Source organism: Roseateles koreensis (genome assembly GCF_028595305.1).
In the GTDB taxonomy this organism is placed as follows: domain Bacteria; phylum Pseudomonadota; class Gammaproteobacteria; order Burkholderiales; family Burkholderiaceae_C; genus Paucibacter_A; species Paucibacter_A koreensis.
The window spans coordinates 111,073-168,743 of the sequence record NZ_JAQQXS010000005.1 but is presented as its reverse complement, the minus strand read 5'-3'; the positions used below and the strand labels follow the sequence as shown (position 1 = coordinate 168,743).

At 62.5% G+C, this 57,671-nt stretch carries 50 protein-coding genes and 1 riboswitch (2 of these 51 only partly in view); of the genes, 22 read left to right on the top strand and 28 right to left on the bottom strand.

Translation table 11 applies throughout. The features are described 5' to 3' along the window. The 3 genes from PRZ01_RS07080 to PRZ01_RS07070 all read left to right on the top strand — a co-directional run. Positions 1–1,216: the 3' portion of an aminotransferase-like domain-containing protein gene (locus PRZ01_RS07080; protein ID WP_273596071.1), read on the top strand. Its footprint begins 218 nt before the window's first position; 1,216 of the gene's 1,434 nt are visible here — the last part of the coding sequence; its start codon lies off the left edge, out of view; the stop codon is at positions 1,214–1,216. Between the two features lie 104 nt (positions 1,217–1,320). Beyond that, positions 1,321–2,109 (top strand): hypothetical protein, encoded by a 789-nt coding sequence (locus tag PRZ01_RS07075; protein ID WP_273596070.1) that lies wholly within the window; start codon positions 1,321–1,323, stop codon positions 2,107–2,109. Positions 2,110–2,204: 95 nt separating this feature from the next. After that, complete coding sequence (locus PRZ01_RS07070; RefSeq protein ID WP_273596069.1) at positions 2,205–3,038, top strand: fumarylacetoacetate hydrolase family protein; 834 nt, start codon at positions 2,205–2,207, stop codon at positions 3,036–3,038. Positions 3,039–3,102: 64 nt separating this feature from the next. On the opposite strand, the gene PRZ01_RS07065 is transcribed toward PRZ01_RS07070, so the two are convergent. Both PRZ01_RS07065 and PRZ01_RS07060 read right to left on the bottom strand, forming a co-directional pair. Further along, positions 3,103–3,519, bottom strand: coding sequence for a hypothetical protein (locus tag PRZ01_RS07065; RefSeq protein WP_273596068.1), 417 nt, complete (start codon positions 3,517–3,519; stop codon positions 3,103–3,105). Between the two features lie 69 nt (positions 3,520–3,588). Continuing rightward, entirely contained in the window at positions 3,589–5,490 is a 1,902-nt protein-coding gene (locus tag PRZ01_RS07060; protein WP_273596067.1) for an ATP-binding cassette domain-containing protein, read from the bottom strand. Between the two features lie 307 nt (positions 5,491–5,797). On the opposite strand from PRZ01_RS07060, the gene PRZ01_RS07055 reads away from it, so the two are divergent. Then, positions 5,798–7,168 (top strand): WS/DGAT domain-containing protein, encoded by a 1,371-nt coding sequence (locus PRZ01_RS07055; protein WP_273596066.1) that lies wholly within the window; start codon positions 5,798–5,800, stop codon positions 7,166–7,168. Positions 7,169–7,269: 101 nt separating this feature from the next. Further along, on the top strand, positions 7,270–8,298 hold the full coding sequence (locus tag PRZ01_RS07050) for a DctP family TRAP transporter solute-binding subunit (RefSeq protein WP_273596065.1): 1,029 nt from the start codon (positions 7,270–7,272) through the stop codon (positions 8,296–8,298). 28 nt (positions 8,299–8,326) lie between these two features. Here PRZ01_RS07050 and PRZ01_RS07045 read toward each other — a convergent pair whose 3' ends face one another. From PRZ01_RS07045 to PRZ01_RS07025, 5 genes are all read right to left on the bottom strand, one after another. Next, entirely contained in the window at positions 8,327–9,544 is a 1,218-nt protein-coding gene (locus PRZ01_RS07045) for an MFS transporter (RefSeq protein ID WP_273596064.1), read from the bottom strand. Then, positions 9,537–10,379: an S-formylglutathione hydrolase gene (fghA, locus tag PRZ01_RS07040; RefSeq protein ID WP_273596063.1), complete on the bottom strand. Its 843-nt coding sequence runs from the start codon at positions 10,377–10,379 to the stop codon at positions 9,537–9,539. The genes PRZ01_RS07045 and fghA overlap by 8 nt, the downstream gene beginning before the upstream one ends. A gap of 68 nt (positions 10,380–10,447) precedes the next feature. After that, entirely contained in the window at positions 10,448–12,685 is a 2,238-nt protein-coding gene (locus PRZ01_RS07035; protein ID WP_273596062.1) for an FUSC family protein, read from the bottom strand. Continuing rightward, positions 12,682–13,632 (bottom strand): glutathione synthase, encoded by a 951-nt coding sequence (gene gshB / locus PRZ01_RS07030; protein ID WP_273596061.1) that lies wholly within the window; start codon positions 13,630–13,632, stop codon positions 12,682–12,684. The genes PRZ01_RS07035 and gshB overlap by 4 nt, the downstream gene beginning before the upstream one ends. 34 nt (positions 13,633–13,666) lie before the next feature. Beyond that, a complete protein-coding gene (locus tag PRZ01_RS07025) occupies positions 13,667–14,833 on the bottom strand; it encodes a benzoate/H(+) symporter BenE family transporter (protein ID WP_273596060.1) in 1,167 nt (388 codons plus the stop codon). A gap of 62 nt (positions 14,834–14,895) precedes the next feature. On the opposite strand from PRZ01_RS07025, the gene PRZ01_RS07020 reads away from it, so the two are divergent. Then, positions 14,896–15,666, top strand: a complete 771-nt coding sequence (locus PRZ01_RS07020) for a class II glutamine amidotransferase (protein WP_273596059.1) — start codon at positions 14,896–14,898, stop codon at positions 15,664–15,666. 7 nt (positions 15,667–15,673) lie between these two features. Here the strand turns inward: PRZ01_RS07020 and PRZ01_RS07015 are convergent, their stop codons facing one another. The 3 genes from PRZ01_RS07015 to gshA form a co-directional block, all read right to left on the bottom strand. Continuing rightward, positions 15,674–16,996: a diguanylate cyclase domain-containing protein gene (locus PRZ01_RS07015; protein WP_273596058.1), complete on the bottom strand. Its 1,323-nt coding sequence runs from the start codon at positions 16,994–16,996 to the stop codon at positions 15,674–15,676. Between the two features lie 201 nt (positions 16,997–17,197). Continuing rightward, positions 17,198–19,081, bottom strand: coding sequence for a potassium transporter Kup (locus tag PRZ01_RS07010; RefSeq protein WP_273596057.1), 1,884 nt, complete (start codon positions 19,079–19,081; stop codon positions 17,198–17,200). A 110-nt stretch (positions 19,082–19,191) separates the two neighbouring features. Further along, complete coding sequence (gene gshA, locus PRZ01_RS07005) at positions 19,192–20,481, bottom strand: glutamate--cysteine ligase (protein WP_273596056.1); 1,290 nt, start codon at positions 20,479–20,481, stop codon at positions 19,192–19,194. Positions 20,482–20,642: 161 nt separating this feature from the next. Between gshA and PRZ01_RS07000 the strand changes: the two genes are divergently transcribed. Both PRZ01_RS07000 and PRZ01_RS06995 read left to right on the top strand, forming a co-directional pair. Next, positions 20,643–21,041 (top strand): response regulator transcription factor, encoded by a 399-nt coding sequence (locus PRZ01_RS07000; RefSeq protein ID WP_273596055.1) that lies wholly within the window; start codon positions 20,643–20,645, stop codon positions 21,039–21,041. Positions 21,042–21,341: 300 nt separating this feature from the next. After that, the gene (locus PRZ01_RS06995) at positions 21,342–21,749 is read left to right on the top strand and encodes a hypothetical protein (protein WP_273596054.1); all 408 of its coding nucleotides are present in this window, start codon (positions 21,342–21,344) and stop codon (positions 21,747–21,749) included. 411 nt (positions 21,750–22,160) lie between these two features. On the opposite strand, the gene amt is transcribed toward PRZ01_RS06995, so the two are convergent. The 3 genes from amt to PRZ01_RS06975 form a co-directional block, all read right to left on the bottom strand. Continuing rightward, complete coding sequence (gene amt / locus PRZ01_RS06985) at positions 22,161–23,702, bottom strand: ammonium transporter (protein ID WP_273596053.1); 1,542 nt, start codon at positions 23,700–23,702, stop codon at positions 22,161–22,163. Between the two features lie 89 nt (positions 23,703–23,791). Continuing rightward, positions 23,792–24,130: a P-II family nitrogen regulator gene (gene glnK / locus PRZ01_RS06980; RefSeq protein WP_273596052.1), complete on the bottom strand. Its 339-nt coding sequence runs from the start codon at positions 24,128–24,130 to the stop codon at positions 23,792–23,794. Between the two features lie 36 nt (positions 24,131–24,166). Next, positions 24,167–24,928, bottom strand: a complete 762-nt coding sequence (locus PRZ01_RS06975) for a TorF family putative porin (protein WP_273596051.1) — start codon at positions 24,926–24,928, stop codon at positions 24,167–24,169. A gap of 254 nt (positions 24,929–25,182) precedes the next feature. On the opposite strand from PRZ01_RS06975, the gene PRZ01_RS06970 reads away from it, so the two are divergent. Continuing rightward, on the top strand, positions 25,183–26,694 hold the full coding sequence (locus PRZ01_RS06970; RefSeq protein ID WP_273596050.1) for a YifB family Mg chelatase-like AAA ATPase: 1,512 nt from the start codon (positions 25,183–25,185) through the stop codon (positions 26,692–26,694). 52 nt (positions 26,695–26,746) lie between these two features. Here PRZ01_RS06970 and PRZ01_RS06965 read toward each other — a convergent pair whose 3' ends face one another. Continuing rightward, the gene (locus PRZ01_RS06965; protein WP_273596049.1) at positions 26,747–27,472 is read right to left on the bottom strand and encodes a glycine zipper 2TM domain-containing protein; all 726 of its coding nucleotides are present in this window, start codon (positions 27,470–27,472) and stop codon (positions 26,747–26,749) included. 140 nt (positions 27,473–27,612) lie between these two features. After that, a complete protein-coding gene (gene metH / locus PRZ01_RS06960) occupies positions 27,613–30,345 on the bottom strand; it encodes a methionine synthase (RefSeq protein WP_273596048.1) in 2,733 nt (910 codons plus the stop codon). Positions 30,346–30,396: 51 nt separating this feature from the next. Continuing rightward, positions 30,397–30,504: riboswitch (S-adenosyl-L-homocysteine riboswitch) on the bottom strand. 96 nt (positions 30,505–30,600) lie between these two features. Between metH and PRZ01_RS06955 the strand changes: the two genes are divergently transcribed. Further along, entirely contained in the window at positions 30,601–31,797 is a 1,197-nt protein-coding gene (locus tag PRZ01_RS06955; protein WP_273596047.1) for an HD-GYP domain-containing protein, read from the top strand. A 223-nt stretch (positions 31,798–32,020) separates the two neighbouring features. Here PRZ01_RS06955 and PRZ01_RS06950 read toward each other — a convergent pair whose 3' ends face one another. Continuing rightward, positions 32,021–33,172, bottom strand: coding sequence for a PEP-CTERM sorting domain-containing protein (locus tag PRZ01_RS06950; RefSeq protein ID WP_273596046.1), 1,152 nt, complete (start codon positions 33,170–33,172; stop codon positions 32,021–32,023). A gap of 285 nt (positions 33,173–33,457) precedes the next feature. Between PRZ01_RS06950 and PRZ01_RS06945 the strand changes: the two genes are divergently transcribed. Then, positions 33,458–34,306 (top strand): Crp/Fnr family transcriptional regulator, encoded by an 849-nt coding sequence (locus tag PRZ01_RS06945; protein WP_273596045.1) that lies wholly within the window; start codon positions 33,458–33,460, stop codon positions 34,304–34,306. Here the strand turns inward: PRZ01_RS06945 and PRZ01_RS06940 are convergent. From PRZ01_RS06940 to PRZ01_RS06925, 4 genes are all read right to left on the bottom strand, one after another. Next, positions 34,284–35,333 (bottom strand): homocysteine S-methyltransferase family protein, encoded by a 1,050-nt coding sequence (locus PRZ01_RS06940; protein ID WP_273596044.1) that lies wholly within the window; start codon positions 35,331–35,333, stop codon positions 34,284–34,286. The two genes, PRZ01_RS06945 and PRZ01_RS06940, sit on opposite strands and share 23 nt — an antisense overlap. Before the next feature lie 24 nt (positions 35,334–35,357). Next, positions 35,358–36,083, bottom strand: coding sequence for a ProQ/FinO family protein (locus PRZ01_RS06935; RefSeq protein ID WP_273596043.1), 726 nt, complete (start codon positions 36,081–36,083; stop codon positions 35,358–35,360). A 76-nt stretch (positions 36,084–36,159) separates the two neighbouring features. After that, complete coding sequence (locus PRZ01_RS06930) at positions 36,160–36,855, bottom strand: DUF4197 domain-containing protein (RefSeq protein WP_338111457.1); 696 nt, start codon at positions 36,853–36,855, stop codon at positions 36,160–36,162. Between the two features lie 29 nt (positions 36,856–36,884). Further along, the gene (locus tag PRZ01_RS06925; RefSeq protein ID WP_273596042.1) at positions 36,885–37,913 is read right to left on the bottom strand and encodes a fumarylacetoacetate hydrolase family protein; all 1,029 of its coding nucleotides are present in this window, start codon (positions 37,911–37,913) and stop codon (positions 36,885–36,887) included. Positions 37,914–37,998: 85 nt separating this feature from the next. Between PRZ01_RS06925 and PRZ01_RS06920 the strand changes: the two genes are divergently transcribed. The 9 genes from PRZ01_RS06920 (at position 37,999) to PRZ01_RS06880 (ending at position 49,332) form a co-directional block, all read left to right on the top strand. Beyond that, positions 37,999–39,063 carry a DUF3108 domain-containing protein gene (locus PRZ01_RS06920; protein ID WP_273596041.1) on the top strand — a complete coding sequence of 355 codons (1,065 nt, stop codon included), beginning with the start codon at positions 37,999–38,001 and terminating at the stop codon, positions 39,061–39,063. A 197-nt stretch (positions 39,064–39,260) separates the two neighbouring features. After that, on the top strand, positions 39,261–39,554 hold the full coding sequence (locus PRZ01_RS06915) for a BTH_I0359 family protein (protein WP_273596040.1): 294 nt from the start codon (positions 39,261–39,263) through the stop codon (positions 39,552–39,554). 87 nt (positions 39,555–39,641) lie between these two features. Further along, positions 39,642–42,083, top strand: coding sequence for an ATP-binding protein (locus PRZ01_RS06910; RefSeq protein ID WP_273596039.1), 2,442 nt, complete (start codon positions 39,642–39,644; stop codon positions 42,081–42,083). A 20-nt stretch (positions 42,084–42,103) separates the two neighbouring features. Next, the gene (locus PRZ01_RS06905; RefSeq protein WP_273596038.1) at positions 42,104–43,252 is read left to right on the top strand and encodes a TraB/GumN family protein; all 1,149 of its coding nucleotides are present in this window, start codon (positions 42,104–42,106) and stop codon (positions 43,250–43,252) included. Positions 43,253–43,262: 10 nt separating this feature from the next. After that, a complete protein-coding gene (locus tag PRZ01_RS06900; RefSeq protein WP_273596037.1) occupies positions 43,263–44,117 on the top strand; it encodes a PhaM family polyhydroxyalkanoate granule multifunctional regulatory protein in 855 nt (284 codons plus the stop codon). A 44-nt stretch (positions 44,118–44,161) separates the two neighbouring features. Then, positions 44,162–45,664, top strand: a complete 1,503-nt coding sequence (locus PRZ01_RS06895; RefSeq protein WP_409993816.1) for an FAD-linked oxidase C-terminal domain-containing protein — start codon at positions 44,162–44,164, stop codon at positions 45,662–45,664. Continuing rightward, a complete protein-coding gene (gene glcE, locus PRZ01_RS06890; RefSeq protein ID WP_409993815.1) occupies positions 45,664–46,761 on the top strand; it encodes a glycolate oxidase subunit GlcE in 1,098 nt (365 codons plus the stop codon). The genes PRZ01_RS06895 and glcE overlap by 1 nt, the downstream gene beginning before the upstream one ends. A gap of 81 nt (positions 46,762–46,842) precedes the next feature. Continuing rightward, the gene (gene glcF / locus PRZ01_RS06885; protein WP_273596036.1) at positions 46,843–48,099 is read left to right on the top strand and encodes a glycolate oxidase subunit GlcF; all 1,257 of its coding nucleotides are present in this window, start codon (positions 46,843–46,845) and stop codon (positions 48,097–48,099) included. 276 nt (positions 48,100–48,375) lie between these two features. Then, entirely contained in the window at positions 48,376–49,332 is a 957-nt protein-coding gene (locus PRZ01_RS06880) for a DMT family transporter (protein ID WP_273596035.1), read from the top strand. 38 nt (positions 49,333–49,370) lie between these two features. On the opposite strand, the gene pssA is transcribed toward PRZ01_RS06880, so the two are convergent. The 6 genes from pssA to ypfJ form a co-directional block, all read right to left on the bottom strand. Continuing rightward, on the bottom strand, positions 49,371–49,991 hold the full coding sequence (gene pssA / locus PRZ01_RS06875) for a CDP-diacylglycerol--serine O-phosphatidyltransferase (protein ID WP_273596034.1): 621 nt from the start codon (positions 49,989–49,991) through the stop codon (positions 49,371–49,373). A 74-nt stretch (positions 49,992–50,065) separates the two neighbouring features. Then, positions 50,066–51,172 (bottom strand): nucleotidyltransferase domain-containing protein, encoded by a 1,107-nt coding sequence (locus tag PRZ01_RS06870; protein ID WP_273596033.1) that lies wholly within the window; start codon positions 51,170–51,172, stop codon positions 50,066–50,068. Then, entirely contained in the window at positions 51,169–52,083 is a 915-nt protein-coding gene (locus PRZ01_RS06865; RefSeq protein ID WP_273596032.1) for an HprK-related kinase A, read from the bottom strand. The genes PRZ01_RS06870 and PRZ01_RS06865 overlap by 4 nt, the downstream gene beginning before the upstream one ends. Continuing rightward, entirely contained in the window at positions 52,080–52,382 is a 303-nt protein-coding gene (locus PRZ01_RS06860; RefSeq protein WP_273596031.1) for an HPr-rel-A system PqqD family peptide chaperone, read from the bottom strand. Before PRZ01_RS06860 ends, PRZ01_RS06865 begins: the two co-directional genes overlap by 4 nt. A gap of 23 nt (positions 52,383–52,405) precedes the next feature. Beyond that, positions 52,406–53,026, bottom strand: coding sequence for a hypothetical protein (locus tag PRZ01_RS06855; RefSeq protein WP_273596030.1), 621 nt, complete (start codon positions 53,024–53,026; stop codon positions 52,406–52,408). A 226-nt stretch (positions 53,027–53,252) separates the two neighbouring features. Beyond that, positions 53,253–54,155, bottom strand: a complete 903-nt coding sequence (gene ypfJ, locus PRZ01_RS06850; RefSeq protein WP_273596029.1) for a KPN_02809 family neutral zinc metallopeptidase — start codon at positions 54,153–54,155, stop codon at positions 53,253–53,255. Positions 54,156–54,256: 101 nt separating this feature from the next. Between ypfJ and PRZ01_RS06845 the strand changes: the two genes are divergently transcribed. Next, positions 54,257–55,177, top strand: a complete 921-nt coding sequence (locus tag PRZ01_RS06845) for a GGDEF domain-containing protein (protein ID WP_273596028.1) — start codon at positions 54,257–54,259, stop codon at positions 55,175–55,177. A 41-nt stretch (positions 55,178–55,218) separates the two neighbouring features. Here the strand turns inward: PRZ01_RS06845 and trhA are convergent, their stop codons facing one another. After that, positions 55,219–55,857 carry a PAQR family membrane homeostasis protein TrhA gene (gene trhA, locus PRZ01_RS06840; RefSeq protein WP_273596027.1) on the bottom strand — a complete coding sequence of 213 codons (639 nt, stop codon included), beginning with the start codon at positions 55,855–55,857 and terminating at the stop codon, positions 55,219–55,221. A gap of 109 nt (positions 55,858–55,966) precedes the next feature. Between trhA and PRZ01_RS06835 the strand changes: the two genes are divergently transcribed. Then, entirely contained in the window at positions 55,967–56,749 is a 783-nt protein-coding gene (locus tag PRZ01_RS06835; protein ID WP_273596026.1) for a substrate-binding periplasmic protein, read from the top strand. 21 nt (positions 56,750–56,770) lie between these two features. Here the strand turns inward: PRZ01_RS06835 and PRZ01_RS06830 are convergent, their stop codons facing one another. Next, on the bottom strand, positions 56,771–57,671 hold the 3' portion of the coding sequence (locus PRZ01_RS06830; RefSeq protein WP_273596025.1) for an alkaline phosphatase family protein. 800 nt of this gene lie beyond the right edge of the window; 901 of the gene's 1,701 nt are visible here — the last part of the coding sequence; its start codon lies off the right edge, out of view; the stop codon is at positions 56,771–56,773.

The following is a 57,671-nucleotide window of genomic DNA, read 5'->3' as shown; positions in this document are numbered from 1 at the left end:
CCGCAAGCAGCGGGGCTTCTTCGTGCGTGAATCGATGCCCACCCCCGCCCGTACGCCAATCAACGCCGCGCCGGTACGTCACACACCGGTGGATGCCAGCGCCCTGATCCGCGGCATGTTCCAGGCCGATGCCAAGCGCGCACCCGGCCTGGGCACCCTGCCCGCCGAGTGGCTGGACCTGCCCATGATCCACACCGCCATGCGCAAGGTGCTGAGCGAAGGAGACGCCAGCGCCCAACTGGCCCTGCACTATGGTGAACCAGCCGGCGACGCACGCCTGCGCGTCGCCCTGGCCCAACGCCTGAGCGACATCGGGCTCAATGCCGCGCCCGAGCAGATCGTCACCACGGTTGGCGCCACGCATGCCCTGGACTTGTTGACCCGCAGCCTGCTCCAACCCGGTGATGCCGTCTTGGTGGACGACCCGGGCTGGGCGATTGAATTTGCCCGCCTGAGCCAGGCCGGCATGCGTTTGCTGCCCGTGCCGCGCGGCGCGGACGGGCCCGACTTGGCGGTGATGGCGCAACTAGTGGCACAGCACGCGCCCAAGCTCTATGTGACGGTCTCGGTCCTGCACAACCCCACCGGCAACAGTCTGTCCCTGGCCAATGCCTACCAATTGCTGCGCATGGCTGAGCAGGGCAATTTTTTGATCGTTGAAGACGACACCTACGCCTTTCTTGCCCCCACCCACATGCCTCGGCTGTCAGCCTTGGACGGCCTGCGCCGCACCGTCTATGTGTCGGGCTTTTCGAAGATTTTGACGCCCGCTTGGCGGGTCGGTTATGTCGCAGCCAACTCCGAGCGGATCGCCCGGTTGACCGAACTCAAACTGATCAGCACCCTCACCACCAGCCCCGTGCCGGAGCGTGCTGTGGCGCACTGCCTTGAAAAAGGCCTGCTGCGCCGGCATGCCGAGCGGGTGATGAGCCACCTCGACGCAGCGCGGCAGCGCAGTTTGCGGCTGGCCGTCAGCGCGGGCTGCCAAGCCGTGACGCCCGCGGCCGGCCTGTTCGGCTGGATCGACACCGGCATGGACACCGAACGGCTGGCCCAGCGCATGATGGACCAAAACTGGTTGATCGCGCCAGGCGCCTTGTTCAGCCCAACGCGGCGTGCCAGCACCTTGATGCGCATCAATTTTGCAACCTCGCAAGACGCGCAGTTCTGGAAGCTCCTGGCGCAATTTCGTCGAGATAAAAGCGGGCGGCATTGACGGCGGAAAGGTGGTTACAGCAACAGGTACAAAGCACCTGAAAATACCCCTAACTTGACGGGTTGGCGATACGCCACGAGGTTCATTGAATCGAGAAAATAGGCATGAGCAAACCCCAACACGGACTGATTCCAATGCAACTGATTCGCCAGAAAAAATTTGCCAGCACCGGCCGGCGTGCGGCCTACACCGCCTGTATCGCCGGTGCCGCGCTAGCACTCAGCGCCTGCGGAGGTGGTTCGTCCAACAGCGACACGCCAAGCGCTAAGGCCTTTGCACTCTCTGCAGCGGCCAAGCAGGCGCGTGGCGGCAATCTCCAAAAGACATCAAACATCGTCGGCACTGCCACATACAACGGGCAATCGCTCGGCTTCACCGGCACCGCCACAATGACAGTGGCGTCTGCCACAGTGAGCACCACCTTCAATGGCCAAGCGGCCCTGCAAGGCTCGGCGACGCTTGCGGGGTCATTGACGATCAACGGCACCGTCACGCCACTCTCAAACTTGAGCAACTATTACCAAGACGCCAGCACCGGCAAACCACTGGGTTCATCCGCCAGCGGCAGCTACTGCGTGGTGACCAGCTACACGCCACCTGCAGACACCGCAACGGTGGGTGCCACGGGGCAGATCCTGAGCGAGTCCTGCTACACCGATGCCAGCATGGCCACCGCCACAGGCAACAGCGTGGAGACCTATGTCGTGTCGGCAGGCTCCAGCGCTGATACAGCGCTTGTGTCCATCATCGACACAGAATTCAATGCACTGAAGCAGCAGATCGGAACCACCCAACTCGACTTCACGGTGGACTCGGCAGGCAACATCTCGCTGCTGGACGTCAAGGTCAACCAGACCGTGGACGGGATCGCCGTCAATTTCACGATGAAGTGAGCGGCAAAGAAGATCGCCCCCAATGAGCACGCAAGTTTTGCGTAGGATGCGGCTACCGCCAACCCACGCACCGCTTGCTGCGGCGCTTCTCAAGCATGACGCAAGACCCCAAGCCCCTGGCCGCTCACCTGGCCCTGGCCGCCGCGCTGGCCCGGACCTGGGGCACATCGCAGGCGCTGCGAGCCCCCGAATGGCAAACTGCCGTACCTGACGAGGCGACCGCCTACGCCGTGCAGGAGGCACTCAGCGAACAGTTGGCCTGGCACCCACTGCCGGACGCAACGGAGGCCTCTGCAGGCACACCAACCCGGCTACCGGTCCGCCACTGGAAAAGCGGTGGCGCGGCACGAGATGCCGCCTTGAGCCATGCGCCGCTGGCACCCGCCGGCGTACGCACCAGCCCGGCAGACTTTCAAGACCTGGCGCTGCGCCTCCTGTGTGTGGAGGCCGAAATTGCGCTGCGCCTGGGCACCCCTGTCACACCGGCCCAAGCGGCTGCACTGAACCCGGCCGAGGCTTTGCAGTACGTGGATGCTTTCGCGGTTTCCGCCGAATTGGTGGCCTCGCGCTGGCAGGAGAGTAGCAGCACACCAGCCTTGTTGCGTCAGGCCGACTGCCTCACGCACGGCGCACTGGCGCTGGGCCCGTGGCAGGCCATCACGCCGGGCAAACTACCCGATTGGTCAACACTCGGCTGCTGGATTCAACGTAACGAAGCGCCCCCCGTGCGTGCGCAAGGCAGCCACCCACTGGGTACCCCGGCTTGGCTGGTGCCCGCCTGGCTGCGCCATCTGACGCGCCATGGCGCCACCGTTCCGGCAGGCACCGTGGTCACCACGGGCGCTTGGCTGGTCGTGGGCGGCATTCAAGCCGGCGACACGCTACACGTCGGGTTTGAGGGTTTGGGAGAAATCTCCCTGCGAATCTAACACCCGCTGCGGCTGCCGTTGAGGAAGCGGGAATGGGAATGGAAATGGAAATGGACGCAAGTTCTCAAAACCAGGCGCCTGTCCACAAGCCCATGCGGACCCAGCCCAGGCCCAACAACAACACGTAGGAAAAGGCCACAGTCGGACGCAAAAGCTGGCTCAACACCTGAGCCAGTAACTTGAAAGTTCCCGGGCGAGCGGCTTGCCAGTCGCTGTGCAATTGCATGGCCCCAGCGCCATACGCGTCGGGGGCGTCCCTGCGCAGGCCTTGCTCCACCGTCAACAAACGCGCACCCAGGCGGCTTTGAAAGGTTTTGAGCACAGCCTCCTGCAGCCACAACACCGCCACCAGCGCCAGCACCAAGCGCCCCGGGTGCAGCTGCGCGAGCAACAACAGCGCAGCCAGCTTGTTGGCCCAGGCCACAAACTCATAGGCCTCGAACTTGCTCTGTAGCGCCAGCCATTCCTGCTGCAGATCCATTCTTTCTCCTTTCAATGTTTGTGACCGGGTTTGTGCCTGTACTTGTGCATGAACCCGGGCCTGCCGGCTCTACTTGGCGTCGAGCGTTTCCCAGCGCTCCATCAGCGCCAGCAATTCGTCGTCCAGCTGGCCTGCGCGCTCCGTCACCTCGGCAATGCGGGCGGCCCCCTGCGTGTAGAGCTCGGTGCCGTTGAGCAAGGCATTCAGCTGCACCTGTTCGGCTTCGAGCGCGGCGACTTTGGCGGGCAGTTCGTCCAGCTCGCGCTGCTCTTTGTAGCTGAGCTTGCGCGGCTTGCTCACCACCAGGGCGTCGGGGGATACCACAGGCGCGGCTGCCGGAGCGGGCGCAGCAGCAGCAGCGGAGGCCGGTGCCGAGGCTTCCTGCTTGGCCTTCAAGGCCGCAGCCCGCTTGCTCTGCACCAGCCAGTCCTGCACGCCGCCTTCGTACTCGCGCCAGCGCCCATCGCCCTCGTTGACGATGGTGGAGGTGACGACGTTGTCCAGGAAGCGCCGATCGTGACTCACCAAAAACACAGTGCCGTCGTAGTCTGCCAGCAGTTCTTCGAGCAGCTCCAGGGTTTCAATGTCGAGGTCGTTAGTCGGCTCGTCCAACACCAGCACGTTGGCCGGGCGGGCGAACAAACGGGCCAGCAGCAGGCGGTTGCGCTCGCCGCCGGAGAGGCTCTTCACCGGTGAATTGGCACGCGCGGGCGAGAACAAGAAGTCGCCCAGATAGCTCTTGACATGTTTGCGCTGGCTGCCAATTTCAATCCACTCGCTGCCCGGGCTGATGGTGTCGGCCAAGGTAGCGTCGAGATCCAGCACATCGCGCATCTGGTCGAAATAGGCCACATTGATCTTGCTGCCCATCTGCACGGTGCCGCTGTCGGGCGCCAACTGGCCGAGGATCATTTTCAACAGCGTCGTCTTGCCGGCGCCGTTGGCCCCCACCAGGCCGACCTTGTCGCCCCGAAGGATGGTTGCGGTGAAGTCGCGCACGATGGTGCGGCCACCAAAGCTCTTGCTGACCGAATCCAGCTCCGCCACGATCTTGCCGCTGGCGCCGCCGGTGTCGATGTCCAGCTTGACCTTGCCTTGCACATCGCGGCGTGCGGCATGGGCCAGACGCATGGTTTCCAGGCGCTGGATGCGGGCCACGCTGCGCGTGCGGCGAGCCTCCACGCCTTTGCGGATCCAGATTTCTTCCTGCGCCAGAATCTTGTCGAAGCGCGCATTGAACAGCGCCTCATTTTCCAACTCATAAGCCTTGGCGGCAGTGAAGGCGGCAAAGTTGCCGGGGTAGCCCCGCAATTGGCCGCGATCCAACTCGACGATGCGGTTGGTCACGTTGTCCAAAAAGCTGCGATCGTGGGTGATCAGCAGCAGGCTGCCCTTGAAGTTATTGAGCAACTCTTCCAGCCAAGTAATGGCGTCGAGGTCCAAGTGGTTGGTGGGCTCGTCCAGCAACAACACATCAGGTTGGGCCACCAGAGCGCGGGCCAGCGCCACGCGCTTTTTCAAGCCACCGGAGAGCGAACCCACGATGCGCGAGCCGTCCAGATTCAGGCGTTGCAGGGTTTCATCAACGCGCTGCTCCCAGGTCCAGCCACCGATGTGCTCGATGCGCTCCTGCACCCACTCCAGATCGTCCTCGGGGTCATAGCGCTCATAGCGCTCGCGCAGGGCCTTGGCTTCCGCCACGCCTTCGCTGACCACATCGAAGATGCTCGCCTCGGGCCGCAAGGCGGGCTCCTGAGGCACGTAAACACTGGTGAGTCCTTGCTGCAACTGCAAAAGCCCGTCGTCGAGTTTATCGATCTGGGCGAGGATTTTCAGCAACGACGATTTGCCGGTACCGTTGCGGCCAATCAGGCCGACACGCTCACCCGTTTCGAGTGAGAAATTGGCGCCATCCAGCAAGGCAACGTGGCCGTAAGCGAGATGGGCATTGGAGATGGATAGGACTGCCATAGACCGCGATTGTCCCCGACGCGGGGCCTGTACGAAAAACAGGCCACCAGAAACTTCCCGCCAGATGGCCAGGTGAGTGTCAAACCTAGGCATGCAACACACGGCAGGCGCCTGCGCTAGGCAATTGGGGCTACTCCTCCCCTCCCCACAAATCCAGGGGTTTTGGCGCCACAAAACGCCCTGGGGTTCTCCCTCCCGATCAAATGGAGGGTACGCAAACCCAAGAACTTGGCTCGCAAAGTCAGCGCGAAGCGGGGACTCCTGCGCATCATGGCGTGGCCGATATTCCCGACCCAAGGTGCCCGCCATGATCCATCCCAGCCCAACCGCCATGACGCGCCGAGACTATTCCTGGTTTCGCATGGACGCCGCCAGGAATCTCATGGTGATCAACAGCGTGCTGATGTTCGACGGAGTGCTGGACTTTGAAGGCTTGCGCGCCACCATCGAGCATCGGCTGCCCAATTACCCGCGCTTCACCCAGATCGTCAGCAAGCGCTGGGGCGCGCCTTGCTGGGTGACAGACGAACGCTTCGACATCCGCCGGCATGTTGAGCTGACGGTGCTGGACGGACATTTCACCGACACAGAATTGCAGCAGCACTTCACCGGGCAGGCCCTGGACGCCTTGCCCCACGACCGCCCACTCTGGCATATGCAGGTGGTGCAGCATCAGGGCAACGGGTATGCGATCGTGTTCCGCCTGCATCACTGCATCACCGATGGCGAAGGCCTGGTCCACGTGCTCAAGCACCTCACCGACGACAGCAGCGACCACGGTTTCGCGCCGGCGCTGGAGGGGCACCCCCGCCACTGCCGGGCCAGTGTCAACCCTTTGTGCAAAAAGGCGCACCGCGTCCTGTTTTGGAGCAAGATCACCGCGCAACTGGCTCGACTGACCTTTTTGCGCCCCGACCTGCACACGCAACTCAAGCGCCCGCTGACGAAAGAGAAGTCGCTGCTGATCCTGCCGCCGCTGGATCTTGCCCAGGTGCGCAGCGTGGCCAAGCGCATGAATGCCACCATCAACGATGTGTGGGTGGCTGCCGTGTCCAATGCGCTAAGGCGTTACCTACAGGAACAAGGTGAAGACGTGGACAAGCGCGCCGTGCGGGGCGCTGTCACCTTCAATCTGCGCAACAAGGGCGACGCTTTCTTGCTGGGCAATCACTTCGGCCTGGTGGCGGTGAACTTGGCCAGCACCGAGCCCGACCCCTGCGAGCAACTGCGCCAGACCAGCCGGCACATGCGTGCGATCAAGGCGTCGCACCAGCCGCATGCCACCATGTTTTTCCTGACGCTGACGGGCTTTTTGCCGCGCGTACTGCAAAGCCTGCTGCTGAAGATTTTCACCTCCAAGGGCTCGGTGGTGCTGACCAATGTGGAAGGCCCGCCGCAACCCCGCTATCTGGCGGGTGCACGCCTGTCGCGCGTGGCCTGCTGGGTGCCGCAGGCCGGCACCATGGGCGTGGGCTTTGCGCTGATGTCTTACGCGGGGCAAATCCAGGTCAGCCTGTTCGCCGACCACAACCAGGTGTCGGATGCGCCGCGCCTGATGGCACTGGTGGGCGAAGCCTTCAGCGAGTTGGAGCGGGTCACACGCAACCTCCCCGCGGCGGAGCAAGCCGCAACAACGCCCGCGGACGCGCTGCCGGGTGTCGGTGCGGCCATGGGCTAAAGGCTGAGGACTGATGAAGCGCTGAAAAACGGTGGGGGCAGCGTTACCATCTTGGGGCTGTTGCGTCCCCACCTTGATCTCGTATTTTGAGCACCCCACTCATGCCACAACCGACCTTCACCCTGCGCGTTGGCGCGTTCACATCCGCCACCGTCGCCGCACTCACCCTATTTACAGGCATACCAAATGCCCAGGCGCAGGCGCCGATCGTCATCAAGCTCAGCCATGTCGTCACCCCCGACACGCCCAAGGGGCGGGCGGCCTTGCGATTCAAACAACTGGCCGAAGAAGGCTCGCATGGCCAGGTGAAGGTGGAGGTGTACCCGAACAGCCAGCTATACAAAGACAAGGAAGAACTGGAGGCGCTGCAGATCGGCTCAGTGCAGATGCTCGCGCCCTCGTTGTCCAAATTCGGGCCGCTGGGTGCGAAGTCGTTTGAGATGTTCGATCTGCCCTATATTTTTCAGACAGAAGCGCAATTCCAGCAACTCACGCAGGGCAAGATCGGCCAGGATTTGTTGGCCTCCCTGGGCAGCAAAGGCATCAAAGGGCTGGCCTACTGGAGTGGCGGCTTTCACGTCTTCTCGGCCAACAAGCCCTTGCGCAAACCCGATGATCTGAAGGGTTTGAAGATGCGCATCCCCTCCTCCAAGGTGTTGGAAGCCTCACTGCGCACCATGGGCGCCTTGCCGCAGACCATGCCCTTCTCGGAGGTGTATCAGGCCCTGCAGTCGGGCGTGGTCGACGGCACGGAGAACATTCTCTCCAGCTACACCTCGCAAAAATACTATGAGGTGCAGAAGTTCATCACGCTGACCCAACACACCCACACGGGCTATGCGCTGATCGCGAACAAGAAGTTCTGGGACGGGTTGCCGCCCGATGTCCAGGCCGTGCTGAACAAGGCCGTGGCGCAAGCCACCGAGTATGAAGAACAACTCGTGGCCCAGGAAAACAAGGACGCATTGGCCGCGCTGAAAGCCAACCCCAAGGTCCAGGTGATTGACCTCACGCCGGCTGAGCGCGAGGTCTGGCGCAAAAAGCTGTTGCCGGTGCACCAGGAAATGGCCTCACGCATCGGTGCCGATCTGCTCAAGCAGGTCTACCAGGTCACGGAAGCGCCCAAGTAAGCGCTCGATTTACCGTGATTGACTGTTCTCAGGCTCCATGCCGCCTGGTGCCAGGGCGGCGGCCATAACGCAAAGCCAGTACGGTCAGGCTCAGTACGCAGAACAGGGCGCCCGCACCAAAGGTGCTGGCCGGCCCGTGCCGGTCCCACAGCCATCCCGCGGCGCCGCTGGCCAACAACAAAGCCACGCCGCTGAGCAGGTTGAAAAACCCGTAGGCCGTACCGCGCAAATCACTGGGCGCGGTGTCAGCGACCATGGTGGCCAACAGGCCTTGCGTCATGCCCATGTGCAAACCCCAAAGTGCCACGCCGCCCAGCATATGGCTCCAATGCGAGGCCCGGGCCAGCACCAGATCGGCGGCAATCAAAACCAGCAGACCGGCGGCCAACAGTCGCGGCTTGCTAACCCGGTCAGACCATTTGCCAAACGGGTAAGCCGCCAGTGCGTACACCAAGCTCATGGCCACCATCACCAGCGGCACCAGCGCCAAGGGCACCCCCACCTGCCGGGCGCGCAGTACCAAAAATGCCTCGCTGAACCGAGCCAAGGTGAACAGCGCGGCAATCATCACCACCCACCAATAATTCGCCCCCAGGCGGCGCAAGCTTTCTCGCCGGATCGGATTCACCCGCACTTCACCAGGCGCCACGACCCGCGGGGGCTCTTGAATACCCACCACCAGCAACGCCACAGCCAAGGCGCCCGGCAACAAGGCCACCCAAAAGATGGCGCGAAAATCATTGGCCCACAGCAACATCAGCCCCACCGCCAGCAACGGGCCAACGAACGCACCCACCGTGTCCAGCGATTGACGCAGTCCAAAGGCCGCACCGCGAATGGCGGGCGGCGCCAGATCGGCCACCAAAGCATCGCGCGGCGCGTCCCGAATGCCTTTGCCGATACGGTCGGTCAGGCGCGCCGTCAATAGCAGTCCCAGGCCTGGCGCCAGCGCGAACAAGGGTTTGCTCAAGGCACCCAGCACATACCCGGTGACCACCAGCGCTTTGCGGCGACCGAGGTAGTCGCTCAAGACGCCGGAGAAGACCTTGACGATCAACCCGGTAGCCTCCGCAGCACCCTCAATCAGGCCCACCGTCAGGGTACTGGCGTGCAACACCGTCACCATGAAAAGCGGCAGCAGGCTGTGGATCATTTCGGAGGAAATATCCATCAACAAGCTCACAAAGCCCAGCACCCAGACGCCCGCGGGCAGGCGCCGCAACTCGCGCAACGCGGTATCACTCATGCGTCAATTGCGCCGCATGATGGCGCAGATGATCTTCGATGAAGCTGGTGATGAAGTAGTAGCCATGGTCGTAGCCGGCTTGCCAGCGCAGGTTCAGGGGCTGCCCCGCCTGCTTGCAGGCGGCCTCGAACACCTCGGGCTGCAATTGCATGTCGAGCAGAAATTGGTCCGCCAGGCCCTGGTCGATCAGGATGCCCTGCGGGAACGGTGCCCTGGCCTGCTGCGCCATCAACGCGCTCGCGTCATGTGCCGCCCAATCCGTTTGCATGCGGCCCAGATAGCCGGTAAAAGCCTTCTGCCCCCAGGCGCAGCGGCTGGGCGCTGCGATGGGAGCGAACGCTGAAACCGAGCGGAACAACTGCGGATGCCGCAAGGCCAGGGTGAGTGCTCCGTGGCCGCCCATCGAATGGCCTGAAATGCCCACGCGGTCAGCCGGCAACTGCAAATCGGCCCGCACCAAAGGCAGCAACTCTTGCGTGATATAGCTCTCCATGCGCCAGTGCTGCGCCCAGGGCGGCTGCGTCGCGTCGAGGTAAAAACCCGCCCCCACGCCAAAGTCCCACGCCGCCGCCTCACCGGGCACCTGGGCGCCGCGCGGGCTGGTGTCAGGCATCAGCAGGGCCAAGCCCAATTCGGCGGCCACGCGCTGTGCGCCGGCCTTCATGGTGAAGGTCTCCTCGGTGCAGGTCAGCCCGGCGAGAAACACAAGCAAGGCCCGGGGCTCGGGTGGCACAAAAAGCGCAAAGCGCATGGGCAGGCCGATTTCAGCCGAATCATGCCGGCAAAGGCGCTGGTGGCCACCAAAACTGCGGTGAGTGGAGAGCGTTTCAAACATGGCGGGCTTTCTTCAATCTAAGCTTGGCCCAGCATATACGCAGCCGCGCTGAATGCTGAGGCCGCAACTCAAGCCGCCGTTGTGCCGGCCCCAGCTTGTGCGCCCAGCAGCACCTGCATGGACGCAGTGAGCGCAGCCGCCTCACGCTCGCACAGCGCCAGGCGACGCAGCAACCAAGGGCTCAAATCCTGCTGGCTCAGGTGAAGCGGCCAGACCTCCGTCGACGCGGCATCGCTGGCATCTTCGCGGTCCAACTCAAAACCGGCACCGATGATTTCTCCGGCATACGCCGCAGGGCGATAGGTCGACGAGGCGGCGCCACTCAGGGGGCCACTCACCTCGCGCTTCAAGGTGCCTTGCAGCGCGGCCAGGCTGGTGGCCAGAGCGGCCGGCGCCTGCCCGGCATCCAGGCGCTCACGCCGGCGGTTCAGCAATTGCTGCTGCGCCCCCAACAGCGCCATCAACCGGTAGCCATGGCTCAGCACCGCCTCCAGCTCACGCTCGGGCAGCCGCACCTCGCGCGGCTCGACACGGGTGCGCTGTGCCGCTGCGGCCAGAGCGGCCAGGGCCGTGTAGGCTTGCTGGCGGCTCAGGCGCTGTGCGATTTGTTGCTCAGGATTGGGCGCCCAGCACAACACATTGCCGGCATGGCGGGCCAAGGCCGCCCGCAATTGCGCGCACACGCGGCCGAGGCTGCGCCGCTCCCACGCCGGCAGCACAAAACAAAATGCCCAGGCCAGCAGTGCGCCGATGACGGTGTCGGCCAAACGCTCGGCCACGGCCGGCCGTGTGCCCGCGTGCAACATCAAGGGCTGCAGCAGCGCCATCAAAGTGGCCGCAGTAGCCGCCACCCGGTAGCGTTGATTCACATAGGCATGCGCCACGCCCACCGCCAGCACGAAGACCAGACTCAGCAGTCCGTGCGAGGGCAAATGCGCCAAGGCGAGCACCAGCAAACAGCCCATCACGGTACCGATGATGCGGTCGTTGCGGCGCGCCAGGGTCTGCTCCAGGTTGCCCCGCAACACCACCGCCACGCTCAGCACCAACCAATGCGGGTGGGCTGCCCAGGGCAACATCAGGCCCAGCACATAGGCCAGCGACAAGGCTAACGTGCCCCGCAACGCATGACGCATCACGCCGGACTGCAGCGTGAGGTGCGGCTTGAGCGCGGCCAGCGGCCAACCCTCAGGCGACACAAAGGGCTGCAGCTGCTCACGGGTCCAGGCGTTCTCTCGATCGGGCCCCTGGCAGCGCGCCACCATGGCGGCGATGTCGTCGAACATGTGGCCGATGCGGCTTTGCAGTGCATCAACCAGATGGCGCCGAGGGTCATGCGCCGGCGCGGGCACCGCCTCCAGGCGGGTGATGAGTTGCGCGCGCCACTGCGGCACCGACACCTCGGGCAAGGGCGCGCCCTGCTCCACAAATTTTGCCAATTGCTCCAGCGTTTCCGCCAGGGGCAGCAAGGTGGCTGCGAGTGCCATGCGCCAGGCCAAGGCCGCGTCGTCGTCGCCCAAGAGATGCAGATCGAGCCGACTGGCCAGCAAGAGGTCGCGCAACTCGATCAGGCCCAGCACCAGATCGATCTGCCGCCGGCTGTGCACCGAAGGCTGCGCCGCAAACACCTGGTCGCGCGCGGCCTGCAGCGCCTCGGCCAGCACCACGTCGTCGGCGATCGAGGCGCGAATACCTGCGTCCTCCAGCGACAACCCGCCACGGATGCGCTCCGCCCGCGAACGCAAGCGCTGCACGCAGGCGCGCAACGCAGCCGCCACCGCAAGTTCACGGTAGCGCCGCCGCAGCAGCACCGCACTGAAGCGCGCCCACAATGAATAGCTCAGCGCCCCGGCCAGCACCCAACCAGCATGCGTGAACGCCTCCTGCGGGCCCGCCGGCGCCTGCCAAGCCATGGCAAACACCAAGGACAGCACCCCAGTGAAAGACAAAGGCCCGGCCCGCGCGCCCCAAGCCATCGCCATCAAGGTGCCGAAGGCAATCACCGCGATCAAGGTCGTCATGCCGACTGCGGAGGACCGTAGCAAGCCCACGGCCAAGGTCACCAGCGTGGCGAGTAACACCGCCGGGATCACCCGCCGCCACACGCGGTACGGCGGGTTGGGCACGTCGGGCAGGCTGGCAAACACGCCCCCCCCCACGGCGGCGAGCCCCACCGGCAAGCCAAAGACCGCACTGAACGCCGCCTGCACCAGGCTCACGCCCACCGCCACGCTCAGGCCGTTGAGTTGATAGGCTTTGAGCCTTTGGCCGATCGGGCTGGCCCGGAGCAGAGAGCCTGTCTTCATCCTGCCAGCGCGCGCTCCAGCGCATCGATGAACATCTTGGCCACATCGAAGCCGGTCTGGTCGGTAATTTCCTGGAAGCAGGTCGGGCTGGTCACATTGATCTCGGTGAGGCTACCGCCAATCACGTCCAAGCCCACCAGCAAGAGGCCGCGTGCAGCCAGACGTGGGCCCAGGGCCTGCGCGATTTCACGGTCGCGCTCGCTGATGGGCTGCGCCACGCCCTTGCCACCCGCAGCCAAATTGCCGCGCACCTCGCCACCCTGCGGGATGCGCGCCAGACAGTACGGCACCACCTCGCCACCAATCACCAGCACGCGCTTGTCGCCCTGGGCGATTTCCGGCAAGTAACGCTGCACCATGACGGTTTCACGGCCGTCTTTATTGAGCGTCTCGATGATGGCGCCCAGGTTCAGGCCGTCAGCACCGACACGAAAAATCCCCATGCCGCCCATGCCATCGAGCGGCTTGAGAATGATGTCCCGGTGCTCGGCATGAAAGGCGCGGATCACAGCCGGCGAGCGCGTCACCAAGGTGGGCGCGCAAAACTCCGGAAACTCCATCAGCGCGAGTTTTTCAGGGTGGTCGCGCAAGGCGGCTGGCTTGTTGAACACGCGCGCGCCCTCACGCTCCGCCTGGCCCAGCAAGTGGGTGGCGTAGAAATACTCACTGTCGAACGGCGGATCTTTGCGCATGATGATGGCACCCGTGTCTTTCAGCGCCAACTCCTGCGTGACGGTCACGTTGAACCAATCGGTGGCATGCCCCGTCAACACGAGCGCCCGCGCCTGCCGCGCCACCACGTGGCCGCCCGAGCGCCACACCAGGTCCGACACCTCGCAGGCCCAGATCTCGTGGCCACGGCGCGCGGCCTCGCGCATCATCGCAAAGGTGCTGTCCTTGTAAGTCTTGAAGGTCTCGATCGGGTCGGCAACGAATAGCAATTTCATATCAGGTCCAGGCTGGAGAGACGGGTTCGGGTCACTATCTTGACCGCAAGTGTTGCACCAATAAGGAAATGCTGCCGGCCACCACGCCCCAAAAGGCGGAACCGATGCCCAGCACGCTCAACCCGGACAGGGTCACCAAAAAGGTGAGGATGGCGGCATCGCGGTGCTTTTCTTCTTTCAAGGCCGAACTCAGGCCGCCGGCAATGGTGCCTAGCAGCGCCAGCCCCGCAATCGCCGCCACCAGTTCCCGCGGAAATGCCGCCAACAACCCCACCACCGCACCGCCCGCCAAACCCAGAGCGATATAGAAAACGCCCGCCATGCTGGAGGCCACATAGCGACGGCGCGGGTCCTCATGCGCCTCGCGGCCCATGCAAATGGCCGCCGTGATGGCCGCCAGATTGAAGGCATAACCGCCAAACGGTGCGAACAGCACGCTGGCCAGGCCCGTCACGGTGATGCTGCGCGACACCGGCGTGGTGTAACCCGACGCGCGCTGCGCCGCCACGCCCGGCAAGTTCTGCGACGCCATGGTGACCAAAAACAGCGGTAACGCGACGCCGATCAAGGCCGCCATGCTGAAACTGGGTGAGGTCCAGACCGGCTTCGCCCAGGCCCACTCCACCGCCGACCACTGCAAACGCCCCTGCCACGCCGCCACCGCCACGCCACTCAGCAAGACACCGGGCACCGCGTACCGCGGCCAGGCCCGCTTGCCCAGCAAATAAGCGCCCGCCATGGCCAGCACCAGTGTCGGCGCGGTCTTGACGGTCAAGACTGCATCCAGGCCAAACCGCGCCAGCACACCCGCCAGCAAGGCGGAGGCCACCGCAAGGGGAATGCGATCCATCAAACGCTCAAACCAGCCGGTGGCGCCAAACAACACCATCAAACCGCCACAGACCAGAAATGCGCCAATGGCCTCGCTCATCGGCACCCCCGAGGTGGCGGCGATCAGGGCCGCGCCGGGGGTGGACCACGCCGTCAGCACCGGCTGGCGGGTCCACAAGGACAGGCCCAGACTGGTGAAGCCCATGCCCAGGCCCAAGGCCCACATCCATGAACTTGTTTGCGCCGGGCTGGCGCCCAAAGCCTGAGCCGCCTGGAAGACGATAGCAACCGAACTGGTGAAACCCACCAAAACTGCTACAAAGCCCGCCACGATGGCCGAAAGAGAAAGATCGCGAAGCCAAATTTTCATGTCCCCGAGCATAACGAAGCGTTCAAGTTGACCGCCCGTTCAACAGTCGCTACCTTCACATCATGTGCCGATTTTTAGCCTATCTGGGTGACGCGATTTTCTTGGAAGAGTTGGTTTGCGCGCCGCGGCACTCCCTGGTGCGACAGTCGCTGCGTGCCGATGAAGCCAAGGCGGTCACCAACGGCGATGGCTTCGGCATCGGCTGGTACGGGGAGCGCAACAGCCCAGGGATCTACCGCGAGGTGATGCCCGCCTGGTCGGATGAAAATCTGCTGGCCCTGTGCAGCAATGTGCGCTCGCCGCTGTTCTTCGCCCACGTGCGCGCGGCCACCGGCACCGGAATCTCGCGGCAGAACTGCCACCCGTTTCATTACGGCCCCTACCTCTTCATGCACAACGGGCAAATTGGCGGCTATGGGCAGCTGCGACGGACGATGGAGGCACGCCTGCCTGACCATTTGTTCGAGCACCGGCGCGGCGCCACCGACTCGGAATTACTCTTCCTGATGATCATCAATCGCATGGAAATGGGCGAACCGGTGGCACAGGCGGTCGGGCAGGTGCTGAATGAAACCCTGGCCATGATGCAGGTGCTGCACATCGAGCAACCCTTGCGTTTTTCAGCCGCGCTGGCGAACGGGAAGGACATCCACGCTTTCCGCTTTGCCAGTGACCGCCGGGCGCCCACCCTGTACCTTCATCGTTATGCAGCACAGGGCGAGGTGATTGCCTCTGAGCCACTTGAAGGCGACCACGACGGCTGGGAGTTGATCCCGCAAGGCACGGTGATTCACCTATCCGCCCAAGGGCGGAGGGCTGAAGCCCTCGTTTGAAACGCCGTCAGGCGTCGCTCGGGTCCATCGCGAAAGCAAAGTTGTTCTTGCCCGCCCTCTTGACCGCATACATCGCCTGATCGGCCGCCTTGAGCAGGGTGTCGGCGTCCTTGCCATGCTGGGGATAAATCGCCATACCAATGCTGACGCCCACCAACAAAGGCTGGTCTTGAAAATGGATGGGGTGCGTCAAGGCAGCGATGATTCGCCCGCCAATGTGCCGCGCTACCGCCTCGTCAGCCACCGGGCCCAGGATGACCACAAACTCGTCGCCCCCTATGCGGGCCACGGTGTCCACATGACGTAACTGCTGACTCAAGCGCTGCGCAACCTCTTTCAACACCGCATCGCCAGCGGCATGCCCATGGGTGTCGTTGACCGCCTTGAAACCATCCAGATCGAGAAACATCAGCGCAAAATTCTGGCGGGCTCGGTCGGCCTGCGCCATCGCCATCAGCAAACGATCTTTGCCCAACCGCCACAAGGGCAGGCCGGTCAGATTGTCATGGTTGGCCATGCGCGAAATCATGTCGCGCTGCATCTCTTGCTGTCGGGCGTTGTCACGCACCCAATCCATCAGCATGTTCAAGGAGCGCGAAATCACTTCCAGCTCAGACATGGACCGCACCTCGAATCGCATGTTCAGATCGGGTGATTGCTGAAACACCTGCAACTCTTGCGACAAGTCCTGAATTGGTTTGGCTATCTTGCGATACACCGTTACCGCCAGCACAAGGCCCACCGAAATGGCGATCAAAGTCAGGGCGATGGCCCTGTTTTTCGAAGACGCCAGGGTTTCCCGGGACGCCAGCAGCACCTCATGCGCGGTGTTTTGTGTCCGCCTGCGACCCTCGCGATAAAGTCCTTCCACCACATCGATGTCGGCATCCAAGGCCTGCCATTTTTCCAACCCATTGGCGGCTCGCCCGGCCTGAACCAAGGCAATGATGGCCGTGCGCTCTCGCACGACCTTACTTCGGGCCTGAATGATGTCTTGATAGAGCGCACGGTCAGACTCGGTACGGGTGAAGCGCAGGCGAACCTCGTCCAGCAAACGGCTAGTGCTGTTGGTCGCCTCCTTGTATTCCTCCAGCAAACCCGTCACCTCATCGGCACTGTGCGAATGCAGCAACTCCAGAACAATGGACCGGTTCTTGTGCAGATTCACCTCCAGGGCGTCGAAAGTTTCAACGGCCGGCAAGACATGATTGCTCATGGCTTCGGTATCCTGCTGCACATCACGAATCATCAGAAAGGCGCTGATCGTCACGATCAGCAGCCCCGCCGTCAGCGAGGCAATAACCAGCAGGAATTTGGCACTGAGGCTCATTCAATCACCCTTCCATGACCTTGAGCGATACCTTAATGTTCCGGGGAGATCAGGCCCCATGCTAACTCTGAATATAGATGGTGCAATGCGCAGTTAATCGGTTTGTAGCTGCCCGCCATACAAACATCGCTGACTGCCGAAAATGCAAACGGGGGCCGCTTGGGCCCCCGTTTGCTCGGTAGTCATCTCTCCTCAATCGACCTAAATCTCCACCTTGGAGCCCAACTCCACAATCCGGTTGGCGGGCAGGTGCAGAAAGTCTGCCGCGGCAGAGGCATTGCGGTGCATGCTGGCAAACAGCTTTTCACGCCACAAGGCCATACCGCTACCGATGGTCGGGATAACGATATCGCGTGAGAGGAAGTAACTCGTTTCCATATCGTCAAGCACCACGCCATGCGGCTTCAGCAGGGTGAGCGCCTGCGGCACATCGGGCTCGTCCTTGAACCCGAAGTTCAGGCTGACCTGCCAGCAGTGGTGACCGAGGTCTTCGATGCGAACACGCTGCTCGGGGTCGATCCAGGGCACCTCATGGTGCTTGACAGTGACAAAGACGTTCTGTGCGTGCAGCACCTTGTTGTGCTTGAGGTTGTGCAGCAAGGCGTTGGGCGTCATGCCCGGCTCAGCCGACAAGAACACGGCGGACCCCACCACCCGATGCGGTGGGCTGATAAAGACAGCCTCCAAAAAGCTGCGCAGATCGATAGCATCTTCACGCAGCTTGGCGGCCAGCAAGCGGCGACCCTGCTTCCAGGTCAGCATGACGGTGAAAACCGCAGCGGCAATGGCCAGGGTGAACCAACCGCCCGAGAACACCTTGAGAATGTTGGACGACAAAAACACCAGCTCAATGGACAGGAAAAAGGCGGTCGCGCTCCAGCACAGCCAAGCCGGGTATTTCCAAAGGTAGCGAATGACGAAGAAGGTCATCAGCGTGGTCAACACCATGGTGGCGGTCACCGCGATGCCGTAGGCGGTGGCCATCGCCGATGAAGAACCGAACAAGGCAACCGCAGCAATGATGGCGCCAAACTGCATCCAGTTGACCGCCGGGATATAGATCTGGCCAGTCTCCTTGATGGAGGTGTGGATGACCCGCATCCGCGGCAGGTAGCCCAGCTGAATCGCCTGCTTGGTGACCGAGAAAGTGCCGGAGATGGTGGCCTGCGACGCGATCACAGTGGCCATGGCCGCCAGGCCCACCATGGGCAGCAAAAATGCCTCGGGAACCATGCGAAAGAACGGATTCTCCACTGCGGCAGGTTGCGCCAACAGCAAAGCGCCCTGCCCAAAATAGTTCATCACCAGGGCCGGAAACACCAGCAAGAACCAGGCAAGGCGAATCGGCGTGGGGCCGAAATGGCCCATGTCTGCGTACAGGGCTTCCGCACCGGTCACGGAGAGAAACACCGCCCCCAGCACAATCAAGGTGACGTGGCCATGGGTGAGGGCAAAACTCAGCGCGTGGACCGGGTTGATCGCCGCCAGCACCGCAGGCTCGCGCAAGATCCAGATCAAACCGAAGTAGGCGATGACAAAGAACCAGACCAAGGTGATCGGGCCAAACATCACCCCCATGGCGCCGGTGCCGTGCTTTTGAATGGCGTACAAGCCCAGCAAAATGCCCAAGGTGATGGGCACCACATAGGGCTGAAACGCCGGCGTGACCAGTTCAAGACCCTCGATGGCCGACAACACGGAAATGGCCGGGGTGATCACACCGTCACCATAGAACATGGCCGCCCCCATGATGCCCATGAGCAGCAAGGCCAGCTTCAGCCGGGGCCGGCCCGACACCGTTTGCCCAGCCAACGCCAGCAAGGCCATGGTGCCGCCTTCGCCGTTGTTGCTGGCCCGCATGATGAGGGCTACATACTTCAGAGACACTACGATGGTGAGCGTCCAAAACACCAGGGACAAGATCCCGATGATGTTCTCAGGGGTCAAGGGCACATGGCCGGCGTTGAACACTTCTTTCAGCGCATAAAGCGGGCTGGTACCAATGTCGCCATAGACGACGCCCAATGCACCCAGCGTTAGCGCCGCCAACGCAGAAGGGCTGCGCACCGATTTTTCTGAACTCACGAATTTGGCACGGCCTTAAATGCCGCGTTGATCGAAAGTCGATATTCTGCGCTCAGATTTGCTGCAGTGCATCAAATCACCCCAAAGCGTTGGCGCCGCCCGACTCCGCCTCAGGCGTAAACCTCAGCCTCTGGGTCGGTGACTTCCAACTCATAGCTGGCCGCCAGCATACCCAGACGCGCAATAACGCCATACATATAAAAACGGTTAGGCGCGCTGACGCCAGGCTTTTCACCCGGGCGCGGCAGTTGGGAGGCTTGCGAAAAGGCCAGTGGCACGAAGCTCGCACCGGGCGCGTGCAGGTTTTCGTCCACCCCGCGTTCGGCATGAACACGGTAGAAACCGCCCACCACATAGCGGTCCATCATGTAGACCACGGGTTCGGCCACCGCATCGTGCACCCGCTCGTGCGTCACCACGCCTTCTTGCACAACGATCTGGTGCGCGGACGCCCCGTCCGGCCCCCTACCCCAAGCGCTACGCTGCATCAACTCCGGCAACTCCTTGGCATCGCGAACCGTCAACACCCCCGCGCCATAGGTGCCCGCGTCGGGCTTGATGACGACAAAAGGTTTCTCCTGAATGCCGTATTCCTTGTATTTGCGGCGCGTTTTGCTCAACACCGCATCCACCTGGGTCTGCAAGGCCTCCAGCCCCTGCCCGGCGCTGAAGTCCGCACTTTGCAGGGGAATGAACATGGGGTTGATCAACCAAGAGTCCATGCCCAGAAGTTTGGAGAACTTCTTGGCCACTTCCTCATAGGCCTTGAAATGCTGGCTCTTGCGCCGGCTGGGCCAACCGGCATGCAGCGGCGGCAACAGGTATTGCTCGTGCAAGTGCTCGATGCTGCGCGGCACCCCAGCAGATAAGGCGTTATTCAGCAGCACCGTACAGGGGTCGAAGCCCTTCAGCCCGACCCGGCCGCGGGTGCGCAGCAGGGGCTCCAGGGTCAGGGCGCTGCCGTCAGCCAGTGACAACTCGGTCGGCCCAGTGACGGTCGGGTCCAGACTGCCCAGCCTGACGTTCAAACCCGCCTGACTGAAAATGCGAACCAAGGTCGCAAGATTGCTGAGATAAAAACTATTGCGAATGTCGTTTTCCGGCACCAGCAGCAGGTTCTTGGCCTCGGGACAAATCTTCTCGATAGCAGCCATGGCGGCCTGAACCGCCAGGGGCAACATATCGGGCGTCAAGTGATTGAACCCGCCGGGGAACAAATTGGTATCAACCGGTGCCAATTTGTAGCCCGCATTGCGCAGATCCACTGAGCTGTAGAACGGCGGAGTGTGCTCCATCCACTCCAGACGGAACCAGCGCTCGATCGCCGGCATGGACTCCAGGACGCGTTGCTCCAACTCATTGATCGGGCCGGTCAGTGCAGTGATGAGATGGGGAACCATAGGGGTGCTCGCAAGAGAGATGACATCATTCTAGGAGCGCCGCTCGGCCCCGGGAGGGTTGACAGATGAGGCCAAATGCAAGGATGCCAAGACCCGCCCATGCATTGAGCTGCGCATAAACGTTCTAATATCTGCCACGAGCCCGCTTTTTATCGCTGCCTATGACATCCAAGGTTCTGATCATTGACGATAACGCTGAAATTCGGCGGCTGATTCGCTGGTCCCTTGAAGACTGCGATGTGACCTTGCAAGAAGCGCCGAACGGGACTTTAGGCCTGTCGATGGCGCAGACATTGCGCCCTGATCTGGTGTTTCTCGACGTGATGATGCCCGGTGAGATTGATGGCGTCCAAACTTGTCAGCGTCTGCGCGCAGAGCCTTCACTGGCCGGCATGCTGATCGTGATGGTCAGCGCGGACGCCCGTGCCAAGCAACGCGCGCTGGATGCTGGGGCCAACTTCTTTTTGGGCAAGCCCTTCAGCCCAGCCAAGCTACTGGAGTTGACTGAAGTGCTGTTGCGCGCCCGCAAAGCGCATCCGGTCGATCCCCAAACCCCCTGAGCAGTCGGCGCAAATCACATCGGCAATTTGCGTTGCCCTGATGGCCGAGGCTCCACGAAAAAGGTGTGGATAGCCCCGACCCGGTTTCAGGGGACAGACAAGCCAAACGAAGCCCTACAACATCTTCAGCGAGATACCTTTTCCCCCGCACCAACGAAAGCAATGACCTGATGCCATTTGCAACTGAAGGAATATGAAGGGCAGTCAATTCACATGGCTTCGTTTGCATCTTGGCCTGAGTTGGGAAGGAACGTTTTCTGACTTTGAACAGTCAAAAGAGGTCTGGCTTTGGGACTTGCAATGAGACCTCGGGTTGCGATCTTGGTCATTGTTGGCGCACTCCTGGGGCTGCTCATTGGCTACCCGATGACAATAGGCGTGTTCATGGGTTTCTACAGGCTGCAACACCCATGGCATGGTGAGCTTTCCACCGGCCAAGTTTGGGATTCATTTTTTTACGCCTTCCTACCGCCATTCCTGTTGTGGCTGGGCGGTGCCATTGCCTTCGTTTTAACTACAAAGCGGCGTCAACACGTTTTGAAATGCTCGGTGGCCGCGATTGCAGTTTTGGCTCTGGTAGCGTTTGTGTCTCAATTCAAAGGCTGGGAGCATTCGCCCTCGCAGTATTTGATCTTTACGTTTCTATTCAGGCCCGGTCTGATGCTCTTGGCTGCTGCATTGACTTGGAGGCTTTGGCAAGCCAAGTAAAGCGGGTTGTCTTGCCGGTCTCGCTCAAAGACGAAGGTAAGTCTCCCTTTGCCACGTTGACACGATTGCTGGGGCTCACCCAGCGGGCGTCTCCACCTGGGCGCTATTCCACTTGAGCATAGGTGGCAGCCCGCCCAGCGATGGCCTTGTCTGCTTTGTTGCGGTCACGTATGCCGGGTGCACTCACACCTTCGAAGTCGTGGGCCAACGCAAGCCTCGTGATCTCCCGCAGTTCTAGCTCCTGGTCACAGACGATCTGGCACCGAGCAAAGTACACGTCAGCTTTAGGTTTACACCGGTCGTTATGAATCAAATCGCATGGGGCCAACCCCATAGAAAAAGCCAGCGGGACATTCGTCCGGCTGGCTTTTCGTTGGAAGCGCGACCTGCGCGCTTCGAGCACCGTTTGTGTTACTTGTGGTAGGCCGTCTCGCCGTGCGAGCTGATGTCCAGACCTTCGCGCTCTTCTTCTTCCGTCACGCGCAGGCCGATGACCATGTCAACGATCTTGAAGGCGATCACGGAGACCACGGCAGACCAGACCACCGTCAAACCGACGGCCTTGGCCTGAACCAGCACTTGGGCTGCGATCGAGTAAGCGTCGGGCGTCACCGAAGTGGCGGTCACCCAGTCACCCACAAAGCTCGGGCCACCCAGCGCGGGGGAGTTGAACACACCGGTCAGCAAAGCACCAATGATGCCGCCCACACCATGCACGCCGAAGACGTCCAGCGAGTCGTCAGCGCCCAGCATCTTCTTCAGGCCGGACACACCCCACAGGCAGGCAAAGCCGGCGATGACACCAACGATCAAGGCACCGCCGATACCGACGTTGCCGGCAGCCGGTGTGATGGCAACCAAGCCAGCCACAGCACCCGAAGCGGCACCCAACATCGAGGCCTTGCCTTTGTGCAGTGCTTCACCTGCAGACCAAGCCAACACGGCAGCAGCCGTGGCAATGAAGGTGTTGATGAAGGCCAGGGCGGCAGTGCCGTTGGCTTCCAGCGCGGAGCCGGCGTTGAAACCGAACCAACCCACCCACAGCAGCGAGGCACCCACCATGGTCAGCGTCAGGCTGTGCGGCGTGAAGGCTTCTTTGCCGTAGCCGATGCGCTTGCCGATCATGAAAGCACCCACCAAGCCCGCCACAGCGGCATTGATGTGCACGACGGTACCGCCAGCGAAGTCCAGCGCGCCCCATTGCCACATCAGGCCGGCGGTGCTGTTGACCTTGTCAACGACGGCGGCACTGGTGTAGGCGTCCGGGCCAGCCCAGAACCAGACCATGTGCGCGATCGGCAGATAGCTGAAGGTGAACCACAGCGCCAGGAAGGCCAGCACCGCGGAGAACTTGGCGCGCTCAGCGAAGGCACCCACGATCAGGCAGGCGGTGATACCGGCGAAGGTTGCCTGGAACGCCGCATAAACCATCTCAGGAATGACCACACCCTTGCTGAAAGTGGCCGCGTTGGCGAAGGTTCCGGCGACATTGTCCCAGATGCCTTTCATCATCAAGCGGTCCGTACCGCCGATGAACGCATTGCCTTCGGTGAATGCCAGGCTGTAGCCGTAGATCACCCACAGCACGACGATCATCGAGAAGGCCACCATCACTTGCATCAGGACGGACAGCATGTTCTTGCTGCGCACCAGACCGCCGTAGAACAGCGCCAGGCCCGGGACCGTCATCATGATGACCAGCAGCGTGGACAACATCATCCACGTGGTGTCGCCCTTGTTGGGCACCAACACAGGGGCGGAAGCGGCATCCACGCCCGACGCTGCAGCGTCAGGTGCAGCGGAAGCAGCCAGGGCTGGCGTGTCAGCCGCAGGAGCGCTGTCAGCGACGGCGGTGACTGCCGCCGAGGCCGGGGCAGACGCGGTGTCTTGCGCCCAAGCGGCCGGTGCGAGCACCGCGGCAGCCAAAGCCAGACAGGCAAATAGTTTCTTCATTGAAGTCTCCAACAGGGAGCAGGGTGAATGAGGAGGATTTAAATGGGACTGCGCCGGGCGCATGACGGCGCGATAAGCGCCGGAACGCGTTACAGCGCTTCGTTGCCGGTTTCGCCGGTGCGGATGCGCACGACCTGGTCCAGCGGCGACACGAAGATCTTGCCGTCGCCGATCTTGCCGGTCTTGGCTGCGGACTCGATGGCTTCGATGACTTGTTCGACCACAGCGTCATCCACCGCCGCCTCGATCTTCACCTTGGGCAAAAAGTCCACCACGTACTCGGCGCCACGGTACAACTCCGTATGGCCCTTTTGACGGCCAAAGCCCTTGACCTCGGTGACAGTCAAGCCTTGCACGCCAATGGCACTCAGGGCTTCGCGCACTTCGTCAAGCTTGAACGGCTTGATAACGGCAGTGATCATCTTCATGGTTCAGTCCTCGCAAAAATCGTCAAAGCAATCGAATCAGAAAGTCTTCTTCACGGAAACCACCAGACCGGTCTTGCCCAGGTTCTTCATCGATGTCAATGACGAACCGCCGTAGTAGGCGTCAGAGTCGGTGCCGATGACGGCCGCGCCAAAGGTCAGGCCGGCGTAATCCTTGTTCACCGTGAGGGAGTAGTCGGTGTAGCTGGCGGCGCTGTTGTGCGCGACCTTTTGATAGCCGATATGCGGGGTCACCGTCAGGCCTTCGGCCACTTCGAAGGTGGCGGACACATCGAGGTAGCCCGAGCCCTTGCTGTCGACGTTGCCGAACAAATCAGTAACGCTGTGCGAATACTTGGCGGTCACCGGGCCGAAAGTCAGCGCGGCATAGAGCTCAGTCGTGTTGGCGCTCGGGTTCAGGTCATTGCTGGGATAGACGTAATTCAGCACGCCCACATCCAGCGTCAGGCCCTTGGCCACCTCGGTCTTGTAGCCTCCATAGAGGTCAATCTCGACGTTCGCGCCACCGTTATAGGGGGCATCCTTGATCCATTTGATCGTGGAACCCCAGGCGCCGATGTAGAAACCGCTTTCGGCAGCGTAGTCCACGCCACCTTGCAAGGCGGGATCAAGGCGCGATTGTGAAATACCGCGATAGCGGTACTCATTGGTCACGCTCACGTTGAAGCTCAAGGGGCTGACAGGTGCGGCCTCTGCAGCGGCAGCGGGGGCTTCTTCAGCGTAGACAGGCATGGCGCCGGCCACCAAAGCGAGAGCAAACAGAACGGAGACTGACTTCATCGTAAAACTCCTGGCAAGTTGTTCAAAAGATGAGAAGGGCACGCTTTACAAAGCATCGAAGTCAGTAAAGCAGATTCCGTGCCAGCTTTTTCAAGTCGCGAACTTTCGCGCTTTGTTACCGTTTGCAAGGGCCAACCCTTGCACCGTGCCCTAACAAGCGCACCACGGCGGGGTATGCAGCACCCAATACGCACTCATTTGGGTTGCGCACCAATTTCGTGCATTACGGATTTGCCCCAAATTAAGGAAAATGCATGTCGCTCGCCCTTGTCCACAGCCGCTCCCTGGACGGCATGAACGCAGCCGCCGTTAGCGTGGAGGTACATCTGGCCAACGGGTTGCCCAGCTTCACCCTGGTCGGCTTGGCCGAGACCGAGGTCAAGGAGTCTCGCGAGCGGGTGCGCGCAGCCTTGCTCAACAGCGGGCTCTCATTCCCCCACAACAAAAGAATCACGGTGAACTTGGCGCCGGCCGAGTTGCCCAAGGAAGGCGGGCGCTTCGACCTGCCCATTGCGCTGGGCTTGCTGGCCGCCAACGGTCAAATCGACGCCAGCCAACTGGCCAACTTTGAATGCGCAGGAGAACTCTCCCTGGGCGGCGAACTGCGCCCCATCCGCGGCGCACTGGCCATGAGCCTCGCCCTGCGCCGGGAGCATCAACAGCGCAGCCTGATCCTGCCGCAAGACAGCGCGGCGGAAGCGGCGCTGGTGGACGATGTGCAGGTGCTGGAGGCCCGGCATCTGCTCGACGTGGTGGCCGCCTTACAGACAGGCAGCGAACAGCCGCTCCCCCGTGCACAAGCATTGCCGCGCCAAGTGGCGCCAGCGGGCCCCGATCTGCGCGATGTCAAAGGCCAGGCTGGCGCCAAGCGTGCGCTTGAAATTTCTGCAGTTGGCGAGCACTCACTGTTGTTGGTAGGGCCACCAGGCACCGGAAAGTCCATGTTGGCGCAACGCTTGGCAGCCTTGCTGCCCCCCATGACCAATGAACAAGCCCTGGAGTCGGCCGCGGTGCTGAGCCTTTGCGGGCAATTCCAAACCCAGGCCTGGGCGCAGCGCGTCATGCGAAGCCCTCACCATACGGCGTCCGCCATCGCCCTGGTCGGTGGCGGCAGCTCGCCCCGGCCGGGCGAGATTTCACTGGCCTTGCATGGCGTGCTCTTCCTGGATGAATTGCCAGAATTCAATCGAACCGCCCTGGAAGCGCTGCGCGAGCCCCTGGAGACGGGCCGCATTCTGATCTCGCGGGCGGCGCGGCAGTCTGAATTTCCGGCACGCTTTCAACTGGTGGCGGCGATGAACCCCTGCCCCTGCGGACACTTGGGCAACCCGCTGCATACCTGCCGCTGCAGCCCGGAACAGATCACGCGCTACCAGGCGCGACTCAGCGGCCCGTTTCTGGATCGGATCGACCTCTCCATCGAGGTACCGGCGGTGCCGCCCGCCGAGTTGGCCGCCCTGGCCTGCGGCGACAGCAGCGCCGTGGTGGCTCAACGCGTTGCCGATGCCCGGCAACGGGCGGTCGATCGACAAGGCTGCAGCAACACCCGCCTCACAGGCGCCCTGCTGGAACAGCATGCACAGCCAGACGCCAAAGGGCTGGCGTTTTTGCAAAAAGTGACCGAACGCCTGGGTTGGTCGGCGCGCAGCTATCACCGCGTGCTGCGGGTGGCGCGCTCCATCGCCGATCTGGAAGCCAGCCCCGACATCCACCAGCGGCATATCGCCGAGGCCGTGCAGATGCGGCGCGGGCTGTATCGCGCTTAAGAAAGGGGGCGCCTCCTCAGCCGCCTCCCCCGGATCAACCGCTCCAGTCGCTTCAGGGCTGCCGAATCACCTCGCCATCACGCAAGCGAACCACCTCACCAACCCGCAGTTGCGGGTCATGGTCGTATTCGGTGCTGGAACTGCTGCCATCGGCATGGTTGAAGCGCACCACCCACGCGTGGCGCGCCTTCTGCTTCTTTTCCATCTCGTTGCCGAAGTAACCCCCGGCCGCTGCGCCCCCCACGGTTGCCAGCTTCTTGCCGTTGCCACCGCCAATCTGGTTGCCCAGCAAACCGCCCAGCACAGCGCCGCCAATGGCGCCGATACCGCTCGCCTGACCTTCACGCTGGACTTGCTGCACGCCGGCCACCGTTGCGCATTCAGCACACAAAGCAGGCGCCTCCTTGGCCGCCGGCCGGGGTTCAGATTCCAAAGGCGGCGCCATCGACGACTCGGGCTGACGTGCCGGCACTGGCGCATGGTGCGCGACCTGCTTGCTGCCCGACGCCACGGAAGGCAAGGCTTTTGCAGCCCCCACAAGTGGCGCTGGCGGCGCACTCGCCGACACAGCACTCGCGGGGGTCGCGACAGCGGCCACGGTAGATGCAGCCGTAGCGGGCGTCGAAGCCGCGACAGGCGCTTCCGACACCAAGGCTGCAGATGAGGCATGAGCGGGGCCGCCCTCCACACCGCTTTGCGAGCGGCCCAAGGCGTAAACGCCCGCCAACAAGGCGAGCAGCAGGACGATCCCGATAGAACGTTGAGAAGCGGTGTTCATGATCTGACAAGAAAGTGAGGGAAAACCATAGTTTTCTAGCATGCCACGCAAAATTGCGCCAGTGCCTCAACCCACGCGCCAAGGTGTAAGCACGTGTTGAATACCCGTTGACGATTCGAATCGGTTTCTCGGTCCTGCCTTCAAAGCAAAGGCGCCAAGGCACGCTGAGCGGCCTCTTGGGTCAAGGCCATGCGCTGGGCCCAGTCGGACACCTGATCGGCCCCGATCCGGCCGACATTGAAGTACGCGGCGTCCGGATGGGCAAAGTAGAACCCCGAGACACTGGCGGCCGGCGTCATGGCCATCGACTCGGTCAGGCCCATGCCAATCTCTTCCGGTGCCAACACGCGGAACACCTCGCGCTTGACCAGATGGTCCGGGCAAGCCGGGTAGCCCGGTGCCGGGCGAATGCCACGGTACTTCTCGGCAATCAACTCGTCGGCGGAAAGCGTTTCGTCCGCCGCATACGCCCAGAACTCGGTGCGCACACGCTGATGCAGGCGCTCGGCAAAGGCTTCAGCCAGACGATCGGCCAAGGCTTTGAACATGATGGCCGAGTAGTCGTCCAGATCGGCAAGGAATTGCGCCTCTTTCTTGTCCACACCCAGGCCCGCAGTGACGGCGAACAGGCCGATGTAATCGGGCACCTGCCCTTTGGGCGCGATGAAGTCAGACAGGCAGCGGTTGGGCCGCTTCACCCCGTCCACCACCGGCCGCTCCGACTGCATGCGCAAGCCGTGCCACGTCATCAGCACCTCGCTGCGTGATTCGTCAGTATAAATTTCAATGTCATCGTCGCTCACTTGCGCAGCCGGGTACAGGCCGAACACGCCATTGGCCTGCAGCCAACGCCCGCTGATGAGCCGCTGCAGCATGCGCTTGCCGTCGCTGAACACGCGTTGCGCCTCTGCCCCGACGATTTCGTCCTTCAAGATTGCGGGGAAGGGCCCGGCAAGGTCCCAAGTCTGGAAGAAGGGGCCCCAGTCGATACTTTCAGCCAATTCCGCCAAGTCGTAATTGCGGATCACCCGGCGGCCAATGAACTGCGGCTTCGGCGGCACATAACTCGTCCAATCAACGGCGTGCTTGTTGGCCCGCGCCTGCGCCAGCGTCACCATGGGCGTCTGCTTCTTGTTGGCATGCAAATGGCGGACTTGGTCGTAGTCGGCCTTCAGTTCGGCGATGAACTTGGCGGCGCGCTCGTCCGACAACAGATCACTGCACACACCCACGCTGCGCGAGGCATCGGGCACGTAAACGACCGGACCTTCGTAATGCGGCGAAATCTTGACGGCAGTGTGCACGCGGCTGCAGGTGGCGCCGCCGATCAGCAGCGGCGTGCCGCGCGAGCTGAAGTACGCGTCCCGCTGCATCTCCGCAGCCACATGCTGCATCTCCTCCAGGCTGGGCGTGATCAAACCAGAGAGACCGATGATGTCGGCGCCCTCTTCCTTGGCCTTGGCCAGGATGTCCTGGCAGGCCACCATCACGCCCATATTGACCACTTCAAAGTTATTGCACTGCAGGACCACCGTGACGATGTTCTTGCCGATGTCATGGACATCGCCCTTGACCGTGGCGATGACGATCTTGCCTTTGGGTTTGGCTTCGGCACCGGCCGCGATCATGGCCAGCTTCTCTGCCTCGATATAGGGCAACAGATGGGCCACCGCCTGTTTCATCACACGGGCCGATTTGACCACCTGGGGCAAAAACATCTTGCCCGCGCCAAACAGGTCGCCCACCACATTCATACCGGCCATCAGCGGGCCTTCGATCACGTGCAGAGGGCGCCCACCCTTGGCTTGCACCGCCTGCCAGGCTTCCTCCGTGTCCTCGGTGATGAACTCCGTGATGCCATGAACCAGCGCATGGCTCAGGCGCTGATCCACATCGCCCACACGCCAAGCCAGCCGGGCGCTGTCGTCGCGCGCCATGCCTTTGGCCCGCTCAGCCACCTCGATCAATCGCTCACCGGAGTCGGGTCGCCGGTTCAGCACCACGTCTTCGACACGCTCGCGCAACTCTGCATCCAGGTCGTCATAGACGCCCACCATGCCGGCGTTGACGATGCCCATGTCCATACCCGCTTGAATGGCGTGGTAGAGAAACACGGTGTGAATGGCCTCCCGGACCGGGTCGTTGCCGCGAAAGCTGAAGCTGACGTTTGAAACACCACCACTGACTTTGGCACCCGGCAAGTTGCACTTGATCCAGCGCGTGGCCTCAATGAAGTCGACCGCGTAGTTGTTGTGCTCCTCAATGCCGGTGGCAATGGCAAAGATATTGGGGTCGAAGATAATGTCTTCAGGCGGAAATCCGACCTCGTCTACCAACATGCGATAGGCGCGCTCGCAGATTTCAGTCTTGCGCGCGTAGGTATCCGCTTGACCTTTTTCGTCAAACGCCATCACCACCGCCGCCGCGCCATAACGCCGCACCAAATTGGCCTGCCGCTTGAATTCAGCCTCGCCTTCCTTGAGCGAGATGGAATTGACGATGCCCTTGCCTTGAATGCACTTCAAGCCGGCTTCGATCACGCTCCATTTGGAGCTGTCGATCATGATGGGCACGCGGGCTATTTCGGGCTCACCCGCGATCAGGTTCAAAAATCGCACCATGGCAGCCTGGCTGTCCAGCATGGCCTCGTCCATATTGATATCGATCACCTGCGCGCCGTTCTCGACCTGCTGCCGAGCCACCGCCAGCGCCTCTTCGAACTGCCCGTTCAAGATCAAGCGGGCAAATGCCTTCGAGCCCGTGACGTTGGTACGTTCCCCGACGTTGACGAACAAGGTTCCGGCACCAATCTGCACGGCCTCCAAGCCGGAAAGCTTCATTGCGGGGGGGGTGGGTTGTGCAGCAGACGACATGGCAGCCTCAAAAATTCGATGACCGCGAACTCACCGCGGCCCAGTACAGGGATTCGGTGAGCGCCGTTGCAGGAGAGCACGCAGTCGGACTCATCCGCTGGCACCCCTTGTTCAAGCCTGGCACGCCCCTGAAGGCCTGTCGCAACGCTCCTTGAACCGAGCTGGATTTTACGCTCAGCCGGAGCGCTCGAGTCCTAATTCTCAAGTTCAACGGATTTCAAGACGACAATCTACAAAAAAGAGAGCGATGCCGATTTGGACCTGATCCCGTTTCCTGCTGTTGCACTGCGCTTTGGTCACCCCTTGCCCTACTCCATTCGGGACGCCGAAGGGAAGCTGCTGGTCATCAAAGGCCAAGTCCTGCATGACAGCCCCCATATGCGGGAGGTGATTGCCCGTGGCGTGTGGGTCCAGGCCCACGAAACCAAGGAATACCAAAAAGCCCTGGCCCACAAGATGGACACCTTGATGCACCAAGGTGCCGCGCTGGGCGACATCATCAAGGCCGAGGCAGACATCGTCAAAAACGAACGCCAAAGCGCCCGCCCGGAGTTGGGCCTGCAAGCCGCCTGGGCTGATTTTCACGAACATGCCGCCAGCCTCTTGCGTGAGCCTCGGGTGGAGGACTTTCGCCCGCGCTTTCAGCAGCTGCATAACGACGCCCTTGCACGGCTTGCGCGCCAACCCGATTCAACATTGACGCTGCTGATCTTTGAGTCCAGCCAGGACTTCTCGCGCTATAGCAGCCGCCACGCGCTGCTGTGCCTGGTCTTGGCTGAATTGTGTGCTCGCCATTTGGGATTGCCCGATGACCATCGACTGGCCCTGACGCAAGCAGCGCTGAGCATGAACATCGCCATCACCATTGCACAAGACCGCTTGGCCAGCCAGCAAGACGCAGCCACCGAGGCCCAGCGGCGCACCTTGATGGGCCACGGCGATCGCAGTGCGGCGCTGCTGGAAAGCCTGGGGGTGAGCGCCGAACTTTGGCTGCATACGGTGCGCCTCCACCACGAAGTGGGGCCGGGCCCTTTGGCGGGCCGCTCGCCGGCCGAGCACCTGGCCCGCCTGCTGCGCCGCATCGACAGCTATGCCGCACGACTCAGCCCGCGACGCACCCGCCAAGCCATGGCCGGCGCAAGCGCCAGCCGGTCGGTCTATCTGGATGAGTTGCGTCAACCCGATGAAGCGGGTGCCACCCTCATCAAAACGCTGGGCTTGTACCCGCCGGGGAGCCTGGTTCGCCTGGCCAATGGAGAAGTTGGCATGGTGTTCAAGCGTGGTCACAGCGCGACGGAGCCCATGGTGGCTGCGCTGCTGGGCAAGAGTGGCAATCCGTTGAGTGAGCCAGTACCGCGGGACACACGGCTGACCACCCAGGCCGTCGCCGGCAGCCTCGCCCCGCATGAACTGAAATTGCTAGTGAATATGGAGCGGTTGCTGAAATTGTGAGCGCTGCGCGCGATGCACCGCCGCCAACCACCCGAACAGGCGCTTGCTCGACCGCGTTGAGATCATCAACGCAGCCCAAGGCCTCAGCTCCCAACAAGAGGGTTCGACTCGAAGGGGCAACTCAGGCGCTCGGGTTGCGGCGGTGCCAGCCTTCTTGACACGCTGCACTGAAGGGTCGCCCGCTGAATAAAGGCGCGCGCATTCCGTCTACGCTGACCGCTGTTCAGCGGTCCCGCTTCATGCGGCGGCGCGAAAGCCCGGAGATCATCAGACAACCGGCCACCATCATTGCCAAGGTGCCAGGCTCTGGCACGGCGGCAGTCGGGATCAACTCATAGGCATGCGCAGTGCCTCCCGGCGAATTCGCCGTACCCACGATCACACCCTGGTCACTGATCCCGGTGGCGGAGGTCGCGGTGTTGTTGGAAAAGTCCCAACCCTCGGCGATCACCGAAGCCGGCACGAGACTGGCAATGCTGTAGGTCGCTGTGCCATCAAACAAAAAGGGTACAGAGTAGGCCCCGCCCCCGCTGCCCAGCACCTGGCCAGAAGCATTGATGGCCACACCATAGCCACTTGAGGCCAAAGCCGGCAATGCCATTTGGGTGAGCGTGCCGTTTGAAGACCAGACCACCGGCGTGCAGCCGCCCCCATTGACATTGCTACAGCCTGCAATCGCTCCGCTGCTGTTGATGGCATAGGGCGCCGTGCCGTTCATGCCGGAAAGCGGTGCCAATTCGGTCATCTTCCCGCTCACAGTGTCATAGACTAGGCCCACGCTCAGGGCGGCATTGTTCGGGTTCACACCTTGACCAACGATCAGTCCGCTGGCGTTGATGCCCTTGGCCACGGTCATGAAGCTTCCATCCGCAGCGGTCGCGGAAATGATGGACGGGACACCGTTGTTCCACATGGCAGCCCGTTGACTGCTGCTTGACCCGACGCTGCCAACGATGATGCCGTTGTTGTTGATGCCATTGGCTTGCCCCGTCAAGTAGTCGCTCGGCAGGGCGAGTGCCGTGCCCACGCCACTGCTGCTCCACGTCATCGGGGTCTGGCCATAGCGCAGGTTGTTCTGTCCAACACCTACCGATACCCCGCTGTCATTCACGGCCAAGGCGTTTGAATAGACATAGGGGCTGCTCATGCCGATGATCGCGCCCCCGCTCGACCACATGACCGGCGTAAAGCTGGTGCTGCCCAGATTGCGCCCAACAATGGTTTGGCCGTTGGCCGAAATCGCCGTAGCCTGCGAGCTGTCACCGGCGGACATCACGCCCAGATCCACGAAGGTGTATTGCGGAGCATCGGCATGCGCGGAAGGGACTGCGGCGCAGAAGACCGATGCCGCGATGGCAATCTTTGACATATGCATGAAGATTCCTCTGAATGATTGAAACCTCCGAAGGTCCGCCTGAAATGACGGGTCCGAGGTTGGAGGAGTCCATTGTTCGAGTCAGTCTCTCCGCCAATCTGTCAAAAATTGGACAGAACAGGGTGCGCCCCAGGGGCGCATTTCCATTGCCATAGGCTCAAAAATCGTCCAGTCGTTCCGACTTTTCGAACTGTGCCTTGTCGCTCCAGTTGGCTACAACCCGCCCCGGTTAGCCGGTTGAATTTCGGCAAAACTGAACCACTGATACTGCCCGGGTTCAATGCCATGCTTGTTGATTTCAAGGTCGACGCCGCCTCCCAATGCACACAACGTCCGCAACATACAAACCGGGCGCTACAACCTCGCACCTGCGCAAGTCAACAAGCCCGTCAATTAGCGCACCGTTATCTGGCCCAAACCCTGGGCTTCAGCGCTTGTTCTGCTGCAACCCTCGAGCGGCTGGTGGGCGGCGGGCACTTGAAGGTGCTGGCCAAAGACGAGCATCTGATCCACAACGGCGAGCCCTTTGACATGCTTGCCGTCATCGTCGACGGCGCGTTAAATTTCAGCCAGATGCGCATGGACGGGCAACGCTATCTGCTGGGGGTACAGATGGCGGGGGACACGGTCGGCTACGTGCCGATGGTCGACGGCTCGCTCTATCCCTATGACACTTGCGCGCGGTCGCCGGGCACCCAGGTTCTGCTGATTCCAGGGGCGCATGTGCGCCAAGAGCGCTTGCGAGACCCAGGCATCGGCCGTGCCATCGAATTGCAATTGGCCTACCGAATGCGCATGGCCTACGCCAAGCTCAACCGCGATACCGGGCAGGCCATCGACATCCGCCTGGCCAGCACCCTGGTCCTGTGGGCCAAGCGTTATGGCATTCCCCGATCAGGCACCTTGGTCATCGAGCAGAAAGTTTCGCAAGACGATTTTGCAGACATCCTGGGCTCCAGCCGGCAACGCATCAACTTCGCCCTTCGCAAACTCAAAGAGGCTCGGTTGATTGCGCTGCGCTATGGCTGCATCGTGATTCTTGACCTGGACAAGTTGATCGAATTCGCCAGCGACAAGGTGGACATGAGCCCCGCGTTGTCGCCGCCCGACTTCAGGCGCTCACCAGATTGCTGAAGAACTTGTCGCCGCAAACCCGCGGCTTGTAGGCCGAGACCTGCTGCGCAATGGCGGCAATGTGCGCAGGCGTGGTGCCACAGCAGCCACCAACGATGTTCAAAAATCCACTCTTGGCGAAGTCTTCCATCAAGCGCCCGGTGACATCGGGCGTCTCGTCGAAGCCGGTATCGCTCATCGGATTGGGCAAGCCTGCGTTGGGATAGCAACTGATCGCCGTGGCGCCCGCCGCCTTCGCCAATTCTTCGATATAGGGGCGCATCAACGTCGCCCCCAAGGCGCAATTCAAGCCAATGGCCAAAGGCTTGGCGTGACGCACCGAATGCCAAAACGCGGTGACCGTCTGTCCGGAAAGAATACGACCCGAAGCATCGGTCACCGTGCCAGAAATGATCACCGGCAGGCGCTCGCCGGTGTCTTCCATCAATTCATCGAGCGCAAAAATGGCGGCCTTGGCGTTCAAGGTGTCGAAAATCGTCTCCACCAGGAACAGGTCGACGCCGCCATCGAGCAAGGCTTTGCCCTGCTCGTAGTAGGCTGCGCGCAAGGTGTCGAAATCGACATTGCGCGCGCCGGGGTCATTGACATCCGGGCTGATCGACGCCGTGCGCGGCGTCGGGCCGAGCGCACCCGCCGCAAATCGCGGTTTGTCCAGCGTGCTGTATTTGTCGCAGGCCTCTCGGGCCAGGCGTGCCGCCGCCACATTCATCTCGTAGGCGTAGTCCTGCAGGCCATAGTCTTCCTGCGCCACCGAGGTAGTGCCGAAGGTATTGGTTTCGATGATGTCGGCGCCCGCCGCCAGATACTGCTCGTGAATCTCGCGAACCACCTCGGGCTTGGTCAAGGGAAGTAAATCGTTATTTCCCTTGAGGTCCTTGCCATGCGCAGCAAATCGTTCACCACGAAAATCAGCCTCGGTGAGTTTGTAGCGCTGCACCATGGTGCCCATCGCGCCATCAAGTATGACGATGCGCTTTTGCATGATGGCGGGCAGCGCTGCGCCGCGGGTGTAGTGAATGGCGTTCATGCGAGCATTGTAGGAAGGCCAGATTTACCGTGCCGGGCGGCCGGCATTGGGACGTGGGCCACGCGGCCCGCGCTGCCGTGGGTCAGCGTCACGCTCGCCTCCCGCCCGCTGCGGGCGGCGGGGTTGCTGGGGTTGACGGGGCCGCTGCGTGTCTCGCGGCTCTTGCGCGGGCTGGGCGGCACGCTCGGCACGCGCAATCTCCAGCAGCCCGGGCAGCTCGGCTTCCGTCACGCCTTTGAGCACGCAGAAATTGCTCAAGGTCAGGGTCGTGCGCTCAAAATCATGCAAAAGCCCCGCGCGGTTGCGGGCCTGGGTTTGTTCCAACTCGATGCGCTCTTGCTGCAGACCGCGTCGGCGTGCCAACTCTTCGCGAGCAGCCAGACGATGTTCTTCGCTCAACTCGCCGGCCTGCTGACCATCTAGATCGAAGCGATGCGTGGCCCGGCCCAGCGCAATCAGGTAACCGGTGTTACCGGTGAAGCGGCGCAGAAACGCCGAGAGCTGCGCCTTCGTGAACAGGCCCGGGGCGCGCTCTTGGATGTCCGCCTGGATGCGCAGCTTCAGCGGCTTGAAATCACGCCCGCCAAACAGGGCCGGAAACAAGGCACGCAACTTGGCGGCACACTCGGCAGGAGACAGGTCGGCGGCCACCGGAGCAGCTGTTGACGGGGGAACTACCGGAGCGGCGGACGCCTCCTCAGCACTCGGGATCGAGTTCAGATCGGGCGTCTCGTTGGAAGAATCATTCATGGCTGGCGCGAAAGGGCTTCAAAAGTTCAAGCCTCTATTGTCGTTCACCCGCCGCGCCTGCCGGTATCCCCAAGACTCAAACCCCGAAAACCTGCTTGAGCAAGGCGCTGCCCGTGCCCACGGGGTCTTGGCGAATCCGGCGTTCCTCGTCAGCAATCATGTGGAACAAACCGTCCAGCGCGCGCCCGGTGACGTAATGCGGCAGGTCGGCGTCCTCGCTCTTGATCAAGCCCAGCCCAGCGGCTTTGCCTGCCACCGCGTTGTACTTGTCGGACAAGGCCACCTTTTGCGTAGCCTGCGTCACGATAGGCAAAAACTGCCGGGCCAAAGGCTCGCGCGTCTTGCCGGCAAAGTACTGGGTGATGGCATCGTCGCCGCCTTGCAAGATGCGCTTACCGTCTTCCACGCTCATAGAGCGGATGGCGGAGCTCAGCAAGGGCTTGGCGGCGGGAACAGCGGCCTCCGCCGCACGGTTCATCGCCACCAGCAGATCATCAACCTGCTGCCCCTGCCCCATCATCTTGAGCAACTGCACGCCATCCTTCAACTGACCGGGCAAATCGATGCGCACCGCCGGGTTGCCCTGAAAACCATCTTTGCGCCCCAGGTTGGCGATGGCCGAATTCGCGCCCCGCTCCAGTGCCGCACGGATGCCCGACACGGCATCCCCTTCACTGAGGCCGGCCCATGCAGGCAACGCCCAGGGCGCAAGCAAGGCCCCGGCCCACAGGCCCGAGCCCAAAACAGCCTGGCGACGATTCAAAGACATCATGGAGCGGCTCCGTCAAAGAGAGAGTGAATTCAGACTGTAGCGCCCGGCGCCGCGCCCGCCTCAGGCGCCTCGGGCTCATGCACAGACACCACATCTTGATCAATGGCGCCAAACACGCTCAAGCCGTCGCGGCCTTTCATTTCGATGCGGATACTGTCGCCAAACTTCATGAACTCGGTCTTGGGCACGCCCTTTTCAAGGGTTTCAATCGCACGCTTTTCAGCGATGCAGCTGTAGCCACGGCTCCAATCCTTGTTGCTGACTGCCCCTGAGCCCACAATGCTGCCGGCACGCACCCGCCGCGTCTTGGCGAGATGGGCAATCAGCTGACCGAAGTGGAAATTCATTTCAGGCCCGGCTTCACACTGGCCGACTTTGCGGCCGTTCCACATGGACTGCAAACTCAAATCCACCCGCCCCCCGGCCCAGGCCGCACCCAATTCGTCGGGCGTAACGGCCACCGGACTGAACGCGGTGGCCGGCTTGCTTTGAACAAACCCTTGACCTTTGGCCAACTCCGCCGGGATCAAATGCCGCAAGCGCCAGTCGTTGGCCAACATCAGCAGCCGCACGCCTTCCAGCGCCTGCCCGGGCGTGGCGCCCATGGGCACATCGCCGGTGATGACGGCAATCTCCGCCTCGAAGTCAATGCCCATCGCCTCGGACACAAAACGCGCCGGTTCGCAGGCGCCCAGAAAATCATCGCTACCGCCCTGGCACATCAACGGGTCCAGCGCGGCGTTCTCAGGCATATCTACCCCCGCCGCCTTGCGCAACAGCGCTCCATGGTTGAGGTAAGCGCAGCCATCGGCCCATTGGTAGGCGCGCGGCAAGGGCGCCATGCACCGTGCGGGCTCAAAATTGAAGGCATGCCGCAACTTGCCATGATTGAGGCTGACCGAAAGCGCCTCCAACTGGGGCGACAAAAAACCCCAGTCGTCCAGCACCTGCTGCAGGCGGCTTGCAATACCGTTGGCGTAGTGCGCCTGGCTCAGGTCACGCGAAACGACGACAAGCTGACCATCACGGGAGCCGTCTTTATAGGTGGCAAGTTTCATGGTTGAGGCACAAGGCGGGAGGGATCCATAGACAATTCGCATTGTCCCCTGCCCGCCCGGCATCGCCCATGACTCCCGCATCCTGATGCCGATCCCCCTCAAGCCCTTCAAACCGGCCAAGCCACTGGCCGTGGCCCTCGCGCTCAGCCTGCTGGGCCACGGGCTTGCGCTGTTGCCGCCGCAAATACCACGGCCCCGCCCCAGTGCGACGCTGAGCAGCAAGGGCGGCGCATTTGCGCTGGCCCTGCAAACCCGTCAGCTGCCCTCGCCCCCCACAGCGGCAATAAAGGCACTAACTACCCACGCCGCCGCCATGGCCACTGCCCCCCCGACCCACAACGCCCCAACGCTGGCGCCCGCGCCGACGGAGCCCATCGACTACGCTGCCGAGGCAAGGCCTGCGAACAACACCGAATCCACAACGCCCTCGGCCCCCTCCACAATCACCGCGCCCGTCGCGCCCGACACACAACTCCGCCCGGGCCGACCCGCTCCCAGCGGCGAATGGACCTATCGCCTACGTAGCGCCGAGGGCGAGGGCACGGCGCGCCTGAGCTGGCATCAAGACAACGGCCGCTACGCCTTACGTCTGGAGCGGGACATCGCCGGGCACCCCTTGCCCGCCTGGGTCAGCCAAGGCGAGTTGAATGAAGCGGGCCTTGTACCTCAGCGTTATGTTCAGCAGCGAGGCGGGCGTGATCGTGCGGCCATCAATTTCCGCCAGGCAGAAAATTTGCTGAGCTTTTCAGCCAGCAGCGAGGTGCTGCCGCTGGCGCCCGGCACCCAGGACCGCATCAGCTGGTGGCTGCAGTTAGCAGCCCTGGTGGAGGCTGATCCGGCCTACTTCACCCCGGGCCGTGCCTTCTCCCTGCGGGTGGCCGGCCTGCGCGGCAACGCCCTGGCTTGGCAGTTCGAGGTGTTGGACGTCGAGGCCTTGCCCCCCGATGCGGATAACCCTGATCAGCCAGCCATACCCGTCTTCATACACGTACACCGGCTGCCGCAAGGCCCGTACAGCGGCGACGTGCACCTCTGGCTGGACCCCGGGCGCCACCATCTGCCAGTGGTTTTGCGCTTCGAAATGCCTGAGCAGCAGCATTGGTCGCTTCAGCTGATTCCCTCTACGCCCGCCTCTGCGGCGTTGCACTGAGGCGGCAATGGGATCCGCTCCCCCTGGCTAGGGGGAATAACGTCAATTTTTTACGTCAGCCACACAAAATTCCCGCCAAAGAACTGCCGAAATGCTCGGCAATCTGACACTATTTGTGCACGGCCACGTTCCTGAACTTGCCGATAAGGCTTGAAGAAGGCTCGGTTGGCCGCAATTGATGCTGAAAGGAGATTTCCATGCATATGCTCTACAACTCCCCCAGCTTCAGTGTTGTCAAGTTCGACATCCAGGTGAATGAACCTGCACCAGGCGAATTCCTGCAAGCCAATCCCGAGTTGCAATTGCATCGCGGGGGCTACGAGATCGTCGATAAATTCAGTCGCAAAGAAATCTTCATCGAAGGCGCGCTGGCGCAACAATTTCAAGATGGCGTCGAAGCCTTGATCGAACAAGATCCCACCGAGGAAGACCTCGACGACTACATCGAAAGTTTCGCCAGCATGGGGCATCAACCGGTGGTCATGCATTGAATTGAACCCGCGTCTGCCCGGCCCCTCATCCCAGGTTCCCGGGTGGATGCAAATGAGCGCTTGTACTGTGCACGCAGCTAAGCCAAGATGGGGTTGCGCCACCGCAGCGGTGGTAGCCTGATCAAGAGGGATGCCATGGTGATGAAGCGCTCTGCCGCCAGCTCTCCAGCCAAGCCAGCCTTGGCTGCTTCCGCACGAACCGCAAAACAGGCAAGCGCCAACCCGGGCGGCGAGTTCAAGGGCGAGGCCCATGTGCTGGCCTCTCCTGGCCTCAAAGAGGCCCCGGTGCTGGACCGCATGTGCTCTCAGTTTGTGTTGACGCTCACGGTCAAACACGCCGGAAAGTTCAATCTGCGCCGTGATTTCAATGGCTTGTTGTCCTTCACAGGGCGGCATCTGGTGTGGCCGGTTCGGGTGCTGGGCCGGCTGCGCGATTATTTGCGCCAACGCTGTCAAGGTAACGAGTTATGGGCAGGGCATGAAACCCTGAGCCACGAGGACTTTTTGCTGCGCTACGGCGTGTGGACCGGCCCCTTCTCAGAGTCGACCCTGTTTTTCTACCTGGACGAATACGTCAAGGACGCGCCCAAAGACATGCTGGCCCTGCTGGCCACCACCAGCGAGTGGCTGGATCGCCAGCTCAAACGCGAGTCCACGCTGGTTGAAACCAATATCGACGCGTTAGGCAATCTGCTGCAGCTCAATCCTGCTGAGCGAGCCCTGCTGCTGTACGGCACCTTGGCGCGCTACCAACGCGAGTTGCGCGGCGCCTTGGTGGAGTTCAAGGTCAACACCGCGCAAGAGGCCTTCGCCACCATTGCCGCCGTGGCGGGGGTGAACGCCCAGGAGGTGGCCGAAGCCCTGCGGGCCGGCTCCCGGCTGGAGCGCATCGGCATGGTGGAGAACCTCATCTCCGAGCACAACATCACCGACCTGGCAGACCTGATGAAGGTCAGCGACCAATTGCCGCCCGTGCTGATGCGCGAGTACAAGGGCCCGCACGACCTGATGGCGGTGTTCACCCGCCCCGCCAGCGCCAGCACCTTGGCGCCGGCGGATTTCGATTTCGTCACGGAAGATCTGGATATGGTCGCCAGCCTGTTGCGCCAGGCCGTGGCCCGCCACGATGCAGGCGTCAACATCCTGCTTTACGGCCCCCCCGGCACCGGCAAAACCGAGCTGGCCAAGGTGGCCGCCCATGCCGCGGGGCTGGACTTGTATGAGGTCGAATATGCGGACCGCGATGGCAACTCGCTTTCCGGCCGCGATCGCTACCGGTCCTTGCAAATCAGCCAGGTTTTTCTCAAGGCCAGCGCGCACGTCGCCCTGCTGTTTGATGAAGTGGAGGATGTGTTTCCTCCGCTGTCCAGCGACACCGCGCAGTTGATGGCGCGGCTGGATGCCAGTGCTGAAGCACCCACCAGCGGCTCGGTCAGCGGCAAGGCCTGGGTCAACCAGATTCTGGAAACCAATCCGGTGCCAGTCATCTGGGTCACCAATCGCATCGAACAAATCGACCCTGCATTCCGGCGCCGTTTTCAGTACCACCTAGAGCTGAAATCCCCGCCGCCCGGCGCCCGCCTGCGCTTGGTTACCTCGGCTTTGGCCGACGTGCCGGTCGGCCCTGAATTCGCGGCCCAATTGGCCGAACGCCGTGGCCTCACGCCGGCCCAGGTGCGCACCGCCGTGCGTTTTGCCCAACTGGCCGGCCCGATACAGGATTGCGAACGCCTGATCCTGCGCCAACTTGAAAACGCCGACAAAGCGCTCGGCCATTCCGCCCAGCAACGCGGCGCGCGCCCGATGGTGACGCAATACGCACTTGATCTGCTGAATTGCGAATCCAAGTTTGAAATTCCGCGCATCGTCGCCGCCTTGCAGCGCCGCAGCAGCGGCAACCTGTGCTTCTACGGCCCGCCCGGCAGCGGCAAGACCGCCCTGGCCGAACACATCGCCCAAAGCCTCAAGCGCCCGCTGATGGTGCGGCAAGCCAGCGACCTGAGCAGCAAATTCGTGGGGGAGACCGAGCAAAACATGGCGCGCATGTTTGAAGCAGCAGCCTCTGAAGGCGCCGTTCTGCTGCTCGACGAGGCCGATAGCTTCTTGCGCAGCCGCCGCATGGCCGAGCGCAATTACGAGGTGTCCGAGGTGAATGAAATGCTGGCCGGCATGGAACGCTTTCCTGGCATCTTCATCTGCACCACCAATCTGTTTGAAGATCTGGACGAAGCCGCCTTGCGCCGCTTTGCATTCAAGATTCAGTTCAAACCGCTGCGCGCCGAACAGCGGGAACGCATGTTCCGCCGTGAAGCCTTGAGCGATGACGACGCCACGCTCACCGCCGAGCAAACCAGCCGGCTGGCGACGCTGGATGTGCTGACCCCCGGCGACTTTGCGGCCGTGCGGCAGCAAATCGAAATCCTGGGCGAAGCGCTGTCGGCGGACGAGTTCCTGGCCCAGTTGGAGGCCGAACACCGCAGCAAGCCGGGTGTGCGCATGCGGCGCGATCTCGGCTTCTTCCGGCATTGAAACTCTGGCATGGTGGCGCCATGCGCCCCTCAGACCTTCTTCATCGTTTCGTCCGTTTTTGCCGCCCGCTCTACACCGCCGGGCATCGCACGGCCTATCGGGCCACGCTGGGGCATCAGGTAGGGGTCGGTAGCGTTTGGCTGCTGATCGCCGCTGCCGCCAACAACACCCTGGCCGCCCCGGCCTGCCCGCCCCTGGCGGAAATGCCCAGCACGGCCCAGGCACAAGCACTGGCCCGCACGGCACCCGACCGCGGATTTCTCTTTCGCCTGCGCCGCGACGGTCATGACTCCTACCTGTACGGTAGCCTGCACATCGGGCGCATGGCCTGGGTCTTTCCCGGACCGCGCCTGCGTGAGGCGATGCAAGAGAGCGACACCCTGGCACTGGAGTTGGACATCAGCGATCCCGCCACTTTGCAGGCCTTGGCGCAAGGCCCCGCCCACGCCCGCCCCTACACGCCCAGCGCGAAGCTCCAGCAGCGCCTGGCCCGGCAGACCCGCCTGGCCTGCCTGCCCGAAACGGCCCTCAGCCATTTGCACCCCTTGCTGCAATTGAGCAACCTGATGGCGCTGGATTCACGCTGGGATCGGCTCGACCCCAGCTACGGCCAAGAGATGATGCTGGCCGGCTGGGCGCAACAAACCGGCCACCCCATCGTCGCCCTGGAGTCGGTGGACACCCAATTGCAGGCCCTGATTCCGGACGACCCGAAAACGGCTGAAACCCAGCTGCAAAGCGGCCTGCAACAATTGGAGCAAGGTGTGCTTCGCCGCAGCACCGCGCGTCTGGCCACCGCCTGGGCCGACAGCGATTTTCCCACGCTGGCCGCCTATGAAAGCTGGTGCCACTGCATCTTCAACGCGCAAGACCGGGCCGAACTTCGCGCCCTCAACGACGACCGCAATCCCGGCCTGGCCGAACACATTGCCGCGCTGCACCAGCAAGGCCACCACGTGCTGGCCGCAGTCGGCAGCCTGCACCTGACCGGCCCGCAAGCCCTGACCCTGTTGCTGGAGCGGCACGGCTTCGAGGTTCAGCCAATCCATCCGACGTACCATCCGGCGTACCATGCGGCAGACTCCGCCGCCGACCGGAATCCGGCGCGAAGTGCCTCGTCAACTTCGGCCAGAATCTCAAACACCGGTAGCCCACTCGATCCACCGTGAAGGAACTTCCATGGCCGACAACAGCTTCAGCAAATTTGTCCCGGGTTTCGATTTTCTGCAAGGATTGGTCAAAAACGCTGGCGCCGCCTTGCCCGGCATCGGCCAATGGGTGGCCCCCACGCTGAACCCTGAAGAGCTGGGCAAGCGCATCGAAGAACTGCGCACCGTGCAATTCTGGTTGGAACAAAACGCCCGCATGCTGGGCGCCACCATCCAGGCGCTGGAGGTGCAGCGCATGACCCTGTCGACCTTGAAGTCGATGAACGTGCCGCTGGCTGAACTGAGCAATGCCCTGAAATTGCCCAGCGCAGACACCGCCAATGCGGCCTTGTGGCCGGCGATGCCCGGCCTGAGCCCGGACCTGTTGGCCGCAGCAGGCAAAAGCCTGCCCCAATCGGCATTGGCGGCGGGTGGCGCCGCAGCGGCAGCCGCCGGCTCGGCCGTCACATCAGCAGTCAGCTCGGTCGCCCGTGCGGCCAGCAAGCCGGCAGCCAAGTCTCGCAAAAATGACGCCGGCGAGGCGTCCGCCCTGCCTTCCGCGGTCGACCCTTTGCAGTGGTGGGGTGCCCTGAGCCAGCAATTCACGCAATTGGCTGCCAATGCCATGAAGGACACCGCCACCGATGCCGCCAAGAATTTGGCCGGTGCCATCGTCAAGCAATCCTTTGACGCCGCCGGAGACACCTTGCGCAAGGCCGCCAGCGTGCCTGGCGCGGTGGCCGGCAGTGTGGTGGGCAGCATGAGCAAAGGCGTGAGCAAAACACTGGGGGCCAAGCCCGCGCGTGCGGCGGCCAACAAGCCTGCCTTGCGCAATGCGGCCAACGCCGCGGCCAAGCGCAGCCCAGCCCGCAAACCCAAGGCTTGAAATCATCACGACGTTTTAAGCGCCAACTCCTGAAAGGCCCCCGTTTGAGCACCGCCCTGCCGCCGCCCGCTGTAGACCCCACCCTGCGGGTGCAAACTCAAAACCGCGTGGTGACGGCCCTGCTCCAGCACCTGCCAGCGCACGCCCTGCTGTGGCACACCGAAGACACCGTGCCTTACGAATGCGATGGGCTGACCGCCTACCGAGAGCGGCCCCTGCTTGTTGCGCTGCCTGAAACCGAGGCCCAGGTGGCCGCCGTGCTGCAAACCTGCCATCAGCTGAACATTCCGGTGGTGGCCCGGGGCGCTGGCACAGGCTTGTCGGGTGGCGCCATGCCCCACGCGCAAGGTGTGACCCTGGCTCTGGCGAAGTTCAAGTCCATCTTGAAAATCGACCCTGTTGCCCGCACCGCGCGCGTGCAATGCGGCGTGCGCAACCTGGCCATCTCCGAAGCCGCCGCCGCGCATGGGCTTTATTACGCCCCCGACCCCAGCAGCCAGATCGCCTGCACCATCGGCGGCAACGTGGCCGAGAACTCAGGCGGTGTGCATTGCCTCAAATACGGACTCACACTACATAACGTATTACGTGTACGTGGCTTCACCATGGAAGGCGAGGCCATCGAGTTTGGCTCCGAGGCGCTGGACGCAGCCGGGCTGGACCTGCTGAGCCTGGTGATCGGCAGCGAAGGCATGCTGGCCGTCATCACCGATGTCACGGTCAAGCTGATCCCCAAACCGCCGCTGGCGCGGTGCATCATGGCCAGCTTCGATGACGTGCGGCGGGCGGGAGACGCGGTGGCACAGATCATTGCGGCCGGCATCATTCCCGCCGGGCTGGAAATGATGGACAAGCCCATGACCGCGGCGGTTGAAGACTTTGTGCACGCCGGCTACGACCTGTCCGCCGAGGCCATTTTGCTGTGCGAAAGCGACGGCACCCCCGAAGAGGTGGCCGAAGAGGTGGCGCGCATACAAGCCGTGCTCGTTGCCAGCGGCGCCACCCGCATCGAGGTGAGTGCCGATGAGGCGCAACGCCTGCGTTTTTGGAGCGGCCGTAAAAATGCCTTCCCTGCGTCGGGCCGCATCAGCCCCGATTACATGTGCATGGATTCGACCATTCCGCGCAAGAATCTGGCCGCCATTTTGCTGGCGATTCAAGAGATGGAGCAGAAGTACCAACTGCGCTGCGCCAATGTGTTCCACGCCGGAGACGGCAACCTGCATCCGCTGATCTTGTTCGACGGCGCCGACCCCGACCAACTGCGCCGCTGTGAAGAGTTTGGTGCCGAAATTCTCGAAACCAGCGTCGCCCTTGGCGGCACGGTCACCGGGGAACACGGTGTCGGTATCGAAAAGCTCAACTCCATGTGCGTGCAATTTTCAGCCGAGGAAAACGCCCAGATGCAAGCGGTCAAACAGGCCTTCGACCCGGCCGAACTGCTCAACCCCGGCAAGGTCATTCCGACCCTGCACCGGTGCGCAGAATATGGCCGCATGCATGTGCGCCGCGGCCTGCTCGCCCACCCTGATCTGCCGAGGTTCTGATGGGCATGCAGCTCGAAGAGATTCAAGCGCAGGTACACGCCGCCAGCGCCAGCGCCACACCCCTGCAACTGCGCGGGCATGGCAGCAAAGCCTTTTATGGCGAAGCCCCGCGCGGCGTGGTGCTCGACCTGAGCGAATTCAGCGGCATCAGCAGCTATGAGCCCAGCGAGTTGGTGGTGACCGTCAAAGCCGGCACCCCCATCACCGAGCTGGAGCAAATGCTGGCCGAGCGGCAACAGCATCTGGCCTTCGAGCCCCCGCGCTTCAAAGGGCCGGGCGGCCAGGGTACGGTCGGCGGCATGGTCGCCACGGGCCTGAGCGGCCCGGCCCGCGCCAGCATGGGCGCGCTGCGTGAACATGTGCTGGGCGTCACGCTGCTGAACGGCCGGGCGGAGGTACTGAGCTTCGGCGGCACGGTCATGAAGAATGTGGCGGGCTACGACATTTCCCGTCTGATCGCCGGCTCCATGGGCATTTTGGGCGTGATTCTGGAAGTCTCCTTGAAGGTCTTGCCGCGCCCCGTGGCACAAGCCACCCTGCGCTTCGAATTGGGGCAGGAGCAGGCGCTGCAACAACTCAACCGCTGGGGCGGGCAGGCCCTGCCCTTGAACGCCAGCGCTTGGTGGGACGGCGCGCTGCTGCTTCGGCTGGCTGGCGCCCAGGCGGCGGTGGACGCAGCCACCCGCACGCTGGGTGGTGAGCCCATCGACACCGCCCTGGCCGAACCCTTCTGGCAAGGCTTGCGCGACCACCACGACGAGTTTTTCCAAGGCGCCGAACGCGCGCTGGAACATGGCGCCAAGCTCTGGCGCCTCTCGCTCCCGCAGACCGCACCCGCCCTGACCCATCTGCACGGCGAACAATTGATCGAATGGGGTGGCGCCCAACGTTGGGTCACCACTGCCCTGCCGGGACGGCAAATTCGTGAAGCCGCAGCCCAAGTGGGCGGCCACGCCACGCTCTTCAGAGCCGCCGACAAATCCGCCGGCGCTTTTGCCCCCCTGTCGGCGCCGATCAAACAGCTTCACCAACGCCTGAAAAAATCATTCGACCCTCAAGGCATCTTCAACCCGGGGAGGTTGTATGGCGACCTTTGATGCATTGAACACCCCGGCCCAAACTGCCGGATCGCCCGCCGACTTTGGCTGTCGGGCTTTCAGCCACCGGACACTTGACTGATGCAAACCCAGCTCGCCACCGAGTTCCAGAACACCCCCGAAGGCCAGCAGGCTCAGGCCATTTTGAGCCGTTGCGTGCACTGCGGCTTTTGCACGGCCACCTGCCCGACCTTTCAACTATTGGGCGATGAGCTGGACGGGCCACGGGGCCGCATCTACCTGATCAAGCAAATGCTGGAAGGCGCCCAGGTCACACGCAGTACCCAAGAACATCTGGACCGTTGCCTCACCTGCCGCAATTGTGAGAGCACCTGTCCGTCGGGCGTGCAATACGCCCAGTTGCTGGACATCGGGCGGGAGATCGTCGAAGCCAAGGTCCAGCGCCCATCCGGCGAGCGCGCAGTGCGCTGGTTGCTGAAAGAAGGCTTGACCTCGCCCGCCTTTGCACCCGCGATGAAACTGGGCCAGTGGGTACGCCCGCTGCTGCCGGCCAGCCTGAAGGACAAGGTGCCGGGGCCGGCACCGCGCGCCGCTCACGACTGGCCGCGCCAGCAACACGCACGCAAGGTCGGTCTGCTGCTGGGCTGCGTGCAACCCAGCATGGCGCCCAATATCAACAGCGCCACCGCCCGCGTGCTCGACGCCGCAGGCATCCAGACCATGGTGGCCGATAGCGCAGGCTGCTGTGGTGCCATTCGCAGCCATTTGAACGATCACGCGGGCGGCCTGGCCGATATGCGCCGCAATATTGACGCCTGGTGGCCTTTGGTAGAGGGCCTGACCGACGCGGGTAAGGTTGAAGCCCTGGTCATGAATGCGTCGGGTTGCGGCGTTACCGTGAAAGACTACGGCCGCGCACTGGCGCATGACCCCCACTACGCCGACAAGGCGGCCCGCATCAGCGCCGTCACCCGCGATCTCAGCGAGCTGTTGCCTGAGTTGCTACCCGCCCTTCAGGCACGCCTGCCCGCCTTGCCCGCAGGCCAGACCCGCGCCAAGCTCGCCTATCACCCGCCGTGCACTCTGCAGCATGGTCAGCAATTGCGCGGCGGTGTCGAGCAGAGCTTGCGAGCGCTCGGATTTGACCTTCAACTGGCCTCTTGCGACAGCCATTTGTGCTGCGGCTCGGCAGGTACCTACTCCATCTTGCAGCCCACGTTGTCAAAACAATTGCGTGACCAGAAGCTGCGAGCCCTGGCGCCGCTGCATGCGCAGACCATCGTCTCGGCCAATATCGGCTGCATCCAACACCTGCAAAGCGGTACGCAAACACCGGTGCGGCACTGGGTGGAGGTGCTGGACGAAGCGCTGGCCTGAAACCGCATGTTCGCATATCGCCCAACTTGTCATAAAACAAGGGCAAACCATAACACCACTGTCATACCGATTCTAGAAAATATAGTTTGGACAACAGGAGGAGGAGCCCGCGAGGGCCCCTGGGCAAGCCAGTGCCGCCATGTGGCGGAATCAACCAGGCATGCCAGGAGCCGGATACCGCCAGGGGTGGTATCCGGCTTTTTTTTGCCCACTGCTGTTCGCGCTGAACACTTCAACACCCGCTGAAGCCTTGCAGGCGTCAGGCACACTGCGCGCATGGGAATTGGACTTCTGTTTGCCTTGGCCGCTGGCCTTATGTGGGGTTTGGTGTTTGTGGCCCCGCTGCTGCTGCCCGAATATCCGGCGGCGCTCTTGGTGGTGGGCCGTTACTTGGCTTTCGGCTTGATTGCCCTGCCCTTGGCGGTGGTGGACGCGAGGGCCTTGCGCAGCTTGCAAATCAAGGATTGGCTGGAGGCCTGCAAGCTCAGCGCCATCGGCAATTTTCTCTACTACCTGTGCCTGGCCGCCGCCATCCAACGCGCAGGCGCGCCCTTGCCGACGGTCATCATTGGCACCCTGCCGGTAGTGATTGCCATCGCCTCAAACCGACGCAACCAGGCCCGCGACGGTTTGTTGCCCTGGCCTCGGCTGGTGCCAGCCCTGCTGTTGATCGGCTTGGGCATTGCCTGCGTCAATCAAACCGAGTTGGCGCATTTGGCCGCGCAAGCGCAGTACCCGATCCGCCGCTACGTTGAAGGCGCTTTGCTGGCCCTGATCGCCCTAGCCTGCTGGACCTGGTACCCCATCCGCAATGCCGACTGGCTGCGCAGCCACGTCGATCGCAACCCACGCGTCTGGGCGACGGCACAAGGCTTGGTGACGCTGCCCATGGCGATACTCGGCCTTGGCCTGCTGTTCGCGCTGCAAGCGACTGGGGCGCCGCTGCTGGCTGCTGACTTCACGCTGCCCCTCGGGCCACGGCCCTGGGCCTTCGCCGGCTTGATGGGGGCGGTCGGGCTGCTGGCGTCCTGGGTGGGCACCCTGTGCTGGAACGAAGCCAGCCAGCGCCTGCCCACCCACTTGGCGGGGCAATTGATCGTCTTTGAAACCCTCTCAGCCCTGGCCTACGCCTTTGTGTTGAACGGCCACCTCCCTTCCCCATTGACGAGCTTGGGCATCACCTTGCTGATCGCTGGAGTGTGGTGGGCCTTGCGAATCAAGCCGGCGCCGTAAATGAAATCATCCACAGGCCCAGCCTGTGAGCACAGATATCAGATCTTGGGAATGCGGATACGGCTGACCATCAACGACCCTGACACCGCATACATCAGCACCAGCGGATGAAAAGTGAAGCCGGCCAACGCCATTTGGCCCAACCACATCTGCTCGCCAATCGCCCCCTGGGCCGCCGCAATGGCCAGCACAAGCACCAGCACCAGAGAGGTGGGAATGGGCGTGCCCTCGAAGTACTTGACCTTGTCGCCCCCGGCGCTGAGTGCTTCAGCCGTGATATTGAAGCGGGCCAGGCGCGAAACGCCACACGCCACAAAAAACACCAGCACGATGCGGTCATACAAACCCTGCATGCCGCAGCCGTAGGCAATGGCCGCGGGTGCCACGCCGAAGGAGATGATGTCCGCCAGCGAGTCCAGCTCGCGGCCCAGCACCGACTGCTGTTGGCGCCAGCGGGCAATGCGCCCGTCCAACACGTCAAACACCAGGGCCACGGGAATCAGCGCACAGGCGTAATACAGGTGCGCCACCTCGTGGCTCTGCAGAAAACTCATCACCGCAAACAAGGCACCCATGCCGGCAAAAGCATTGCCCAGCGTGAACCAGTCTGCCAGATGGAATTCACGAATCATTGAAAAGGGTTTAGGACGTTGGCTCATGGCGCAAAGCATAAGCGATGCCCCGCCCGTCGCGATGACAAGCGAGCCCAGCCGGCGCAACGATGGTCAGCCGCTCAGGTTTTGGCCTGCACAACGACCTCATCGTCCGGATCGCGCTTGAAGGTCTTGCGGATCAGGTGCGGCAGCAGCAAATGCAAGGGCATGCGCATCCAGTGCGCGCGCAGGTAGAGCCAGCGGCGGGCGGCTCCCGTGCCCGCGCTTTCGCAGCTGGGGTGGTCGGGCTGCAAAGCGCGAATGAACACGGCATCCATCAACCGCAACACCAGAGCGTTAGGCGCAAGGTCTTGCAAGGCTTGGTGCGCTTGCTGGGGCACAGGGGTTTGCAGAATCAAAGCGGTGTAGCGCAACGCGTAAAACAGCACCCGCCCCACGCCCAGCTCGCGCGCCCGTTGCTGCAGCGAAGGCCAAAACTCAGCGTGCCCGCCGAAATGGCGCAGCAAGGCGTCCAGGTCCACCAGATCACGCAAACCCTTGTCGAACTCACCATCCAGAAACAAATGGCAGGCGCTGTGCAACACCAAGTCCGCATCGCCCAGCCGGGACAAGCCCGGCCAAGCTGCCAGGGGCTGGGCAGCGGCCAACAACAAACCGGCGTCCAGGCGAATGCGCCCACTCAGCGGCAGGATGTTGTGGTGCACGTCGATGACGGTTTCCCGCAAGGCGTGCTGCATGGGGGGGATTTCATGCATCCACTCGCGGTAGTAACGCTGGTCATATGCGTCATGGTGACTGTTTTGCCAGCCCGCCGCCATCAACGAAGACTCAACCCCCGGCACGCGCTCACGCGGCACCAGAATGTCCACATCCGAGAACAAACGCCCCTGCGCCACTGGCAACTCCGCCAGCACATAGGCAGCGCCCTTGAGCATCACCACCGGCATGCCCGGCATGTCTTGAAGCGCGGCGGCGATCTGCCGGGCCTCCCAGCGAACTGCGCGCACCTGGCTGTCGGCCACCCGCCGAATCGAATCAAAATGCTTGCGCGGCCCCACGGGCAATTGCGCATGCACCCCAGCACGCTCGAATGCCACCTCCAGCCGTGCCATCAGGTTGGCGCGCCGCGCCTGCTGCATCAACAACTCCCACTGGTGCAAAGGCCAAGCCAGACAGTCCGCCGGACGCGCCAAGGCCTGCACCAGCAAACTGGCGCGGGGGTTCATGCCGGCACCTCTGCCAGCTGATTGAAGTACGCGGCGGCGGCCTCCAGATCGCTGTACTCGAAGCGCATGCAGTTGGCGGCGCTGACCATGCCGACCAAGGTTTCAAAACCCTGCCGCCCGTGCAGGTGGTAGTTGAAGGCGTTGTCCACCAAGGCCATCATGGCCTCGCCTCGGGCCAAGGGCTTGGGACACACGGGGCTTTGCGCCACATAACGCGGAAACACCACCCACGCCAGCCGTGCCCGCTCCTGGTTGCGCAAAACGCTGTCGGCAGGCGGTTTCATGTGCGCGACGGTGCCTTTCACGGTGTCACGCGTAAGCGGCCCGAACACGGCCGCCGGCGCAAAGCGCTGAATCACCTCGATGGAGCGGTTCTTCAAGCTAACGGGACGTGCCAGCGGCACCAACTCACCGCTAACGGGATCAATCAGCGTCAACTCATCCGACAACAAACGCCAGCCGCGATTCACCAGACCCGCGCACAAAGTACTTTTGCCCGAACCGGGTGGCGCCGGCAGCACGATGGCCCGCCCGCCACGCTCAACCACGGCGGCATGGATGATGATGTACTGATGGCAGTGCCCGGACACACACCAGTTCAGGCCCCACTCCAGCATGGCCGAGGCATGCGGCAAAGCCATGGGTTTGAAGGGTTGAATGCCCTCGAAGCTGAACTGTGCCTGGGGTCGCAGCCAATGTCGCAAGCCGTCAACCGCATCGATGCGGGTGTCGAAGTCGCAAAAATCTTCTGCCATGCCCAGTTGCTGGTCGGCGTACAAGGTGGCCAAGGCGCCCGCCACAGACTCCAGCTGCGAGCGGATGCGCACCCGCACCGGCCCGGTGTGCAAGAGCACCCCTTCGCCACGCAAACGCCGGGACAGCTCGCCGGGTTGCAGCTCGACCAGCCTCACGACGCCACGCGCTCGATCAAACCGAGCTGCCAAAGGTAGTTCAAGCTGCGCTGCATTTGATCCAGCAAGGTGTCGGAGGGCTCTTCGCTCAGCAGGTGGCGCGCCAACTCAGGCGTCTTCCAAGCACGCGCCGGTGATTCCAGCAAGCCCTGGAGCAAGGCGCTGCCGCTGGCTGTGAGCAAATGCGTGTCGCCCGAAAGGGCGTTGAACACGAGGAGGTCTTCGTCCAGCCAACGCAAGGTGAGCGCATCGGCAAACGCCGCACGCCAGCACGGCGGCACGAGAGAACCCTCTGTCACCACGTCCGCAAGAACGGAATGCGTCAGAATGAAACGCCAACACCCATGGTGTAGTCAAGGTATTTGCAGATCTTGGCCGCAGACCAAACCGCCTCACCTGACGTGGGCCTGTAGCCGCCCGCCGAGCAATAGCCCGACCAGATCGCCCGAATCTGAATGAGAGACGGCACGGTCTGGCCCGCCAAACAGTTGAGGTAGGCCGCGCCAATCCGCTGGCTGACCGCTTTATCGTCAGACGTGCCCCCACAACTGCCCTGCAAAACCTCCAGCAAGGTATTCGACGCATACTTGCTCGTGCTCGGGAAACAAGTCGAGAAATTTGCTGTCGATTTGCACGAGCTGGGCCAATGGGTCGTGTCGCCAGACCAGTCGGCTGGCCGCTTGCGCACGCCGCAGGTCGGGTCAGACACGGTACCCACCTGCCGGCTCACATTGGCCGACTGAAAACCGGTGGGGCCATGGCACTCGGCATTGCTGCCTGCCAACACCGGCCGGCTGGTCACAGTCATGGCCACAGGTGCCAGCGCCAAGCCGCCCTTTAAAAGGCGGCGGCGGGCTTCAAGCTTGTCAGCCGGCAGACCGGCACCCAAGCCATGAGCTGAGTCTTGCTTGGTGTCGAGCGAAGTTTGATTCTGCTGGTTCATGTCCGTAGGTTCCCTGCCGCTATGTTGTGCACCCTAGCCGACAGGATTGACGACCGACACCAAGCGATGTGATTGGGACGAAGTGTTTCATACAACACCCCTCTCCACCACCGCCCGCACACCCTTGAACAGGTGGTTGCTTTCAGATTGCGGTAATTTTTTGGGTAGTTTTACCCGCTCCCTGCCGAAATACCTCGGGATGACCGGGCAAACCGGCCACATAGCCTCAAAGATTGGGGCTGTCAAAGGTATTGCACGCCTTCAATTGCCCCGCGTCCAGACCGGCTTTGAACCAACGCACCCGCTGCGCGCTGCTGCCGTGGGTGAAGCTCTCGGGCACTACCGTACCCTGGGCCTTGCGCTGCAAGGTGTCGTCGCCAATTTGCGAGGCAGCATTCAGCGCCTGTTCTATATCGCCTTGTTCCAGCCAACCTTTGCTGTGCTGCGACAGATTGGCCCAAACACCGGCGTAGCAATCGGCCTGCAACTCCAACCGCACGCTCAGGGCGTTGTAATCACGCTCAGACATGCGTTGGCGGGCACGGTCCACTTTGTCGGTGATGCCTTGCAAATTTTGCAGATGATGGCCCACCTCATGGGCAATCACATACGCTTGCGCGAACTCACCCGGCGCACCCAAACGGTCACGCAAGGTGTCATAGAACGACAGGTCGATGTAGACCTTGCGGTCGGCCGGGCAATAGAACGGCCCCATCGCGGTCTCACCCGTGCCGCAACCCGTTTGGCTGCGCCCGCGGAACATCACCAGATGCGGAGGCGGGTACTTCTGCTGCTGGGCCGCGAAGTAGGCGCCCCACACATCTTCGGTATCGGCCAACACCGTGGCAACGAAGCGGGCACCCTCATCCTGCGGCTTGGCGCCGGGCGCGTGCTGCGTGGCGGGCGCACTCACCGGCGCACTGCCGCCGCCACCGCTCATCAAACCCAGCACCGTCAAAGGATTGATGCCAAACACCCAGGAAACCAGCAAGGCGACAACGATGCCGCCCAGGCCGACGCTGCGGCCGCCGCCGATTCCAAAACCGCCACCACCCCCTGCGCCGCCCCCACCGTCATCACCGCGCTGGTCTTCGACGTTGTCGCTTTCGCGTTGACCTTCCCATTTCATCGACCGGCTCCTGTGCATCTCTGTTCAGCGGATTGTGCAGCCAGTCTTGCCGAAGGGGCGGGCAACTGGCCCCAAAATAGGCCCATTCCATGGAGATGCCGATGAGCGACATCCACGACCCGCATGACCCTGCACTGACTGCACAGCTGATGGCTTGCCATGACGACAGCCCCTTGCTGACCGCCCTGTTCGATGAGCACGACGTGCTGCGTTATGCCAACCCGGCATTTCAGGCCGCCTATGACGTCGAGCCTGACGGCCAGTTGAACTGGGCCGCCATCATGCGGCACAACCACGTCACGCGACGCGGCGCCATGATCGAAACCCAAGACATCGAGGCCTGGATTGCCTCGGTACTTTCACGTCGCGGCAAGACCGCTTTCCGCGCTTTTGAAGCCGATCTGAGCGATGGCCGCTGGATCTGGATGACAGAGACCCTGCAAAAACAAGGCTGGCTGCTGTGCGTGGCCAGCGACATCACCGCGCTACGGCAAGACAGCCGGGCCTTGCGGCAGGCCCACGCCCGTGCCCTGGCCGCCGCCCAAACGGATGTACTCACCGCCCTGGGCAACCGCCGCCATGGCCTGCTGATGCTGGACCAGGCACTGCTCGACGTCGACCATTGGCCGCTGTGCGTGGCCTTGATCGATCTCGACGACTTCAAGCAAATCAACGATCAGTTGGGACACGCCGCTGGGGATGCCGCCCTGATTCACTTCGCCCGCCAGTTGCAAGCCACAAGCCGGCGTGAAGATGGCTGCTCCCGGCTGGGTGGCGATGAATTTTTATTGATTTTGCCGACCGCCGGGCAGCCGCAGGCAGAAGCCATCATCCAACGCCTGATTGAACGAGTGAACCAAGCTCGCCCGTTGCCCGAGCATCCGCAAATGGGCTACAGCTGCTCCGTGGGCTTGGCCCAGGCCCAGTGGGGTGAAAGCAGCGAGGTGCTGCTCAGCCGCGCTGACGCGGCGCTCTACCGCGCCAAACAAGCCGGCCGCAACCGCTACGCGGTGGCAGACTGATCAGCCGGCCACGCTTCAACTCGCAAAGCCGACCGACACCCTCAGGCGGCGTACCAGAGCGCAGCAAAAAAATGGCAGCAACTGCCCGCCAGCACAAAAATATGCCACACGAAATGGGCGTAACGAATGCGGTGGTCCAGCAAAAAAACCACCGCCCCCAAGGTGTAGGCCAAACCACCCGCCGTCAACCAGGCCAACCCGGCGCTGTCCATGCGCCCCATCAGGGGCCCGATCGCCACCACCACCAGCCAACCCATTGCCACATACAGCCCGGTCGACCAATAGGGGTGGCGCAGGCGGTTGAACAACTTGGCCGTCACGCCCACCGCCGCGCTGGTCCAAACCAGGCCGAACAGCGTCCAACCCCAAGCGCCATGCAGCACACCCAAGGCAAATGGCGTGTAGCTGCCGGCAATGAAAATGTAAATGGCCGCATGGTCCAGGCGATTCAGCCACAGCTTGACGCGCCCTTCAGGCACCGCGTGATACAGCGTTGACACCAGGTACAACAGCATCATGGTGAGCGAAAACACGCAGGCAGCCACGACATTGAGCGTGCTGCCCTGGCGCGAGGCCGCCACGGCCAAAATGGGCAAGGACGCCACGGCCAGCAAAAAGCCCAGGCCATGGCTGATCGCGTTGGCGATTTCTTCGCCCAAAGATTGATTTCGTGGGGTCATCGGTGCATTCTTGCAGCTTGGCCGGCCCAACACCCCGTTGGCGGCAGCCCTCTCGCATTGTTTTTGCGTCATGTCAAACATCAAGCATCCAAGTTCGTGTCGTGCGGCCTTGAACCGGCGAAACCTGCTGACTGCAGGGTTGATGGCCGGGCTGACTGGCGGGATGGCCATCGCTCCGCCTGCATGGCCCCAAAGTGCCGAGGCCGACATCATCGTCATGCTGGAAGACTTGCACCCCTACTCCTATCGCGACACGCAAGGGGCGCCGGCAGGTTATGCCGTCGAGATCGCCCATGAGATGCTCCGCCGCGCCGGGCTGAATGGCCGGTTTGAAATCACCTCCTGGTCGCGTGTCCTGGCCAAGGGCCGCACGGTACCGGGGGTGTTGATCCCCGCCATTGTTCGCTTGCCTGAACGTGAAAAAGAGTTTTACTGGGTGGGTACAGCGGCACGCCGCCAAGCCATGCTGTACCGCCGGCGGAACCGCGCGGATATCTCGGTGAGCTCGATGCAAGACATTCACCGCTATCGCACGGCAGTGGTCATCGGCGATGCCTCCGAACATGAAATGCTGGCCCTGGGCTTGACGGCAGAACGCCATCTCGACCGCAGCGCCGACTACGGCATCGCGCTGCGGCGTTTTTTTTCAGACCGGGCCGATCTGCTGGTCATCAGCAAATCCCTGGCCCCCACCGTTCTCAAGCAATATGGCTACAACATCGCCGATCTGGAGCCCGTGCTGAAGTTGCGTGAATCCGCATCCTCCGTCGCTTTGAGCCTAGGCACCGAAGCCGCCACCCGCAACAAACTCCAGCAGGCGTTTGACGCCATGCACCGCGATGGCGCGCTGGCCGAGTTGGCCGCCCGCTATCCGGCGATCACGCTGGATTGAGCGCGCCGGCGTCGCCCCGCATCAATGCGCAAGCGTCGGCGCAGGCAAAGGCAACGCCCGGCCTTGCGCCTGGGCAGGCACACGCACGTGGAGGAGCTGCGCCAGCGTGGGCGCCAGATCAGCCACTTCAACAGCGCCCTTCACCTCGCCCTGCCCCACCCAGGCGGGGCCCCAGGTGAGCATCGGCACATGGGTGTCGTAGGCATAAGGCGTGCCGTGCGAGCTGCCTTGCGGCCGGCTCGAAAACAGCCAGCCCGGTTTTGCCACAATCTGCAGCGGCGCCGCACGGTCGGGGTGCCAAGACTTGCGCATCGCATCCAGATACGGCGTTTGCTTGTCATCGCTCTGCAGTTGCGCCAGCGTGAAGACATCGGCAATGCCGTCCATCTTCAACAGCAAGCCCTTGGCAGCCTGGTACACCACCGCTGACTTGAGGCCGCGCTGGGCGATCAAGGGCTCGTTGAACAACAGCCCCGCCGCCGAAGCGTGCGTCACCCAAGTCCCGGCGCCGAACTGAGCGGCCAGGCTGGCATTGAGCGCCGCGATCATCTTGCCCGGGTCCACACGGCCGGCGTCACGGCCTTGCGTGCGAGCCCACTCCGGCGTGTCGGCAAAGCCGTGGTCGGCGGTCAGTACGGCCACGTAGTTACCGGCACCGATCTTGGCGTCCAGGTACTGAAAGAATCCCTGCAGGTAACGATCCAGGTACAGGAAGTGGTCGTGCGACAAACGCGACTCCGGACCAAAGGCGTGGTTCACGTAGTCGTGGCTGGACAAGCTCACCGACAACAAATCTGTCTTGGCGCGCGTGCCGCCGCCCAGGCCTTCTCCCTCGATCGCCGCACGGGCGAAGGCCAGAGTCAGTTCATCGCCAAAAGGTGTGGGCAAAATTTTCGGATAGAACTGCGGGCCGATTTGGTCC

Bases quoted from the DNA above. Each gene is read 5' to 3' on its own strand.
- PRZ01_RS06995 (WP_273596054.1), top strand. From the start codon at position 21,342: ATGAGACCTCGGGTTGCGATCTTGGTCATTGTTGGCGCACTCCTGGGG.
- amt (WP_273596053.1), bottom strand. From the start codon at position 23,702: ATGAAGAAACTATTTGCCTGTCTGGCTTTGGCTGCCGCGGTGCTCGCA.
- PRZ01_RS06910 (WP_273596039.1), top strand. From the start codon at position 39,642: ATGGGGTTGCGCCACCGCAGCGGTGGTAGCCTGATCAAGAGGGATGCC.
- PRZ01_RS06950 (WP_273596046.1), bottom strand. From the start codon at position 33,172: ATGCATATGTCAAAGATTGCCATCGCGGCATCGGTCTTCTGCGCCGCA.
- PRZ01_RS06880 (WP_273596035.1), top strand. From the start codon at position 48,376: ATGGGAATTGGACTTCTGTTTGCCTTGGCCGCTGGCCTTATGTGGGGT.
- PRZ01_RS07015 (WP_273596058.1), bottom strand. From the start codon at position 16,996: ATGAGCCTCAGTGCCAAATTCCTGCTGGTTATTGCCTCGCTGACGGCG.
- PRZ01_RS07045 (WP_273596064.1), bottom strand. From the start codon at position 9,544: ATGAGTGATACCGCGTTGCGCGAGTTGCGGCGCCTGCCCGCGGGCGTC.
- PRZ01_RS06965 (WP_273596049.1), bottom strand. From the start codon at position 27,472: ATGAACACCGCTTCTCAACGTTCTATCGGGATCGTCCTGCTGCTCGCC.
- PRZ01_RS06845 (WP_273596028.1), top strand. From the start codon at position 54,257: ATGAGCGACATCCACGACCCGCATGACCCTGCACTGACTGCACAGCTG.
- PRZ01_RS06900 (WP_273596037.1), top strand. From the start codon at position 43,263: ATGGCCGACAACAGCTTCAGCAAATTTGTCCCGGGTTTCGATTTTCTG.
- trhA (WP_273596027.1), bottom strand. From the start codon at position 55,857: ATGACCCCACGAAATCAATCTTTGGGCGAAGAAATCGCCAACGCGATC.
- PRZ01_RS06870 (WP_273596033.1), bottom strand. From the start codon at position 51,172: ATGAACCCCCGCGCCAGTTTGCTGGTGCAGGCCTTGGCGCGTCCGGCG.
- PRZ01_RS07020 (WP_273596059.1), top strand. From the start codon at position 14,896: ATGTGCCGATTTTTAGCCTATCTGGGTGACGCGATTTTCTTGGAAGAG.
- PRZ01_RS07050 (WP_273596065.1), top strand. From the start codon at position 7,270: ATGCCACAACCGACCTTCACCCTGCGCGTTGGCGCGTTCACATCCGCC.
- PRZ01_RS06925 (WP_273596042.1), bottom strand. From the start codon at position 37,913: ATGAAACTTGCCACCTATAAAGACGGCTCCCGTGATGGTCAGCTTGTC.
- glnK (WP_273596052.1), bottom strand. From the start codon at position 24,130: ATGAAGATGATCACTGCCGTTATCAAGCCGTTCAAGCTTGACGAAGTG.
- PRZ01_RS07055 (WP_273596066.1), top strand. From the start codon at position 5,798: ATGATCCATCCCAGCCCAACCGCCATGACGCGCCGAGACTATTCCTGG.
- glcE (WP_409993815.1), top strand. From the start codon at position 45,664: ATGGGCATGCAGCTCGAAGAGATTCAAGCGCAGGTACACGCCGCCAGC.
- metH (WP_273596048.1), bottom strand. From the start codon at position 30,345: ATGTCGTCTGCTGCACAACCCACCCCCCCCGCAATGAAGCTTTCCGGC.
- PRZ01_RS07025 (WP_273596060.1), bottom strand. From the start codon at position 14,833: ATGAAAATTTGGCTTCGCGATCTTTCTCTTTCGGCCATCGTGGCGGGC.
- PRZ01_RS06905 (WP_273596038.1), top strand. From the start codon at position 42,104: ATGCGCCCCTCAGACCTTCTTCATCGTTTCGTCCGTTTTTGCCGCCCG.
- PRZ01_RS06970 (WP_273596050.1), top strand. From the start codon at position 25,183: ATGTCGCTCGCCCTTGTCCACAGCCGCTCCCTGGACGGCATGAACGCA.
- PRZ01_RS06935 (WP_273596043.1), bottom strand. From the start codon at position 36,083: ATGAATGATTCTTCCAACGAGACGCCCGATCTGAACTCGATCCCGAGT.
- PRZ01_RS07035 (WP_273596062.1), bottom strand. From the start codon at position 12,685: ATGAAGACAGGCTCTCTGCTCCGGGCCAGCCCGATCGGCCAAAGGCTC.
- glcF (WP_273596036.1), top strand. From the start codon at position 46,843: ATGCAAACCCAGCTCGCCACCGAGTTCCAGAACACCCCCGAAGGCCAG.
- PRZ01_RS06855 (WP_273596030.1), bottom strand. From the start codon at position 53,026: ATGAACCAGCAGAATCAAACTTCGCTCGACACCAAGCAAGACTCAGCT.
- PRZ01_RS07000 (WP_273596055.1), top strand. From the start codon at position 20,643: ATGACATCCAAGGTTCTGATCATTGACGATAACGCTGAAATTCGGCGG.
- PRZ01_RS06945 (WP_273596045.1), top strand. From the start codon at position 33,458: ATGCTTGTTGATTTCAAGGTCGACGCCGCCTCCCAATGCACACAACGT.
- PRZ01_RS06915 (WP_273596040.1), top strand. From the start codon at position 39,261: ATGCATATGCTCTACAACTCCCCCAGCTTCAGTGTTGTCAAGTTCGAC.
- PRZ01_RS06920 (WP_273596041.1), top strand. From the start codon at position 37,999: ATGCCGATCCCCCTCAAGCCCTTCAAACCGGCCAAGCCACTGGCCGTG.
- PRZ01_RS06975 (WP_273596051.1), bottom strand. From the start codon at position 24,928: ATGAAGTCAGTCTCCGTTCTGTTTGCTCTCGCTTTGGTGGCCGGCGCC.
- gshB (WP_273596061.1), bottom strand. From the start codon at position 13,632: ATGAAATTGCTATTCGTTGCCGACCCGATCGAGACCTTCAAGACTTAC.
- PRZ01_RS06940 (WP_273596044.1), bottom strand. From the start codon at position 35,333: ATGAACGCCATTCACTACACCCGCGGCGCAGCGCTGCCCGCCATCATG.
- fghA (WP_273596063.1), bottom strand. From the start codon at position 10,379: ATGTTTGAAACGCTCTCCACTCACCGCAGTTTTGGTGGCCACCAGCGC.
- gshA (WP_273596056.1), bottom strand. From the start codon at position 20,481: ATGGTTCCCCATCTCATCACTGCACTGACCGGCCCGATCAATGAGTTG.
- ypfJ (WP_273596029.1), bottom strand. From the start codon at position 54,155: ATGAAATGGGAAGGTCAACGCGAAAGCGACAACGTCGAAGACCAGCGC.
- PRZ01_RS07065 (WP_273596068.1), bottom strand. From the start codon at position 3,519: ATGGATCTGCAGCAGGAATGGCTGGCGCTACAGAGCAAGTTCGAGGCC.
- PRZ01_RS07060 (WP_273596067.1), bottom strand. From the start codon at position 5,490: ATGGCAGTCCTATCCATCTCCAATGCCCATCTCGCTTACGGCCACGTT.
- PRZ01_RS07070 (WP_273596069.1), top strand. From the start codon at position 2,205: ATGACGCAAGACCCCAAGCCCCTGGCCGCTCACCTGGCCCTGGCCGCC.
- pssA (WP_273596034.1), bottom strand. From the start codon at position 49,991: ATGAGCCAACGTCCTAAACCCTTTTCAATGATTCGTGAATTCCATCTG.
- PRZ01_RS06930 (WP_338111457.1), bottom strand. From the start codon at position 36,855: ATGATGTCTTTGAATCGTCGCCAGGCTGTTTTGGGCTCGGGCCTGTGG.
- PRZ01_RS07075 (WP_273596070.1), top strand. From the start codon at position 1,321: ATGAGCAAACCCCAACACGGACTGATTCCAATGCAACTGATTCGCCAG.